Genomic DNA, 56,641 nt, shown 5'->3' on the forward strand with positions numbered 1-56,641 from the left:
ACCGCAAGATCGCCGCTTAATATCAACCCCAGGACGAGGCCCGCACTCCGCTAATTTACGCCGCGAGTTGTGCCAAATGTTCTGACGACGGACAGGACGTCATGTCCATATATTGGTTCGGGAAACCCTCATAGGGCGTGAAATGATAGCCGCCTTTCAGCTCGATCAGGCCGTTGCTGACTTGCGCTGCGAGATTGAGGCTGTGGTCGGTCTTGGCATATTCGCTGGACCGCACGCCCCCCAGCGAGCCGCCGCCCTTGAAATTGCCGGCCTGGGTATAGGAGCCGCTATAGGTCAGGCTGAGCCTGTCGCTTGCGGCCGTCACGGACAGCGCGCCGCCGAACCCGTCGCCATTGCTTCGATAGAAGGCCGATGCTTCGCCGGTCAGCAGCGTTTCGCCCTGTTTCGCAAAGCGGGGCGGAGCGCTCTCGACGCGAATGATCCCGCCGATGCTGTCGCCGCCATAGCTGACTGGCGAAACGCCGGTAATGACGTCGATCGCGCTCACGGTTTGCGGATCGGTGTAGGACAGGGGCGGATTCATATCGTTCGGACAGGCCGAGGCAATCGCCACGCCGTCGACCAGCACGGTCAAGCGCTGCGCTTCAAGGCCCCGGATCACCGGCAAGGTCGAGAAGCCCCCGGCCCCATAGCCGCTGACGCCGGGTACGCTTTGCAGGATCGCTGCGGTATCGCTCGAGCCGACCTGAAGGTCGCGCAGGCGCGAGGGGGAAAGCCGCTCACCCGAAACCGTCGACCCCGCCTCGCTCGCCGAGCTAACGTCGACCTCTGGCAGCGGCGTCCCGTCCTGGGCGAAGGCTCGCGAGATGGGGGCGCCCGCCAGCACAGCGACGAGTGCGGGAAAAGCGAAGCTCCCGGCGAGGCGAACCTTGAAAGTTGGTTGCTTGCTGGTGGAGCGAGCGAAGGCAGGCATGGTGGTTGCCGCGCAATGCGCGGAATCAAGCATAATCGTCATGTCGGAATCCTGATTCACATGCGGCGCCCCGGCGAGGGGCGCCCATCAACGGGGAATGTCGAAGGAATCAGGTGGTGGGAGGACCGATCGCCGGCGGGCGCAGATAGGTGCCGCGCCGGAGGACTATGCGGTTTGGACGCCGAAAAACCGTTGCGAGGATGAAGGCGAGGGCGACGGCTAGGAGCAGCGCATCGACGGCCGCGAGCGATGGCGAGGACAGGCCGGTAAAGGCGCAAGGCGCTTCCGCCTTCTTGTGCTCGTCATGGTCCTGCTCGCCGCCTTTGCTCGGCAACTTGATTGCGATCTTCTGAGGCCCTTGCCCCGAGCACAGCTGGACCAGGATCACGCCATTCGAGACGACCGGCATGAAACCCGCCGGCACCAACGCCTTCACGAGCAGCGCAGCGCCTAGCAGGAGCGCGCACAGCCAATGGTGCCGGACAAGGAATTTGCGAGCTTCGGTCACGCAGCATCCTCTAAGTGCAGGCTCGTTTCATGTCGAGAATGTTTGCTTGCCGTATGTTAGCTAGTCGTGCCCCGCTTCATCTGGTGCCCAGATGCTGTGGGAATCGATCTGGATCTTGAGCAGAGCACGATCGGCTTCGGAGCGCGCCTCGATTTCCATTCGGCGCGCGTCATTGGCCTGCCGGCGGGCATAGAGCATATCGGAGAGGTCGATCTGCCCGAGTTGGTAACCGCGCACCGTCCTTTCGGCGGCGTCGCCGGCGCTGCGCGCCGAAGCGTCGGCATTGCGCCAGGCATCGAGCCGGGTGTGCGCGTTGGAAAGGTCGGCATTGGCGGTCGCCTCGATGCTGCGCTGCACGGCCGCGAGTTCCATGCGCGCGGCATTGGCCTCGGCTGACGCCTGATCGGCTGCGGCTCTGCGATAGCCACCGCCGAGCGGGATTAAAGCCACCACGCCCGCGCCGGCTTCCGCGCCGCCGCGCTCGCTGAACAGGCGGACGCCGAAGCTCGGGTCTGCGATGCGATCCGCTCGCACCCGACGCGAAGTCACGTTCAGACGCTGCGCTTCCTTGTCGGCGGCGCGGATCTCGTGACTGCGCTCGATTACCAGGTCGCGCATCGCTTCCAGCCCCTGGGCGGGCAGCATGGGGTCGGCCAGTTCTGGTGGTTCGGAGGGGAGCGGGATTTCCGGAAAGGACGCTGCGAAGGTCACGCGCGCCTGTTCGCGCAGCGAGAGTGACGATGCGGCCTGCGCGCGCGCCTGAGCCAGCGCCGCCTGCGCCTGGTCGAGGTCGAGTTGGGCGGCGTCTCGCAGCGTGACCCGCCGCTTTATGGCGGCGATTGCCTCCTCCAGCCCGCGGACGCTGTCGAGATCGTTGCGATAATGGCTTCCCGCAGTGAGCCAGTCGTGCCAATAGCCGGCCAGCAGCAGCGCGGTTTGATGGCGGACATCCTCCATCTGGTTTTCCGCGACCTCAATGCCGAGCGCACCGGCTTCGCGGTCGAGCGCGGCCTTGCCCGGCAGGCGGAATGGGCGGCTGATTGTCGTATCGAATTCGTCGAACCCGCCTTCGCGATCGACGGTTCGGCGAATGTAGCTGCCGCTCACCGTCACTTCGTGGGGGCCTTTGCGCAGCATATCGCCGCGTGCCCGTGCGGCTTCGACGCGCGCAATTGCGGCGGCGACGCTGGGGTGATTGTCGAGCGCTTCGTTGACCTTGTCGGCAGGCGGCAGATCGGTATGCTGGGCCAGGGCAGGCGCGGCCGTCAGAAGGCCGAGAGCGGCGAGTACGATCCGCATCAGGCGATCCTTCCATGATCGAGCAGGGGCGTCGTGCGCCACCGGACCGGCAGATCGCGCCGCGCGTCTTTTACGGTGCGGAGCAGGTCGGGCACCGCGTCTGCGCTCACGATCAGTTCGAGCGTCGAACGCTTCAATTCGCCCGACACGCGCTCGGCGGTTCCCGCATCGCCAAAATCGCGACCTCGCACAGCTTCCCCGCGGACATGGATTGGCGTGGGGGAGACGGCGCGGATCGCGTCCACGAGAAGCTCGGTATCGCGGGTGGCGCAATGGAGGGTGAACAGCAGGTCAGGCATTAGCGGCCTCCCCGGCGCTTTCCCCGAAGCGCTCGAACAGGATCGGCAGTAGGACCAGCGTCAGCAAAGTGGAGGTAATGAGGCCGCCGATCACCACGATCGCGAGCGGCCGCTGGATCTCGGACCCCGGCCCGCTGGCGAACAGCAGGGGGACGAGGCCGAAGGCCGTGATGCCGGCAGTCATCAGCACCGGTCGCAGCCGACGCTGCGCGCCCAGGCGCACGGTCTCGGCCATACCCACCCCGTCGGCGCGCAACTGGCGGAAATAGGCCACCAGCACCAACCCATTGAGCACGGCGATGCCGAGCAGGGCGATGAACCCCACCGACGCCGGGACCGAGAGATACTCGCCCGACAGCCACAGCGAGATCAGCCCGCCGACCATCGCGAAGGGGATGTTGGAGAGGATCAGCAGCGCGGCGCGCAATGAGCGCAGCGCCGCCAGCAGGACGAGGAAGATCAACACCAGCGCTACGGGCACCACCATCATCAGCCGGGCCGATGCGCGCTGCTGGTTCTCGAACTGACCGCCCCAGACGATGCTGTAGCCTGCCGGTAGCCGTACCTTGGCGGTGACCTGCGCCTTCGCCTCATCGACATAGCCGACCAGATCGCGGCCGGAGACGAAGGCCTGCACCAGCGCGAAGCGCGAGCCGTTCTCGTGATCGAGCTTCACCGGTCCCTGCGTGCGCTCCACCCGCGCCATGTCGCTGACACGCGCCAGCGTGCCATCGGGCGTGCGCAATTGCAGGTCGGCGAAACGGGCCGGATCGCTCCGGATGCCGTCGTCACCGCGAATGACGATCGGAATGCGTTTCTGACCTTCGGCCACGACCCCGGACCGCACGCCCTCGACCTGTGCGCGCAGCGCGTCCTGGAACTGGTCGACCGGCATCCCGAACCGCCCCGCCGCCGCGCGGTCGATGTCGAGTTGGAGATAGTCCACATTGTCGTTGGCGACCGTCAGGACCTCCGATGAGCCGTGGATGCCGGACAGGATATCCTGGATCCGACCCGCGAGCTCGGCGAGCGTTGCGGTGTCAGGCCCGAAAATCTTGACCGCTAGATCGCCGCGCGCGCCGGTGAGCATCTCCGAGACGCGCATCTCGATCGGCTGGGTGAAACTCGATTGGATACCGGGCAGGCCGTCCAGCGCCTTGCGCATTTCCCCGACGACGAAATCCTTGTCCCCGCGCCATTGCGAGCGCGGCTTCAACTGGACGAAGCTGTCGGTCTCGTTCGGTCCCATCGGATCGAGACCGATCTCGTCGGAGCCGACGCGGGCGATCACGTCCTCCACCTCCGGCACGGTGCGGAGCGCGCGCTGCACCGCCATGTCGCCGGCCACCGATTGGTCCAGGCTGATCGAGGGCAGCTTGGTAAGCTGCACGATCACCGAGCCTTCGTCCATCGTCGGCATGAAGGTCTTCCCGGCCGCGCCATAAGCGAGGCCCGCCAGCACCAGCCCGGTGGCGGAGAGACCATAGACCAGCTTCTTGTGCGCGAACGCCGCGTCGAGCAGCGCCTGGTAGCGCGGGCCGATCTGCCGCATGATCCATGGCTCACCATGATGGCCGCTCCTGAGGCTGAAGGAGGCAAGGACCGGCACCAGCGTCAGGGCGAGCAGCAGGGAGCCCGCGAGCGCGAAGACGATGGTGAGCGCGACGGGCGCGAACAGCTTGCCCTCCAGCCCCTGCAGCGAAAGCAGGGGCAGGAACACGAGCGCGATGATGACGATGCCCGCCGACACCGGCACGATCACCTCGCTGGTTGCGCGGAATACGTGGTTGAGTCGGGGCGTGTCCTCGCCCTGGGCATGGCTCAGGCGCTCGACGACATTCTCGACCACCACCACCGCGCCGTCGACCAGCATCCCGATCGCGATGGCGAGCCCGCCGAGGCTCATGAGGTTCGCGGACAGCCCCATGACGCGCATGAACAGGAAGGTGATGAGCGCGGCCATCGGCAGGGTCGCCGCGACGATCGTGGCCGCACGCCAGTCGCCGAGGAACAGGATCAGCAGCACGACGACCAGCACGGTCGCTTCCAGCAGCGCCTCCTCGACCGTGCCGACCGCGCGCCCGATCAGATCGGAGCGATCGTAGAAGACATGGATCTGCGTGCCTGCGGGCAAGCTGTGCTGAAGCCCGGCAAGCCGCGTCCGCACGCCATCGACCACCGCCCGCGCATCCGCGCCGCGCAGCGCGATCACCAGGCCCTCCACCGCCTCGGCCTTGCCGCCGCGCGTCACCGCCCCATAGCGGGTGAGGCTGCCGGTGCCGACTGTGGCGACGTCGCCCAGGCGGACGATGCGGCCGTCCCGGCTGGCGATGACCAGCGTTTGCAGATCCTCCACGCTGCGGATCGCGCCCACGGCCCGGACGATCAGCGATTCCTCGCCATCGGTCAGGCGCCCCGCGCCGTCATTGCGATTGCCGCTTTCGATCGCGGTGCGCAGATCGGAGATCGAGAGCTTCGCGCTCGCCAGCGCCACCGGATCAGGCCGGACCTCGAAGGTACGAACATAGCCGCCCAGCGCGTTCACGTCCGCGACGCCGGGCACTGTGCGCAGCGCCGGGCGGATCGTCCAGTCGAGCAGTTCGCGTTTCTGCTGGAGAGACAGCGGCCCTTCGATCGTGAACATGTAGACGTCGGACAGGGGCGTCGAGATCGGCGCGAGACCGCCGGTCACGGCAGCAGGCAGATCGCCCGTCACGCCCGCCAGCCGTTCGGCGACCTGTTGGCGCGCCCAGTAGATGTCGGTGCCGTCGGTAAAGTCGATGGTTATGTCGGCGATGGCATATTTGGCGCTCGAGCGCAGGATCGCCTGGTTGGGAATGCCGAGCATCTCCGTCTCGATCGGCGTGATGACGCGGCTCTCGACCTCCTCCGGCGTCATGCCGGGGGCTTTGAGGATCAGCTTCACCTGGGTCTGCGCGATGTTGGGATAGGCATCGACCGGCAAGTTGACAAAAGCCCAGACCCCGAGCCCGGCCGTGGCGGCGGCAAGGATCAGGACGAGCAGACGATAGGACAGCGCGGTGGCGACAAGCGAACGCAGCATCGGGAGAGCCTATTGCGCGGTGGCGAGCGCCTTGAGCGCGCTCGTACCGGAAACCACCACCTGTTCACCGGGCCTGATCCCGGAGAGCAGCACCGTGCGGCCATCACTGCCGCCGCCGCCGGTCACGGCGCGCACGGCAAAGCCGCCGCGCGCGGTCACGAACACAACCGGCTTGCCGTCGATCATGGTGACCGCCGTATCGGGCACGCTGACCGCGCCCGCCGGCGCCGGGCCGACGATGACGATGCTGGTTGCGCGCCCCGCGACAACACCGGGTCCGGCCGGAATCTCCGCCTTGAGGCCGGCCGAACGGGTCGCGGGATCGATGGCCGTTCCCACCGCGACGATCCGGCCGGTGAGGTTGGGAAGTAGCCGCACGCTCATGCCGGGGCGCACTTGCCCGATCAGCCGTTCGGGCAATTGGCCGACCACTTCATAGCGATCCGTCGCGTCGATCACATAGGGCGCGGTGGTGCCGTCCACCGGATTGCCGGTCTGGATGGAGGCGCTGGTGACGCGACCCGCGATAGGAGCCGTCAGCGTATAGGAGCCGCTGGCGCCATGACCGCCCACCATCGCCAGGATGCGCGACTTTTCCGAAACGTCGGCGCGAGCCTCGGCTGCGATGGCATTGGCTTCGTCAGCGCGCGCGCCTGCGATGATGCCTTCGCGGCTGAGCAGGGAGAGCCGCGCGGCATTGGCCTCGGCTACGCCACGCCGCGCGTTCGCGCGGCTGAGGTCCGCGCCGATCGTCAGCACGTCGCGGCTGGCGATGATCGCCAGCGGCTGGCCCCGCCGCACGCTGTCGCCCTCGACCACGAGAGTCCGCAACACGGTGCCGGGAAAGGTCGCGGCCACCGCCACCCGGGCGTTGGCGGGAGGCTCGATCATCGCGGGGATGGTGGCGAGCGCCGCATCCGCGGCTGCCGTCGCGGGCATAAGGCGGATACCCATCTGCGCGGCGCGGCGCGCATCCACCGCCAGGATCCCATCTGTCGGTTGGGCGTTGCTTGCCGGCGCGGAGTTGCCCGTCTCGACCGGCCGACTGGCGAACCACCACAGGCCTGATAGAATCAAGGCGATCGTCGCGGCGCCCGCAATGAGGGTGTATCGTCTGGACATGCGCTCGGGCTAGGGAGCGTTCCTGACCGAACCCTGACGGGATATGAGGATTGAAGATCAGGTCGCGGGAAAACGCAGCACCAGTTCACGGTCGGCCGGATCGGTCTCAAGCGTGCCGCCATGGGCCGCCATGATCCGGTCGACGATAGCGAGGCCGAGGCCGGCGCCATCCTTGCTCGCATGGTCGGCGCGGCGGTGGCGTTGCACAAGGTCGCGCAACCTTTCGAGCGCCAGCCCAGGGCCCTCGTCCCGCACGCCCAATAGCGCGTGGGGGCCGGCGAAGACCTGGATCGTGCCACCAGCCGGCGTCACGCGCGCGGCATTCTCGATCAGATTGCGCAGCGCTGCCGCAATCGCTTCGCGCCTGCCGTTCACGACCGCAGCCTGACCGCGGGTATCGAACGCGATCAGCTTGCCTTGTGCGATGATCCCCGGCGCCACGGCGCTGACGACCTCGCTCGCCACATCCGCGAGTGACACCTGTTCGGGAGCGGTCTGGGCGGCCTCCGCCGCGTCGATCTGCGCGAGCAGCATGAGTTGGTCGATCAGCCGGCGCATGGCCGCCACGTCTTCCTTGAGGCGCGCGGCGTCGTCATAGTCAAGCCGGTCGAGTTCGAGAGACAGGAGGGCGAGCGGCGTGCGCAACTCGTGCGCGACGTCGGCGGCGAACGCTTCCTGCCGCCGCGCGGCCTGATCGAGCCGCGCCAACAGATCGTTGACCGCATAGACGAAGGGTAGCGCCTCGGCGGGCATTTGCGACGCATCGATGCGGAACCCTCGTTCGTGGCCCTGTGCAGCCTCGATCCGGGCGGCGGCATCTTCCAGCGGTGCGAAGGCCTGGCGGATCACTCGGAGCACCATGATCGCGACGGGAACGAGCAGGACGACAAGCGGCAGAGCGACATGCTCAAGCATTTCCTTGATCGCGCGGATCATCGCCGCGCGTGCATCGAGATGTGTGAAGGTGACACTGTAGAAGAAGGCGACCGCCGCCAGCAGCAGAACGGTGCCCGCCACACCAATCAGGCCCAAACCGCGTTTGAGGCGCCGTGAGATGGAGCGCTGCACGGTCATGCCTTCCCGTCCTTCAGCATATAGCCGACACCCCGAACGGTATGGAGCGCGCCGGCCACGCCCGTGTCTTCGAGCTTGCGGCGCAGACGCGAAATGGCGGCTTCGACCGCATTGGGGGTCACCGGATCGTTGAAGCTGTAGAGCGCGTTCTCGATCACTTCGCGATGGACCACCGTGCCGGCTCGCCGCATCAGCAGTTCCAGAAGGTCCGCCTCGCGGCGCGAAAGGTCGATCTCGCGATCGCCAATGCTGGCAGAGCGGCTTGCCGTGTCGAAACGCAGCATGCCGACTTCGATGACGGGCTGGGTTCGAACGCCAGGCCGGCGCAGCAGGGCGCGGATGCGCGCGGCGAGCTCGTCGATCTCGAAGGGTTTGACGATATAATCGTCTGCGCCGGAATCGAGACCGGTGACGCGATCCTCCAGCGCCCCACGCGCGGTCTGGATGATGGCAGGCGGCATCTGCTGATATTTTCGGCGGCTCGCGAGCCAGTCGATCCCGTCGCCGTCGGGCAGGCCGAGGTCGAGTATGATGGCATCATAGCTCGCGCTGCCCATCGCAGCGTCGGCTTGTGCGAGATCATGGGCAACATCGCACACGAAGCCCCGGCGCTGAAGACCGTCGGCGATCAGTGCCGCCATTCGCTCATTATCTTCGACGATGAGAAGGCGCATGGGTTTAATGTAGACTTTCCACCAGGAACGAAAGGCAAGAAGGATTGAAGCTTTCTACCAGACCATCAACCGATGTTTTCAATCCCTTTCCTCGTGCGAACCGTGATGGGAATGGCGTTGCTGCGGCGCGAAGGCGGTCGGATCCACCATGACAATGGCGATGATTGCCAGAACGATCGCTGCGGCACCAAGTAGAGCCGCAAACAAGCCTGGTCCCCGAGCCTCACGCACATTCGGATAGAGGCTGTTCTTCTTGCGGCCGCTGATCATCGCGCGAACAAGGTTTTCGCCGGTGAGCAGCGACATCAACAGCACGGCGCCGACATGAAGCCCGATCAAAGCAAGCAGGCTGTAGGCGAGGGCTTCATGAAGGTCTTTGTCCATGCCGCCTGCCGCAACGCTGCTGCCGCTCCAGATGACGATTCCGGTCAATCCGATCAGCGCCACGACTGCGATCGCGCCCAGTGGATTATGACCCACGGAACGTCGAGGATGGCCAGCTAGAAGGTCGCGTGCATGGGTGGCGATTGCTGTTGGCCGAATGAAATTCACGAACCGGGCATGCTCGCCTCCGACGAAGCCCCAGATCAGACGGAACGCAAGCAAGGCAGCAGCAGACCATCCTGCGACCATATGCCACGATGCGATCGGACTATCGTCGTCGGAAGAGAGAAACGCGATCGAGATCGCTAGGACCAGCAGCCAATGGAATAGCCGTAGCGGCGTGTCCCAAACCTTGAATGTCCTTGTATATTCAGAATTTGTCATCACGTTCGCCTTTCCAGCTGGAAGGGCTACGGGTGTTCACTGACCGAATCCTGACGATGTGAGCAGCGTGGTTCAAACCACTGTTCCGAACAGCCTCCCGATGCCCGCGGTCGCAGCCAGGGCCAGCGCGCCCCAGAATGTGACCCGTAGGATTGATTTCATGGGGCGGGCGCCCCCGGCCCAGGCGCCAAGCGCGCCCAGCAGTGCGAGAAACAACAGGGTTGCCGCGACCTCGATTGCGACGAGGCTATCATGCGGAACGACGGCGACCAACATCAGGGGCATGAGGGCGCCTGTGCTGAAAGTTGCGGCGGATGTGAGCGCGGCCTGGATAGGGCGGGCGGTCACGACTTCGGAAATGCCGAGTTCGTCGCGGGCATGCGCGGCCAGCGCATCCTTTGCCATTAGTTCGTCGGCTACCTGCCGGGCCAGTTCCTCATTCAGACCGCGTTTGACATAGATGTCCGCCAGTTCCTGATGCTCGAGCACCGGTTGAACGGCGAGTTCACCTCTTTCCCGGGCGAGGTCGGCATTCTCCGTGTCCGCCTGAGAGCTGACCGAGACATATTCGCCGGCGGCCATCGACATGGCGCCTGCCACCAGCGCCGCCATCCCTGCGACCAGGATATTGGCCTTGCCCGCGCCGGAGGCTGCGACGCCGACGATGAGGCTCGCGGTCGAAACGATCCCATCATTGGCTCCCAGCACTGCCGCGCGTAGCCAGCCGATGCGTGACACCGCATGGCGTTCGGGATGGGATCTTAGTCGGCTCATGGTGTCCTTCGTAAAATGCCGTGAAAAAGTTCAACAGTCTTTCCTGACGAAACCCTGACGATGATTGGTAGCCGGCATAGCTCAGCAATCCCTACTTGAATCGGTCTACATTTGTCGCACCACGCTGAAATCGGCACTCGGTGAAGGGGCCGTCACGCTTGAATCCATAGAGATTGGAGAGACCCGGCCTAGTTCATGTGATCATGGCCTCCTGCAGGCGGCTCATGAGAGGCAGCGCCAATTCCAGATCATCCGGTTCGACGGCTGCCTCCAATATGGTTTCGACGTGCATGACGGCTATGTTCACAGCTTTGGCCTTCGCATGACCGCGGGGATCGATTTCGGAATCCGTCTTCTTGCGAAACTTCGGGGTGAAGAGACTGCAAAAATTACGTAACTCGCGATCGAATATGATCCAGCCCCCCGTTCGATACGGGTCGTCCACGTAATGCGAGTCCTGAACTAATCGCGACAGCGCGTGCGATTATGGGTGAGGATGCGGCCTATCAGGCCGCTTTGATCGCTGCGGAACGTCGCGTATGAGTGAGAGGCGCGTTAGAGGGGCTTACAAGCCGCATCAGCTTCCAGCCCAGGAAATAGCGGAACGGGAGCCGAACTGGGCAAGGATAACTTGCACTACGTCGCTCAATAACTGCGGCAATCCCCATTCGGATAACGGAAACCGAGCGTATATTGCGAGATGAAGCGATACGGCCTTCCGCTCGAACATGATCGCCGTCGCTGGACAATGGAAGCCGTGGACCGAAAGGGAGGTCCACGAAATCGTAGCCCGATCACGGGAAAGGAATTATCTTTCCCGATTGCTGACCCACATGCTTGCCGTTTTTCGCTGGCGGATGATCGAACAAGATTGGCGGCGCCTCCTCTCGCTGCTTGCTCCGTCAAAGTGAGCGGTTTCGCGCGGGCATCGTCCCCAGTCTACCGTTTCGGCGCCTTTGGGCGCTGCGCGCGGATTTCCGCCAGCAGCACGCCAAGATATTTCTCAGCTTCGGCAGCTTCGCTTTCGGGATAGGCGGCCGTCATGCGTCCGCTCCAATAGCCATAGTCGACTGTCGTCAGGCTGGAACGCCATGGTTTGCCGTCGCGATAGCCGGTGAAAGTTCCGCGATAGGCCTTGAGGCGGCGATTGGTTGGGATCGTCGCCGGTCCTTCCGACACGATGGTCGGCGCGGCAAAATGGGACATCGTAGCCTGACGCATGATCATATAGTGGTCGCGTGGCGGCATCTGGTCGATATGGACCACCGCCATCCGCACCACGATGCGATCGTCGCCGGTGCCGAGTGGCCGGTCGTAGCCGATGGCGATATACTCGCCGCCCGGATCGAATGCCCGTTCCCTGAGGCGGGTAAAGCCCTCGAATTCCTCCGGGAAGCGCAGGCCGCTGGCCACGTGGACAAGAGTTGTGCCGTCCGGCGCCAACTCAAATCCGTCGGGTACCGCGATTGCCGTGGCGTCGGCCGAAGGTGGCGCAGCGGGCGCGGTTTCAGCCAGTGACGGAGCCGCCGAGGACAGCCCCAGCAGGATGGCGGCGGCAAGGGAAACTGGAACGCGCAATGATCGGGACATCGAAGTCAAATCCTCTGGTGAGTATGTCGTAATTAGGCCGGTCTTCGCAATTACGGCAGGGGATTGTTTGGAATCAGGCGGTAAGACGCTGCGATGGACGCGAAGTCGGGATTGCACAACGTCATCGTTCGTTTGTATCCGCTTGGGCATCCTCGCCCGTGAGCACGGTCAGGGATGTGCCTGTACTCCCGCTTTCGAGGGTATCGGCCGTGACGATCAGCGTGCTTCCCGGTTTGAGCACCGACAGCAGGCCCCGTCTGAAGTCCTCGGGAAGGATTAGCCGCTCCCGGTCCTGCCGCGAGACTTCCCCCGTCTGTGCACCGCCAAATACAGGGAGGAACATCCAATGCGTCCCGTGTTCGTCGATGGAGGCGAGGTTGAAGGCCTGAAGGCCGGAGATCTTGCCGCGGATGGCGACAGGCGCCGAACCGATTTCGATGCCGTTTCGCAACACCACGGCGCGCTGGTCCGCCGCGCTGACGATTATGGAGATCGGCCCTGTGAGTGCTTTCTCTGGCTGCCAGACCGTCAAAAAGGCATTCCCGAACGACGAGCGCCGGGCCGTATCCTGCAGGATACGGGGAGCTGGGGCAAAGCGCGGAATCTCGCTTGCCTGCGTGATGATGACCGTCAGGCCAAGCTGCGTGACATCATAGAGGTGCTCGGCGAACGTCAGGGGAAACCGGATGCATCCGTGCGAGGCGGGATAGCCCGGAAGATTGCCGGCGTGCATGGCAATCCCGTCCCAGGTGAGGCGCTGCATGTAGGGCATCGGCGCGTCATTGTAGAGGTTCGATCTGTGCGCGACTTTCTTTTGGAGGATGGTGAAAACCCCGGTGGGCGTTTCGTGGCCGGCTGCGCCGGTGGAAACGGTCGAGATGCCGATCAGGACGCCGTTGCGATAGACATAGGCCCGCTGCCTGGCGAGGCTGACGATGATGACCACCGGACCATCGGGAGCCGTTTCGGGCGCCCACAGGAACTCTCCTGGCCGTAACGCTTCCACGCTCGCCGCGATCGATCCTGGATCAAGCGCCATAGCGCGGATCGGAGCGGCGGTCAGGCAGAGCGCGGCAGTCATGGTGCCGGCAAGAAGCGTTCGGCGCGAGAAGCGTGTCGATGGTGCGTGGGATGCGCCGGCCGTTGCCACGGCAGTGAGCGTCGGGGTTCGCAATATGATGTCTGGTGTTGTGATCTTATCCATCCTCTTCTGATCAGGCCATAATATCGGTCTGCTTCGCGACGGCCAGCGAATCCTTGCCGAAGAACATTTCTGTCCGTCCTGCAAATACACGGCGACACGTTCCTTGGTTGGCGGACCACTGCTGCTATGTTGCGTCGATATGACCCCGCGAACGATTCTGTTTCCAACCGATTTTAGCGGTCGCTGCGACCGAGCCCGCGACCGCGCGATACAGCTGGCGAGCGAGTGGCGCGCACATCTGGTTCTTCTCCATGTTCAGAGGGATCCCGATCCCGCAGACATGCTCGACGGACTGCAGGCTGCCGAGAGTCGCCTTCATGCCCGCTTGCGGGCGGAGGTGGCGGACCCGGATATTCCGGTCGAGACACGCCTCGCCACCGGCGCCGTCTCGCAGGCGGTGCTGGAAGCGTCAACCGCATGCGGGGCGGATCTCATCGTGACCGGCATCTCGCGCCATGACGATATCGGGGATTTCCTGATCGGCACGACCGTGGAGCGCATGATACGCCATGCTCATGCGCCGGTGCTTATCGTGAAGGAAAAGACTCAGCACCACTATCGCCGGGTCTTGGTCGCAACCGATTTCTCCGGCTGCTCGGCCCAGGCGCTTCGCACGGCCATGGCCGCATTCCCCGCTGCCGAGATCACTCTCGTTCACGCCTATCACGTGCCGCTGGAGGCACTTCGGGGCCGGGAAGGGCCGGCAGCTGCGCTGCAGGCCAGGATAGCCTATGATCTGGATGCCTTTCTGGACAGGACCGATCTGCCCGCCGACGCACGCGACAGGCTGGATATCAATGTCGACTATGGCGAGGTTTGCGAGGTTGTCTGCAATCATGTGAAGCTGAGCGAAACCGACCTGGCCGTGATCGGAACGCACGGTCGATCGGCCCTGACGGTGGCGGTGCTCGGCAGCACGGCGCGGGCGCTGCTCAGCCGTCTCGATTGCGATGTCCTGCTCGTGCGCCAGCAGCCGCAGGCGGATGCTGCCGTCTGATCCGGATCGTCATCCTTGCCTGCCTGGGCTTCGTCGCGGCGTCGATGCTCGCGACCTGGGTCTACGGCCTGTTCGCCAGTCGCGCGCAGGGGGAGCCTTCCTACGCACTGTCGATCGAACGCGGCCGGACGCCGCTCGATCAGCGTATTGGCGCCACGACGGATGCGCACCCCGGTGAGAGCGGCCTGCTTTTGCTGGACGAGAATCTCGACGCCTTCGCGGCACGTGGATTGTCGGCGCGCAAGGTCGAGCGCTCGCTCGATCTGATGTATTACATCTGGCACGACGATCTGACCGGCCGCCTTCTTCTGGCCGAGGCCCTGTCCGCGGCCGATCGCGGCGTCAGGGTGCGGATCCTGATCGACGACATCGGCACCAGCCATACATCTGATGCGATGATCGCCATGGCGCATCATCCGCATATCGAGATCCGTATCTTCAACCCGACCCGGGCGCGGCAGGGCGGCTTGCGGCGCGGCATCGAAATGATGCTGCGCGCCTTCAGCGTGACCCGGCGCATGCACAACAAGGCCTGGATCGCTGATGGCCGCGTCGCCATCCTTGGCGGGCGCAATATCGGCGACGCCTATTTCGATGCCGCGACGCAAACCAATTTCCGCGACATGGACGTGCTGGTGATGGGGCCAGCCGTCGCCCAGACGGAGAAGATCTTCGACGATTACTGGAACAGCGGCCTGGCGTTGCCGGTCGATAGGCTTTCGCCCTTGAAAGATCCTGGCGTGGCGCTGACGCGGATCGCCGCCGAATTGAGCAACGCTGCCAATGAGGCTGCCGCGCGCCCCTATCTGGAGCGCATCGCCAAACGGCTCTCGCTTCTCGATCCCGAGACCACGCGGCCCGACTGGACTCGCGCCGCCCGCGTGATCGCCGATCCGCCGCGCAAAGTGCTGGGCAAGGAGGGCAAGAACTGGCTGATGCACGACCTGCTGCCGGTCTTCGATGCGGCGCGGGAAAGGCTTGAAATCACTTCGCCCTATTTCATCCCCGGCGAGGAAGGCACGGCGGCGCTCGCCGCGATTGCGGCAAAGGGGGTTTCGGTCTCGGTCCTGACCAATTCTCTTGCGGCAACCGATGTCGCCGCGGTCCATGGCGGTTATGCGCGCTACCGTGTTCCGCTGCTCGAGGCAGGGATCAAGCTCTGGGAATTGCGGCCCGAGCATCAGGAGCGGGACTTTTCCCTGCGAGGATCGAGCTGGGCAAGCCTGCACACCAAGGCTTTCACTGCCGACGGGCATATGGGGTTCATCGGCTCGATGAACCTGGATCCTCGTTCGGCTTCCCTCAACACGGAAATGGGCGTCCTCTTCGAGTCCGAGGCCCTGGCCCGGAAGATGGCTGCCATCTGGCAGCGCGATACCGCGCCCTCCCGCAGCTATGAGGTCTGTCTGACGTCGGATGGCGACGTGGAATGGGCCGGGAGCCGGAACGGCGTGCCCGTCCGATACGACCGGGAACCGGAAGCCTCGTTCTGGCGCAGACTAACCGCACAGGCCATTGGCCTTCTGCCGCTGGAATCGCAGCTTTGACCCAAGCAGGCTTTCGGCGCCGTCTTCAATTTTGCGTGTTGCCGACGAATGGACCGTCTGCGACGGGGACCTGTTTCCTTGAGATCATGCGCTTGAGCGCGGATCGTTGTCGGAGCGCAGAAATCTGCTCCAGTCGATCTGGGCGAGCGCAGCAAGCAGGATGATCATGCCGATCTGCATCGCGATGCCCCACGGACTGGTGAGGCGCTCGGTAAAGACGTCACCCAGGCTCGATTTGCGGATCACGCCTGCTGTCGCGGCATAGATCGAATAGGAGACGAGACGCCCGACGAAAAACGCTGCTGTGAACTTCCCCAGCCTGATACCCGCAAGGCCGGCCGCTTCGAACAGTTGCGCCGAGGGAAGCGGAGAGAGAGCGAACAGTGCGAGCCCGAAAATCGCGCTTTTCGGTCGGTCCTCGACGACTTTTTTCGCTGCTTCGAGGTTGCGCTTTTGTTTCGCGGGCAAATAGTCCTTGAGAAATCGAAAGCCCCAGGCAAGCAGCAAACGTCCAAGAGCGGCCGCGAGCGCGCCAATGAACACGATCAAGGCGACAGGCAGATCGGTCGTCAGGCCATAGAGAACGATGATCGACCATGTCGGGGGACCGAACGCGGGCAACAGGTTGATACCAAGGACGATCAGGAAGAGAATCAGGCACGCGGTCATTTCGCCTTCGGCGTTATCGCATTTGCGCAGGGTCAGCGAGCCGGATGGGAGAGATGTCTTTCAGCCTGTCAATCCATGCGTCTACTTCTCGACGCGCGTCCAGATCTGCGACCGGCACCCGATGCGCCCGACGAGGCAGCCGTTCGCCTCGAGCCTGTTGCTGTCGAGTACCGTGACGCGCCCGGTGAAGGTCCGGCCGATATCGGGCACGAAAACGCGGCCGCGCCACACGCCGGGCTGCTCCTGCTCGAAATCACGAAACAGCTGTGCGCCCACCAGAGGATCCGGGCTGCCCTTGCGCGCATCGGCTTTCGCCTTGTCGTTAGCCCAGACGACGACACCGCACATCCTGTCGTCGCACGGTTGCGCGCGGATATGCACACTGTTTGCAGGGTTGCGCCAGATAGTCCCGGAAATGCTCGATGCCGGAGCATTTCCGACCGTTGCCGCCAGGATGAGCAAGACCGAAAGCGGTTTGTATCCTCCGATCATCCTGGCGTTTCCTTTGTTGTTCGGGGCAGGGCACCCTTGCCGCACTAAGTCTATAGCTTACCGATGCGGCGCAGACCCATGGCGAGGATGATGAGGAAGGTTCCTCGCAGCAGGAAGCTCAGGCCGACCGCCAATGCCAGGAAGGCAAGTCCGGTCGCGGGATCGCTGAACAGGAGGAGACCGCCCAGAACAGTGTCGAGAACGCCGAGTAGCAGGCGCCAGCCCCGGTCATGCGCAGACTGGAATGCGCCGACGATTTCGAAAACGCCGATGATGAGCAACCAGGCGCCGATCAGCGCGACGAGCGTCAAGGCCCCGGCGAAGGGATTGAAGAAAGTGATGGCGGCCGCGACGAGGCTCAGCACGCCGAGGAGGATCTCGATCCAGCGTGCGCGCCGGGAGAGCGAGGACAACCCGGCCGCGATAGCCAGTATTCCGTATATGAGGAGCGCCACGGCAAGGAAAACACCTGTCGCGAAGCCCGTCGCGATTGGGTTGAGGAGCGCAAAAACGCCGATCAGGATCACGAGCAGCCCATAAGCCAGGACCCAGCCCCAACTGGTCTCCAATGCCGGGTCGGCCATACCATAGGGGCTGGAATAGCGCCTCGATTGTGACGGCATGTGAAGGGCTCCTTCTTGGTGACTCGGAACTTTTGCTGTGAGCGTGTCGACTATTGCCAGAGTGCAACCTCAAGTCGAGCAGGAAGCGCTGATGTCGCAGGAGGCGTCGCTCAAGTGCGTGATGTGCATGAAGGCGGGTTTCAACGCACCAGTGCCACGCCCAGACGAAAACGGGTCGTATGGCGATCATAGTCGAGCAGATTCTCGCCATAGCCGATGAAGCTCTGGCCGAAGAGATAGAAGTCGGGTCCCCCACCCAATAGCCGCGAGAGCGGATAGGAAAGATCGGCGGCGAGTGCGCCTTTGCCGCTGGAGACGCTGAACCGCGTGGATGTCGTAAGGCGTAGGCCGTCATCTTTCCCGACTTCCAGGAAGAGCGAGCTATTGCCCCTGTAGCGGCGGATATCGGGATTGTCGGATTTGTCGCCGACAAGGAGGGAGAAGCGCGGAGCTACCGACAGGCGATAGCCGCCGCCCAGTGGGAAGGCGGCCATCGGCGCCACATAGAGCGTGTTGAGGCTGCGGGAATCGAGACCGGAGCGACCGTTGGATTCATGGCGAAAGCCGCCCTGTGCGCTCAGCGAGATGCCGCGTGTCAACGTAGCTGAAGGGGTCAGGTAGAAGAGTTCCGGCTGATAGTCGATGTTACGAAACGGCGAGGAATCCGCGCCAAGATCCCAGAACATGCGCTGGGTATAGGCAAAATGCAGTCCGTCGCGCCAGGAAAGTGGCAAGCCCTGGGCGCGTCTCGTTCCGAAAATCTGATATTTGAAGCTGATCTGGATGCGTGCGGCGCTGTCGGTGCTCGGACCATAGACAGCATAGATCGGTTCATAGGCCGACAGGTTGGCGAAAAAGGCGTTGCCCGCCGACCGGTCCGAGGGAGGCGGCACAGCCTTGTTTTCCAACCCCGGCGCGTTGGGAGGCCCGGATTGCGCGGAGGTGTTCGTGGCTATTTGCGCCCCTCGGTCCGCGGGCCGCAATGCCAGCGTGATCTGCCGCGTGCCCCATGCGGGAACGGAGATCGCGGCGCCTTCCAGCGACAGATTGGTCCTCCGCGCAAGCCGGTAGGTCGCGCGCGTGAAACCGCCAGGTGGAATGATCGGGTTTGGAGGCGTCGTCGCCATGCGCTCCAGCCAGACGGTGCGAGAGACGCCGCTCTGCTCCACCTGCGCTTCGATGCGGTCCGGAAGGGCCATGCCCTGCGGATCGCCGCTGTCATTGAGCAGGCGCAGATCGACCAGAACGGCGCCGGTTTCGTCCTCCTGCCCGGCATCGCTGATCAGGATTTCGACGGGCGATGCGGCATGAGCCGCGGCAGGGGTGGCAAGCGCGATGGCGGCAAGGCTTATCGCGCGCCTCATGATGGATTCTCCCCCAGCACATGCAAGGTGTGGAGCGCGATCATCCGTTCCTCGTCGGTGGGAATGACGCGCACCGCGACATGGCTGCCGGGCGTGCTGACAAGCGGGGCGCCGGCAGCGTTCGCCTGTTCGTCGAGTTCCACGCCCAGCCATGCGAGGCGTGCGCAGATACGCTGGCGCATCGCGGCGTCGTTCTCTCCGATCCCGGCGGTGAAGACGATGCCGTCCAGCCCGCCCATCGACGAGGCGAGCGCGGCCGTCTCGCGCGCGGCGCGCCAGGCGAACAGCGCCATCGCCTCTTCCGCTTCCGGCGCATCGCTGGCCGCGAGCGCCCGCATGTCGCTCGACAGGCCGGACACGCCGAGCAGGCCGGACTGCCGGTAAAGCATGTCCTCCACATCGGCCGCGCTCATGCCCATGCGGAGCTGAAAGTGCAGGATCACGCCGGGATCGATAGTGCCGCAGCGCGTGCCCATCACCAGGCCGTCGAGCGCAGTGAAGCCCATGGTCGTATCGACGCTCCTGCAGTCCCGCATGGCGCAGAGGCTGGCCCCGTTGCCCAGGTGCGCCGCGACCACGCGGCCCGCGGCCAGCGCCGGGTCGATCTCCGCGAGACGCATTGCGACATATTCATAGGACAGGCCGTGAAAGCCGTAGCGGCGGATGCCCTGATCGTGGAACTTGCGCGGGATGGCCAGGCGCGAGGCGACGTCCGGCTTGTCGTGGTGGAAGGCCGTATCGAAGCAGGCGACCTGCGGCAGGTCGGGTTTCAGCTTCGCGATCGCGCGGATCGCCGCGAGGTTGTGCGGCTGATGCAGCGGGGCGAGGGGGCACAGCGTTTCCAGCCTGTCCAGCAGGTCGGCATCGACCAGGCGGGGCGTGACGAAGTCCAGGCCGCCATGCACCACGCGATGGCCGATGGCGATCACGTCCCGCCCTTCCAGCGGATGATCTCCCGCCCAGGCGAAGAGGTCCGCCAGGAGATCCGCATGGCTGAGCGCAGCGCCGTCCGGCCAGTCCCGCTCGATGAGGATTTCTCCCGTCGCGGAGCGGGCCCGCAGGCTGGGCGCGATGCCGATCTTCTCGATCTTGCCGCCTGCCGAGAGCGTCAGCCCGTCCCGGCCATCGAGCGTGAACAGCGAGAACTTGATGCTGGACGAACCGGAGTTGATCGCGACGACGGCTTTCATGCGCTCGCCGTCCCCGGCAGGCCGGGCGCGGCCTTGGTGGCGGCGCGCGCCATCAGCACCGCGACCGCGCAGGAGGCGAGGCGGGTGCGCAGGCTGTCGGCCCGGCTGGCGAGGATGATCGGCACGCGCGCGCCCAGCACGATGCCTGCCGCGTCCGCACCGCCCAGGAAGGTGAGTTGCTTGGCCAGCATGTTGCCAGCCTCCAGGTTTGGCACGACGAGAATTTCCGCTTTGCCCGCCACCGGCGAGACGATGCCTTTCTCCTTCGCGGCGGCTTCGCTGATCGCATTGTCGAAAGCCAGGGGTCCGTCCAGCACGCCGCCCGTGATCTGACCGCGATCGGCCATCTTGCACAGGGCAGCGGCGTCGAGTGTGGATTGCATCGCGGGATTGACAGTCTCCACGGCGGAAAGGATCGCCACTTTCGGTTCCGCGATGCCGATGACATGGGCAAGGTCGATGGCGTTGCGGATGATGTCCGCCTTCTCCTCGAGTGTCGGCGCGATGTTGATCGCGGCATCCGTGATGATGAGCGGTGTCGGATGGTTCTGGACGTCCATGACATAGGCATGGCTGATCCGGCGCTCGGTTCGCAGGCCCGTGGCGGAGCGCACGATGGCGCCCATCAATTCGTCGGTATGGAGCGAGCCTTTCATCAACAGCTTCGCTTCGCCGCCGCGCACCAGGTCCACGGCCTTTGCCGCCGCTTCGTGGCTATGGGCGGCGGATACGATGCGGAAAGGCGAAATGTCCTTGCCGGCGTCTTCGGCCGCCTTGCGGATCTTCGCTTCCGGCCCGACCAGGATCGGCATGATGAGATTGGCTTCGGCGGCTTCAATCGCGGCCAGCATGGCGGCCGCGCTGCAGGGATGAGCCACCGCCGTCGGTTCCGGCACGCCATTGGCGGTCATCTCGATCAGCTTGCGGTAGCCGTCATGGTCGCGCAGGCTGACCTCCGGCAGCGCCGCACGGGGGCGGCGGACCTTCTCGGCCGGCGCCTTGACTTCGGCCTGGCCGCTGATGACTTCCTCGCCGTCCTGGTTGACGCAGCGGCAATCGAACAGGATATCATGGTGCGCGCGTTTTTCCGCCACCGTCACCGACGCCGTGATCGTGTCGCCAAGGCCTACCGGCCGCGTGAACTGCAGCGACTGGCTGAGATAGATCGCGCCGGGGCCGGGCAGTTCGGTGCCCAGCACGGCGGAGATGAGACCGCCGCCCCATAGTCCGTGCGCGATGACGCGGCGGAACATGTCGGTCGCGGCATAGTCGGCGTCCATATGCGCCGGGTTCACGTCGCCGGACACGAGCGCGAAAAGCTGGATGTCCTCTTCGGTCAGCGTGCGCGAGATACTGGCGGTATCGCCCACCTTTATCTCGTCGAAGGTGCGGTTCTCGATCATGGTTCCGTCAGTCATTGCTCAATGCTCCAGCACATAATGGCCGGGAGCATCGGCGATCGCCGCATAGCCCTTGTCCGCTGCGCCCATGGGCGGCGGCGCACCAGGTTCTCCCGAACGCGCGGCCAGCCATTCTCCCCACGCCGTCCACCATGAGCCTTGCTTTTGCTCGGCGCGGCTTGCCCATTCTTCGGGATCGTAGGAGGTGCCGTCGACCTCGCGGGTCAACACGCGGTAGCGGCGGCCCTTGTGGCCCGGTTCCGAAACGATGCCGGCATTGTGCCCGCCGCTGGTCAGGACGAAAGTGATCTCGGCCCCGGTCAGCAGGTGGATCTTGTGGACGGAATGCCATGGCGCGACATGATCGCGCTCGGTTCCGACCACGAACAGCGGTTTGCGGATGGAGGCAAGGTTGATGGTTCGCCCATCCACCCGGTATTTTCCTTCGGCCAGGTCGTCGTCGAGGAACAGGCGGCGCAGATACTGGCTGTGCATGGCATAGGGCATCCGTGTGCCGTCGGCGTTCCAGGCCATGAGGTCGTTCATCGGTTCGCGCTCGCCCATCAGGTAGGTGGCGAGCACACGCGACCAGACCAGATCGTTGGAACGCAGGATCTGGAAGGCGCCGCCCATCTGGCTGCTGTCCAGATAGCCCCGGCTCCACATCATGTTCTCCAGCAGGTTGAGCTGGCCTTCGTCGATAAACAGGCCCAATTCCCCCGGCTCGCTGAATTCCGTCTGTGCGGCCAGCAGTGTGACGCTGGCGAGCCTGTCATCTCCGTCGCGCGCCATGGCCGCGGCCGCGATCGAGAGCAGCGTGCCGCCCAGGCAATAGCCCATGGCATGGATGCCCGTCGCGCCGGTGATCGCCGTCACCGCATCGAGCGCCGCCATCGGTCCGAGGTGCCGGTAGGCGTCCATGTCGAGGTCACGGTCGGCACTGCCGGGATTGTGCCACGAAATCATGAACACGGTGAAGCCTTGCGCCGTCAGCCAGCGGACCAGCGAGTTCTCGGGCGACAGGTCGAGAATATAGTATTTCATGATCCACGCGGGCACGATCAGGATTGGCTCGGGCCGCACGGTGTCCGTGGTCGGTTCATACTGGATCAGTTCGATCAGCTTGTTGCGGTAGACGACCTTGCCTTTGGCCGTGGCGACGTTTTCGCCCACGCGAAAGGCTTCGGCGCCGACCGGCGGCAGGCCGCGCGCCATGTGCTGCATGTCCTCGACCAGGTGCCGGAAGCCGTCGACCAGGCATTGGCCACCTGTTTCCGCGATCTTGTGTTGGAGAACGGGATTGGTGGCGAGAAAGTTGGTCGGCGCGAGCATGTCCAGCATCTGCCGTGCGGCGAATTCCACCATGTCTTCATGATGTTTCGAGACACCGCCAATGCCTGTCGTCGCGGCGTGCCACCATTGCTGGTTGAGCAGGAAGGCCTGAGCGACGAGATTGAAAGGTAATTCTTTCCAGGCGGGATCGGCGAAGCGCCGGTCCTGCGGCAATGGTTCGATGGCCGGTTCGGCCTCGCTGTCTTCCATGCGGCGCTGCAGATAGTCGAAAAGCCGGGCATGCTTGCGGATGGCCTTGGCGCCAAGCTGCATTTGTTTGCCCGGCGACGTGGCGAGATGAATCCCCCAATCGGCCATGGCAAGCAGGAGCGTGGCCGGCGAAAGGCCGAAAGTCGTCTGCGCGATGGCCGCCGATGCCGTGCGGTCGAGCGTTTCGCTGATTCCGTCCAGCGGATCGTCGGAAGGCGGAGGGGACGTGGCCATGACTATATACTCCGAGTTCCGCTGGAAGGTGCCTCGTCTCTCCGACAGGATTCCACAGCAGATGTTTGGGCCGCCCCTCCCGGTTCTTCTTATGCCGAACGGTACTGCATAGGTAAGATAGAATGCAAGCCGCACGGAGCTTGGTTGCGACCGGACGGCTGTCTGACGGCCAGTCGCAACCGCGGGCGCGGGGATATTCGGCCATGGCCTGCTGGAGAAAAAGGAGCCTCAATCATTGAGCGTAAAGCCACTAGGTATAGTTCACGATGGCGATGCATTGCCTGGAGATACAGTGTACGGCGGTCGTCATCCCGGGCAATTTTGCGGGAAATTGAAGGAGAATGGATGATCCGCGAGATCGCCATGATGGCAGCGGTTGCGCTGGTGCTGGCCGGCCGGGATGGAGACGCGTACTGACCCGGCTTTTGAGGGACCTTGGCGGAAATCTCGGGCATGATGCCCAACTCGTATCGCCGGCCGCGCGTTCGGAGAGCGAGCCGCTTGCGCCCGCGTCAATCGGACCGGTCGCAGTCGAGCGCGCGCCGACGGTTCTTTCGATCGCCGGGATCGAGAAGTCCTTTGGCAAGCGGAAGGTGCTTGACGATGTCGCGCTCGAAGTGCGGGCAGGCGAAATCGTGGGGCTTCTGGGGCCAAACGGGGCCGGCAAGACGCTCTGCTTCTATGCGATTGCCGGCCTGATGAGCGTGGATGCCGGCAGGATCGAGATTGGCGGTCAGGATGTCACCGCGCTTCCCATGGATCGAAGAGCGAAGCTGGGCCTCGGCTATCTTCCCCAGGAAGGATCGATCTTCCGCGGCATGACGGCTGCGGAGAATATCGCGGCCGTGCTCGAACTGCATATCGCCGATCGCGATGTAGCTGCCGCGCGGCTCGATGAACTTCTTGCCGAGTTCAATATCGCCCACATTCGCGACGTTCCCGCACAGCGGTTGTCCGGCGGGGAACGCAGGCGCTGCGAGATCGCCAGGGCCATGGCGGCAGCGCCCTCGGTCATCCTGCTCGATGAACCGTTCGCGGGCATCGATCCCATGTCGATCGCCGACGTCAAGGCGATGGTGCGAAAGCTCAAGCGAGAAGGCGTGGCGATCCTTCTGACCGACCACAATGTGCATGAGATGCTCGAACTGGTCGAGCGGGCCTATATCATCGATCAGGGCAGGATGCTGTTCGAGGGCGGCCCAGAAGCGGTACTCGACAACCCCGAAGTCCGGCATCGCTATCTTGGCGAGGGCTTCAGGATGTGAGGCGGTTACCGCGCCCTTCGTTCAGGAACGGAATGGCCTTTGCCATGAGGTCGAGCGCTCGCTCGATATAGGCAGCCTTTGTCCGGGTGGTGTTGTGCAGATCATGGCGCTGCAGGATGCGCTGGCGCGGCACGGTGACCAGCGCGTCGAAGAGAAAAGCAGCGAGGAACGGAAGATCGCCTGCTTCCTCGCTGTTCGGTTCGCTCGCCTCGGCAAGGATCGTCTGCATCAGATCGATGCCGAACTGGGTGCCGATCGCGGGCTGTGCCCGCATCATGCCCGGATTGTGGTTTGCCAGCCAGATGATGAGCGCTTCGATGCCCACGACATCGCCTTGAAGCGACAGGTCGAGCATCCTGCGAGCGATATAGGCGATTTTTTTGCGGGTGCTTCCTCGAGGGACCGATGCCGCGATCGGATCGAGATAGCGGGCAAGGCTGTGTTCCATGGCGGCGACGAGCAGGGCGAGCTTTGAGCCGAAGCGGGAATAGAGCGTTCGCTTCGATGTCTGTGCGGCGGCGGCGATAGCTTCCATACTCGTACCCTCGACGCCGCCGGCGATGAATTGGGCAAGCGCCGTCTCGAGGATATGATGTCCAAGCCGGGCTGCGACCTCCTGTGGCGGCCTTCCTCCCCTGGGATCGCGGGCAGGCAGACGCGAGCCGGTTCCCGATGCGGCGCCGTCATCTTTCATGAATCGCTCGCGGCCCATCGCTGCTTCATTCCAGCTTTCGCGCTTGATCGGCAAGTGATACCGGGCAATATCAAAACCACTAAGTGTAGATACTAATAGTCCGGAGAGGTGCTTGCCCATAGGCGTACCGCCTGTTTGAACCAGAATGGAACCGGACTAGATGGCTCGCAGCGCTCATATTACTGGCCGTTTATGCGGGTTCCGGGCCGTCATGGCGGCGATGATCGTGCCATCTTTCCTGTCCGGCTGTTCCTTCGCGCCGCCCAATGTCCGGCCGGCCCAGCCGGTGCCGCAGGACTATCCCGCGCCAGCCGCGCTGGGCGCGTCCATCGCGCGGATCGGTTGGCATGATTTCTTCCGGGAAGAGCATCTGCGTGTGCTGATCGCGGCCGCGCTGGAGAACAACCGCGATATCCGTATCGCCGCGGCCCGCGTCGATCAGGCGCGCGCGGCCTGGCGTATCGAGGGATCGGCGCTCTATCCCGAACTCAACGCCGTCGGCACCGGCACGCGGGGTCGTTCCATCATCAGCCTGCCGGGCGCAGGCACGCAGAGCTATGACATCAAGCAGGTCACCGCGCAGGTGAGCGCGAGCTGGGAAATCGATTTCTGGGGCCGTCTGCGCAACCTGAACGACGCCGCGCGCAATCGTTATCTGGCGACGGAAGAGGCGAAGCGCGCCGTTGCCACCGGCCTGATCGCGCAGGTCGCCAATGGCTATCTGCTGGAGCGCGAATATGAGGAACGCCTCGCGCTTGCCCGGCGGACGATCGTCACGCGCGAGGACTCACTGCGGATCATGCGCCGCCGCTATGAAGTCGGGTCCGGCTCGAAGCTCGAAATGACCCAGGCGCAGTTGCTGCTGGCGCAGGCGCAGGATGCGCTGCAAGCGCTTGAGCAGGACCGCGACGTGAACCGCAACGCGCTGGCGCTGCTGGTCGGGCGGCCCGTGGAGATCGTGCCTGGGCCCCTCGGTCTTGCCGAAACCGGACCGGATATCGCCCTTCCGCCGGGCTTGCCCTCCGACCTTCTGGTCAACCGGCCTGATATCGTGGCGGCGGAATATCAATTGCGGGCGGCCAACGCCGATATCGGCGCGGCGCGGGCGGCGTTCTTTCCCAATATCAGCCTGACGGGTGCCTTCGGCACGGCGAGTTCCGATCTCGACGGGCTGTTCGGCGACGGGAGCCGCGCGTGGAGCTTCACCCCGACGATCGCCCTGCCGCTGTTCAATGCGGGCCGCCTTTCCGGCAACCTCGATCTGGCGAAAGCGCGGCAGGTCGAAGCCGTGGCCAGCTATGAAAAGACCGTGCAGGGCGCGTTTCGTGATGTTTCCGACGCGCTGGTCCGGCGCCGGCAACTGGCGTTGCGGATCGACACCGCGCGCAGCTCGCTGGACGCCTTGCGCGAACGGGCTCGGCTGGCCGGGTTGCGGTTCGACAACGGGCGTTCGGCCTATTTGGAAGTGCTGGACGCGCAACGCGACCTTTTCGACACCGAACAGGCGCTGATCCAGTTGCGCCGCGCTCATCTGGCGAGCGGCATAGCCCTCTACGCGGCGCTTGGCGGGGGCTTTCCCGCCGAAGTCGTCCACGACAGCAACGATCAAGGCGGAGAACACAGGCGATGACGGCGTCCCGGAAGACATGGCTCATCAGGGGCGGCATCGCGGCGGCGCTCGTCGTTGTAGCTCTGCTCCTTTGGCAGGTGCTCAAGCCCGGCGATTTGCCCGAAGGCATCGTCGGCGGTAACGGCCGGATCGAAGCGGTTGAAATCGACGTTTCCGCCAAATCGCCCGGCCGCATCCGCGAAATCCTGGTCGACGAAGGCGCGTTCGTGCAGGCGGGGCAAGTCGTCGCCCATATGGATACGGACGTGCTGAGTGCCCAGAGGGCCGAAGCCGAAGCGCAACTGGCGCAGGCGCTGAACGGCATCCAGATCGCGACCAGCCAGGTCGCGCAGCAGCAGAGCAACCGGGCGGCGGCTCTCGCCGGCGTCCGCCAGCGTGAGGCGGAGCTGAACGCGGCGCGCAAGCGGCTGGCGCGATCGGAAACGCTGGCGCGAGAAGGTGCGACCGCCGTGCAGGAACGGGATGACGATCAGGCCCGCGTCGAAGGCGCGGCGGCGGCAGTGGAGGCCGCTCGCGCCCAACTCGCGGCCGTCGACGCGGCGATCACGACGGCGCGCAACCAGGTGATCGGCGCGCGTTCGCAGGTCGATGCCGTGCGCGCCACCATCCAGCGGATCGAGGCCGATATCCGCGACAGCGACCTCAAGGCGCCGACGGCCGGCCGCGTGCAATATCGCGTCGCCCAGCCGGGCGAAGTCGTGGGTGGCGGCGGGCGCGTGCTCAACCTGGTCAATCTGGGCGACGTCTACATGACCTTCTTCCTGCCGGAAACGGTCGCGGGCAAGGTGGCGCTGGGCAGCGATGTACGCATCGTGCTCGATGCGCTTCCGGATCGTGCGATCCCTGCGAAAGTCAGCTTCGTTGCCGATGTGGCCCAGTTCACGCCCAAGACGGTGGAGACGCAAAGCGAGCGCCAGAAACTGATGTTCCGCGTGAAGGCGCAGATCGATCGCAAGTTGCTCGATCGCTATATCACCCAGGTCAAGACCGGCCTTCCGGGCATGGCCTATGTGCGGATCGATCCGAAATCCGAATGGCCCGCGAAACTGACCGTCAACGTGCCGCAATGACGGAAGCTGTCGCCCGCGTTTCGGGCGTGAGCCTGCATTACGGCAAGGTGCTGGCGCTCGATGATGTGAATCTTGAAATCCCCGCCGGGCGCATGGTGGCGATGATCGGCCCGGACGGCGTCGGCAAGTCCAGCCTGTTTTCCCTGATCGCGGGCGCGCGAGCCATCCAGGAGGGCCGGGTCGAGGTGCTGGGCGGCGACATGGCCGAGGCCCGCCACCGCAACGCCGTGTGTCCGCGCATCGCCTATATGCCGCAGGGGCTGGGCAAGAACCTCTATCCTACGCTCTCCATCGACGAAAATCTCGAATTCTTCGGGCGGTTGTTCGGGCAGGACGCGGCCGAACGCGAGCGCCGCATTGCCGACCTCACCGAAAGCACGGGCCTCGCGCCGTTCCGCAAGCGCCCGGCGGGCAAGCTTTCGGGCGGCATGAAGCAGAAGCTCGGCTTGTGCTGCGCGCTCATCCACGATCCCGATTTCCTGCTGCTGGATGAGCCGACAACCGGCGTCGATCCCATGTCGCGCGCGCAATTCTGGGATCTGATCGACCGCATCCGCGCGAACCGCCCGCACATGAGCGTGCTGGTCGCCACGGCCTATATGGAAGAGGCCGAACGCTTCGACTGGCTAATCGCGATGGACGCGGGAAAGGTGCTGGCCACCGGCACCGCAGCCGACTTCTATGCACGCACCGGCGAACAGTCGCTGGAACAGGCGTTTATCTCGATGCTTCCCGAGGAGCGCCGCCGCGGGCACAAGCCGGTGGAGATTCCGCCGCGCAGCGACGGCGGCGAGGCCGAGATCGCCATCGAGGCGCAGGGGCTCACCATGCGTTTCGGTGATTTCACGGCAGTCGATCATGTCGATTTTCGCATCGAGCGCGGCGAGATCTTTGGATTCCTCGGCTCCAACGGCTGCGGCAAGTCGACCACCATGAAGATGCTGACCGGCCTGCTGAAAGCCAGCGAAGGCCAGGCCTGGCTGTTCGGCCGCGAGGTCGAGAATGACGACATGGCGACGCGCCGGCGCGTTGGCTATATGAGCCAGGCCTTCTCGCTCTACTCGGAACTGACGGTCCGGCAGAACCTCGAGCTGCATGCCCAGCTCTTCCATGTTCCCGCCGGGGAAGTGCCGGCCCGCGTGAGGGAAATGGCGCAGCGGTTCGGCCTGGATGGCATCATGGATGCGTTGCCCGGCGCCTTGCCGCTGGGCCAGCGCCAGCGGCTCAGCCTAGCCGTCGCCATGATCCACAAGCCGGAAATGCTGATCCTGGATGAACCGACGTCCGGCGTCGATCCGATCGCGCGGGACCAGTTCTGGCAGATGATGATCGACCTGTCCCGGCGCGACAAGGTGACGATCTTCATTTCCACGCACTTCATGAACGAAGCGGAGCGGTGCGACCGCATATCGCTGATGCATGCGGGCAAGGTGCTGGTCAGCGACACCCCCGCCGCCATTGTCGAGAACCGCGGCGCGGCGGACCTGGAAGAAGCGTTCATCGCCTATCTTCAGGATGCGAGCGGCGAGACGCCGACAGAAAAGAGGGACGATCCGGTTCCTGCGGGCGCGCCTGCCGCGGCCGATCAGGACATTTCGGCTGCACCGGCCCGCTCCCCATGGTTCATGCGGCGCCGGATGATGAGCTATGCCCGGCGCGAAGGGCTGGAATTGCGCCGCGATCCCATCCGCGCCACCCTGGCCCTGCTGGGCAGCGTCATCCTGATGTTCATCATGGGCTATGGCATCAGCATGGACGTGGAGGACTTGCCGTTCGCCGTGCTGGACCGCGACGGCACGACCACCAGCGAGAACTACGTCCTCAACCTGGCCGGATCGCGCTATTTCATCGAACGGCCGCCGATCACCGACTATAGCCAGTTGGACCGGCGGATGCGCTCGGGCGAACTGAGCGTGGCCCTGGAGATTCCGCCCAATTTCGCGCGCGACCTGCGCCGGGGCGTGCCGGTGCAGATCGGTGTATGGGTCGATGGCGCCATGCCGCAGCGGGCCGAGACCGTGCAAGGCTATGTCCAGGCCCTGCATGCCCACTGGCTCAGTGAAATGGCCGTGCAGGAAACAGGTGCGCGGCCATCGATGGGTCTCGTCAATATCGAGCTGCGCTATCGTTACAATCCGGACGTGAAAAGCCTTGTAGCCATCGCGCCGGCCGTGATTCCGATGATGCTGCTCTTGTTCCCGGCGATGCTGACGGCTTTGAGCGTGGTGCGGGAAAAGGAGCTGGGTTCCATCGTCAATTTCTACGTGACGCCGATCAGCAAGGTGGAATTCCTGCTGGGCAAGCAGCTTCCCTATGTCGCGCTCGCCATGCTGAACTATGTCTTGCTGGTGTTCCTCGCCGTCACGATGTTCGGTGTGCCGTTGACGGGCAGTTTCCTCGCGATGACGCTGGGCGCTCTCTTCTATACGCTGTCGGCGACGGCCATCGGCCTGCTGTTCTCCATCTTCATGCGCAGCCAGATTGCCGCGATGTTCGCCACCGCCATCGGCACGATCCTGCCCGCCGTGCAGTTTTCCGGCCTGATCAACCCGGTGTCCTCGCTCGAGGGGGCGGGCGCGGTGATCGGATCGATATATCCCGCGACCTGGTTCGTCACCATCTGCCGCGGCGTCTTTTCCAAGGGGCTGGGCTTCGCCGACCTCTGGCCTGACCTTCTCGTGCTGTTCGCGACGTTTCCCGTCATCCTGGCGCTGTGTGTCGCGTTGCTGCGTAAGCAGGAGAGCTGATATGCGCCACGCGGCCAACATCTACCGGCTCGGCATCAAGGAACTGCGCAGCCTGTGGCGCGATCCGATGATGCTGTTCCTGATCCTCTATTCGTTCTCGGTGGGGATCTACGTCGCGGCAACCGCCATGCCGGAAACGCTGCACAAGGCGCCTATCGCGATCGTCGATGAAGACCAGTCGCAGCTTTCCAGCCGGATAACCGGCGCCTTTTATCCGCCGCACTTCACGCCCCCTTCGATCGTGGGACTGAACGAAGTGGACAAGGGGCTGGATGCCGGGCGCTATACGTTCGCTCTCGACATCCCGCCCGATTTTCAGCGAGACGTACTTGCGGGACGCCAACCCGGCTTGCAGCTCAACGTTGACGCTACGCGGATGAGCCAGGCTTTCACGGGCGGCGGCTACATCCAGCAGATCGTGCAGGGCGAAGTTGCCGAATTCATGAAAGGCACGCGTGCGAGCACGCCGGTCCCGGTCGAGCTGGCGCTGCGCGTGCGGTTCAATCCTACGCTGGCGCAAAGCTGGTTCGGCGCGGTCATGGAAATCATCAACAGCGTCACCATGCTGTCGATCGTGCTGACGGGCGCGGCCCTGATCCGCGAGCGCGAGCACGGCACGATCGAACACCTGCTAGTGATGCCGGTGACGCCGTTCGAGATCATGGCCAGCAAGGTCTGGGCCATGGGGCTCGTTGTCCTGGTCGCCTGCGCTTTCGCGCTTTTCGTGATGGTGGAAGGGGTACTGTCCGTTCCCGTCGAAGGGTCGATCGCGCTGTTCCTCGCCGGAGCGGGGCTGCACCTGTTCGCCACGACCTCCATCGGCATCTTCATGGGGACGATCGCGCGCTCCATGCCGCAGTTCGGCTTGTTGCTGATGCTGGTGCTGCTGCCGTTGCAGATGCTGTCCGGCGGTTCGACGCCGCGCGAAAGCATGCCGGAGTTCGTCCAGACGGTCATGTTGGCCGCGCCCACCACCCATTTCGTGAAGATGGCGCAGGCCATCCTTTACCGGGGCGCGGGCTTTGACGTGGTCTGGCCCCAGTTCCTGGCTATCATTGCTATCGGCGCGATCTTCTTCGCCATTGCGTTGGCGCGGTTCCGGCGAACCATCGGCACGATGGCGTGAGGAGGCAGTCGAATGTCAGAACACCAAATTGCGTGGGACATCGTAACGATGCTTCAGACTAACGATTGCCGAACGGTTCCGCGCAGGTTTCGCAGGAGAATAATACCGGCGGCGGTGTCGCGGATCCTGAGCCAGGTTTTCGAAACAGCGAATCCACGATTGCCCTAGCAGCCTCACGCGTCAGCCATAGCGCTGGCTGACGGCTGTGAATGCCCCCTATCTCCCATAGGTATCACAACGGCTTCTTCTGGCACGTTTGCCGGTGCACGGCCAACACAACCCAAGGAGGATGCCATGTATGTCAATGCCAGAATGCGTGAGACACTCTCACGCTTCAATGCCGCTTCTTCAATGGAAGCGCTGCTCGCCGCCTTAGCTGATGCCGCCACGAAAATGGGCTTCCCCTATGTCGCGATGATCCAACATGGCGGCCTCCCACGCTTGGTCGAACGGGCGCTGGTTATTACCAACTATCCGGCGGAGTTCGTGCGTTTCTACACCGAGAGCCACGCGTACGTCATCGATCCAGTCTATGAGGTGAGCCAGTTGCTGGACCGCCCGTTCAGCTGGGACGAGATTCCCGGTTATGTCGATCTCACAGGCACACAATCAGCCCTGTTCGAAGAAGCGCGGCTGCATGGTCTCGTCCACGGTGTCACCGTGCCGCTCCACATACCGAGCGAATCCCATGCGTCTTGCACTTTCGCACGCGCGGAGCCGATCATGGCTTCGCCATCGCTACTGACGACGCTCCACATCGTCGCTGCCTTCGGGTTCAAGGCGGGCCTCAGACTACATCATGCCTCGCGCGGACATGACGTACCCAGGCTCACGCGCCGCGAAGCTCAATGCACGGCATTGGTCGCCGTCGGCAAGAGCGATTGGGAGATCAGCCAGATACTCGGTCTGAGCGAGACCTCGGTGCGCTATTTCGTCTCCCACGCAAAGCAGCGTTACGGCGTCTACAAGCGCTCAGAGCTTGTCGCCAGGGCGCTCATCGACGCGCAGATCCTTCGAAACGACCAAGGGATCATTGAGGCTGGACCCCGCCGCCCGCGCCACAGGGCGAAACGGCGCAGTCCTTGACAGTCCTGTCGGTGTCGCCGTGTTGCGCATCCCGTCAATTGGCCCGCGAATCGCCATGCCTAGGGCGGATAAGTGTATTGACCTACGGTCGCACGATCCAGTTTGCCGAGCTCTGATAATGCCAAGCAAGGCTTAGCCAATTTCGAAATTAATAAACTCGACAGTAGTTTCCCAATCTGTCAAAATGCATAGCATGGCTTCGCAAACATTAGGAAAATTAAACCGGCTGCAACGGGATCTCCCAGAGAGCCTGCTGGTCGACGCGGCATGGATGGAAGCCCATGGTTACTCATCATCGCTGCGGAGCCAATATGTTCGCGCGGGATGGCTCGATAGCCCGACCCGGCGCGTCTATCGCCGCTCGCGTGGACCGCTCACCTGGGAACAGGCCGTTATCTCACTGCAATCCCTGTTGGACCTGCCTTTGACAGTTGGCGGGCGCACAGCGCTCGAACAGCAGGGCTACGCTCATTATCTCTCCATAACGGTGCGCGAAGTCCATCTCTATGGGCCAAGCCGGCCGCCGACATGGCTCGACAGCCTGCCACTCGATGTCTCGTTCCGCTGGCATAACAGCCTCCGGCTGTTTCCAGTCGACGGCGAGATTCCTCCCGAGCCTGCGCCCCGGATGTCCAGCACCGCCGGCACGACCTTGCCGATCCGCTGTTCGAGCAAGGAACGCGCCGTTCTCGAACTGCTCGATGAGCTTCCCCATGAGAGCTTCCATCAGGTCGACATGCTGATGGAAGGAATGAGCGACCTCAGCCCACGTCGCCTTCAGACACTTCTTGAGGCGTGCGCGAGCGTAAAAGTGAAGCGTCTCTTCCTCTTCTTCGCGGATCGCCATGGCCATGCCTGGCGTTCGAAGCTCGATGTTTCCCGCCTGGATCTCGGATCGGGCAAACGCGTCCTGGTCAAAGGAGGGAAGCTCGACCGGCGCTACAACATCACCGTGCCCTCCGACCTGGCGGGAGAATAGCTGTATGGCGTTTCTCGACGGCTACCGGAGACAGGTCGCTCTTCTTCTGCGTGTTATGCCTCACGTCGCGAAGGAGGATATCTTCGCGCTGAAAGGCGGAACAGCGATCAATCTGTTCGTGCGTGACCTGCCGCGACTTTCGGTGGACATCGACCTCACCTATCTGCCGATCGAGGACCGCGCGACCTCGCTCGCCACGATCGATGCGGCGATGCTGCGGATCAAGGAACGCATCGAGGAAGGACTGGTCGGAGCCAGGATTCATGCGTCGCGTTCCGCTGACGAAAAAATCGTCACCAAGCTCATCGTTCGTGCGGATGATGTGCAGATCAAGATCGAGGTCACGCCAGTGTTGCGCGGGACGGTCTATGATCCCGTCGTTATGGGTGTCGTTCCCGCAGTCGAGGACGCCTTTGGTTTTGCTGAGATTCAGGTGGTGTCCTTCGCCGATCTCTATGCGGGAAAAATCGTGGCGGCGCTCGACCGGCAGCACCCTCGCGACCTCTTCGACGTCCGCGACTTGCTGGCGAACGAAGGCGTCACAGACGATTTGCGACGTGCATTTCTCGTCTACCTCGCCAGCCATAATCGCCCGATGGCCGAGGTTCTCGCTCCCGCCCGTAAACCGCTCGCCGAGGAGTTCGAGCGCGGTTTCGTCGGAATGACTCACCAGCCGATCACTCTGGCGGAACTGGAATCAGCGCGTGAAGACATCATCGCGCGCATGGTTGCCGGGATGCCTGACACTCATCGGCAATTCCTTGTCGGCTTCAAGCGTGGTGAACCGGACTGGGCGCTTGCGGGCATTGATGAGGCGAGGCGACTGCCCGCGGTCTTGTGGAAGCAACGTAACCTGGACCGGTTGGACCCTGGCAAGAGGCAGGAGCTTGTTGCCGCGTTGGAGAAGCAATTGCTGCCGGGATAGGTCAGGCGCCCCTCCGACGCCTGCAGGTCAGCCTGTTTGCGGCGAGCAGCGCGGAAGGGTGGTGGTTAGGTGAAGTGCGGGAGCAGCGAGGAAAGGGTGGAGGTGATGGGAGAGGGAGCCGCTCGCGTTTGGGACCAGCAGGTACATTGAAGGCTTACGGTTCGACATGGATTTTGGCGGAATGGCCGGGCAATGTCTTTCCGCTAGCGCTGCCTATATTCTTGGTGATGCAGGCGCGCGAACATAGCGCACAGCGTGGTCGAGGCGCTCCGCCGCGTCGGCCTCGCTGATGCGGAGGCGGCGTGCGATCTGGCCAACGGTAAAGCCGTCATTGCGATGAAGGAACAAGGCCCGCATGGTCAGGTGCGGTAGATCGGTAAAAACAGAATCCCATACCTCGCCTTCTTCCCCCATCTTGCCCGACGACCCCATGACCCTCTCAATCACATCGTGGAGATCGGCAGCAGCGGGTTCCTGCAAGGCGTATAGGATCGCCAAGGACTGCTCCATCATTTCCAGCGCTTGTTCTTTCAATTCGTCGTTGCCCGGCTCGTTACCGCTCCCCATGCTCTCACCTCCTTCTTAGTTGCAGAGGAGCATGACAGAAATCGCGGGATTTTCATCAACAACAACCCCCAACTTGGATATTGTTGTGCGCTGGCTTTTTGCGCGAAGGTGCCATGCGCTATTTTATGATTTCCGAGCCGTTAGCCGGACTTCAGATTTTGAAAACATCATGACTGCCAGCCTTACAGGTCGCGCCGCCGCTCGCATCAGCGGAGGTGCCGAGAATGGGGTTGCCCGGGGATGGAGATGCTCGAGATATGGAAAATGCACGGTCTCGTGCCGACCTTGTAAGTCATATGCCCAGCAGAAGCGGCTGAGACGCAGTCCGTGTTGGACACCGCAAAAGCTGTCCCAACCGCGACATTTACCGGAACTGGCAAGAACGACCGTCATGCATTGACATTGGTGACGGTTATTGCGGCGGCGCCAATACCCTCTCTCTGGAATTGACGCCGCCACATCGATCCCTGTTCGCAAAGATGGGTCAATGCCGATAGATTAGAAGCGTTGTTCCCAATCGGTTTCCAGATCGAGCCGATTCACAAATGATGGAACACCGACAGAATTCTGCTATAGTCCTCCAGTGAGGATATAGCGATGAACAACGCCGCCCATATTCAAGCGCCCGAACCGGCATCGCCTCGGCTGAAACCGTCCGATTGGCTCTGGCGTCCGTGGTACGCGAAGCTGTGGTGGTCGGCAATTCCGGTCTGGTGGATTGGCATGGCTACATCGACCAGGATCGCGCCGCTTGAGGCGTTCTACGACAGTGCGGCGGCCGGTTTTCTCAACCTCCTGTTCTTTCCGATGACGGCACTCATGGTGCTTGGACTCGGCTATGTGCAGCAGTGGGTGGCCGGGTTTTCATCGACGGGCGAGGGTACGCCTGTGTCCGATGAAGCGGTGGCCAGAACCTCCAAAAGAATGTGGGAGGAACATGAGCGAGGAATGGAAGACCTTCGTGCTGGCACCGATATATTCGATCCACGGTCGGGAGGTCTCTACATCGGCAACCCGCTGAGCCTTCAGCACCCTAGTCGGTTCTTCAAGCACTAACGATTCTTGAAGCTGCTGTCGCCATCGCCGGGGCTGCCATCCACGTCCGTAGAAAATCTACCGCTCTTCAGGACGGAGTTCTGTTCGACCGAAGTCAGGGGCCCGGTAATGTCGAAAGTTGCCCGGCCGGAATCCGCATCATGGAGATATCGGTTGCGTATGCCATCCGGGCCAAGAATCCGGTCCGACAGTTCACGCGAGAAGGTCGCCGCCGGGTCGCTCGAGCGCGCGGCTTCGCGCTCGGCGGCGGCAATCGCTTCGCGCACGTTGTAGTTGACGATGTCAATCGACGACTGTGCTGTCTCGTTGCTGATTCCGACGTCACGACTTTCAAAACCAAGACTGGCGCCCACTCGACCTGAGGTCGACGTGGTCTTCTGTGGCGACTGCGCTTGGCCCGCTTGCTTGCCTTTCTCTGCAGGCTGCCCGCGACCGCCTATCGCCTCCGATTCATCGACCCCAACCGAGCCTCCGAGTTGAGCGCCGACGCTTGTACCGATCGTGACATTATCCTGCGCGGATCGCGAGAGCCCGCGCTGCCACCCGGTCTGCGCGATGATCGCCTGCACGTCGCGCGTAAGCGTATCGGCCACCTGCGGGTTCAGACGCCAGTTGCCATGACGGTCCATCTCGAACCCGCCCTTGAGCCAGTTCTGCATCATCGCCTGGCCCTGTTCGCCGCTGCTGAGGAAATGCTCGATCGTGTCGGGCCCGGCCTGTTTCCCTGCCTCGAACCGCGTAGAGGTATCGTTGCGGGCCGATTGCTGGAACCCGACCGAGCTGGAGACGAGAAGATCGTTGTCGGCGAACGAGAACCTTGCCCGCCCGCCATTGGCGACCGCGCCCAATTGGCTCTCGTTGATGAGCCCGCCGCGCCACATCTGCGCCGCCGTCTCCGGGGTGAGATTGAGGCTCAGATCGCCATTCTGCGCCATGGCGATCTGCCGCTTCGACATGTCGACACCATGATCGGCCAGCAGCTTCTGCATGCGCGTCAGGCGCTCATTATCGATGATCCGCGTCATCCGTTCGTTGCGAGCGCGGTCAGCGATCCCGGCCGCACCACCTTCGGCCATGTCGACCTGATTGCCGGCGCTCTGCGACAGCGTGCGGATGAAGCTGTCGAGATGTGCGGCCTGGCGCACCGACATGCCCGCGGCGGCCGCGCCTTCCGCGAACCCGGCATTGTCGGCCTGTCGCCGCTGCTCCCCGATCCGGGCGGCCGAGCGCGTACCGTCGTGACCGACCTCACGCTGCGCGTCGAGCTTGCCCGACCGCTCCGCAAAATCGAAGCCCGCTGCCTCGCGGGTGCGGCCATAGACGCTGGCGCCCTCGCGCGCGGCCTCGACGGTCGCACCGTCGGCGGTGCCGACCTGCACGGCGGCATTGTAGGTTTCGAGCGCCCGCATGACCTGCGCCTCGTTGCGGCCGGTTGCGCGGGAGAGTTGGGAAATGGCTGTCGACCGAGCCTCTCCGGATAGCGCATTGATAAAGGCGATGCGGCGGGAGGTTTCCTGGACTGAGAGGCCGAGCATGGAGGCGGCGTTGCGCTGGCCCTCATTGCTGCCGGTCCTATGCGCCTGCTCGGTCGCGACATTGCCGCGCTCGATCCGCCTTACATTGTCGCCAGCAAAATCGCGCCGGCCTTCCATCGCGCCGACTTGAATCTGCGCGCCGGTAAGATCGTTGCGCAGCATCTGCTCCTGGTCGAAGGTATTGGCGATCAGTTTGGCGAAGGTCGGATCAGCCGACGCTTGGGCGATCACCGTCGAGGCTTTGAGCGCGGCATCCTTTTGGTCGTAGCCGTTCCTCTCAAAATGCCGCTGGGCTCCGGACAGCATTATGTCATAGGCGCGCGTATCCCCGAACGCCTTCCACTGGACCATCTTCTGCGTGAAGGCCGCGAACGAACGTTCCCCGGATTGCCCCTCGCCAAAATAGCCGGTGCCAAGGCTGCGGAGCGCATCCTTCTCGGCAAAATTATGGATCGCACTGGTCGCGGCATTGTCGCGCACGGCGCGCACGGTCGCGGGATCGGTGAGGCTGCGGCCGGTGAGGGCAGGGGAGAGCCCGCCCAGTTCGCGTGCCGCATCGAGCTTGCCCATGCCGAATGCGGCCGTCCCGCTGGCGCCGCCGCCATGTTCGCCGAGCACGCTGCTCGCGGCACCGAACGCACGGGTTGCGCCGAAGGCCGAGCGCTCCCCGAAATCCCCGAAGTTCGAAGCCGCGCCCCGCCGCGCCATGGTGCCCGCTGCTCCCGCCTGCGCCTCGAGCGCGCCGGCATAGCCTTCGCTGGTGGCAAGCGGTGCGGCGGCTGCCGTGCCCTGACCCTGCACACCGAGCGCGCCGGATGTGAACGAGGTGAACACATTACCGGAGAACCGGAAAACCGTGAAGACGAACGCCCCCGCAAGACCCGCGGACGCGGTGCGGAAACTCCCGAAGATGGCGAGCGCCTTCATCGCGGACGACGGCGCCAGCATCCAGGCATTGGCCGCGACATGGTTGGCGCGCATCTCGGCCAGCACATCGGTCGCGCGGCCGAGCGTCAGCTGATAGATCCCGGCGTCGATCACGCCCCAGAGCGCCACGAAGACGAACAGGCCGAGGGCGAAGGAAGCCACGCGCAGATTGATCGGGGTGAGGATGAACAGCAGCGCGACGGGCATCATGAAGAGCATGATCCCGAAGACCGTCGCCCGGATCGTGGGCATCCACTCGTTGGCCGTCGACATGGTGGCCAGGCCTGACGAGACGACAGCGCGATTGGCCATGACACGCGCCGCCGTTGCAGGACTGTCCTCGAACAGCACATCGCCCACCGTGCTGCCGAGCATCACATTGGTCAGGAACTGCTGGAGCGAGAGCGGCGTATCCATCATCATCTGGCCAAGTTCGCCGATGTTGGAGCGGCAGCGCTGAAGCTGGGTCGCATTGCCGATGTCGTAGCCGGTGCGGGTGCAGACCTGCGCGACATAATTGTCGAACAGCGCAGGTTCGGAGAGGCGTGTCGAGATATGTTCCCACGCCTCGTTGCAGCTCACCGTCGTGCCGCCCTTGTCGGTGGACGTGAACACCGTGCTGAAGGTCGCCGGCCCCGCCATCGCGGCAAAGGCGGCAGGAAGATCGGTCGCCGTGCGGAACAGCTGATCGTCGTCGACGCCATAGGCGGGCGAGACCCGCGCGACCGGATAGCATTGCCGGACATAGTCCTTGATCGTCGCGTCAAGGAACGTGTCGGTCATCGGGCCGCGCGGGCTCGCTGCATTGAGGAACAGGTCGAAACTGTGCCCGCCCGCCCCGAACTCAAGCTTGGCATGGGGATCGGTGGTGTTGTCGTCGATCACTTCCGCGAGCGCGCGCTCCATCATGTTGGTCATGCCCGCGACCAGCACGATGAGGTTCGGCACGTCGCCGACCGGCTGATAGGCGTTGCGGACGCGGTCGTAGACATGGACCGTGCCCGTCGTCGCGACCAGGCCGACGAACAGGCCGACGCCGATCAGCATCTGGAACCCGAAGGCGACGATGCCCATGCCTTGCCCGCGGATGCTGGCGAGCAGGACGCCGAGCGCGATGCCCACCACCGCGACGATCAGCACCAATGTCTCGTAACGCGAATCCCCGAAGATCATCGAGACGAGGCGGAAGGCGTCCACCGTCTCCGCAAAGCCGTCATAGGTGTGGAAACTCGCATCGATCGCCAGCGCGGGACTGGCCGAGAAGAGAGCGATCAGGACCGAGATCGCGCGAACTAAGCGGTGCATGACGCGGCCCTCCGTCAGCGGTTGCGGTTGGCGGCGGCGCCGGCGGCGTCGCGCGCATCACGGTCGCGCTGGCGCACGACCCCGGCATAGTTGGCCGAGAGGTTCGCCTGGTTGAGGGCGGCCATGTAGGACTGGCGCATCTGCGCGCGCTGGCGCAGCACCTCGTCGCGTAGCCCGCTCAATTGCTCAATGCCCTTGGCGAGGATGCGGGTCTGGCAGATCCGGGCGCTGCCGGCATCGGCCGCGCCGGCGGCGGTCACGCCACGTTCGGCATTGGACACGGCAAAATCTATGCTACGCGTGAGGTCGTTGAGCATCTGGTATGCGAGCGTCAACGCGACCAGTTCGTCGGTATCGCCGATCACGCTCTCGACCAGCCCCTGGCGCACGCCCCATTCCAGAAGACGATAGACGGGGAGGGTGCGCACATTGGCGACGAACTGGCGTTCCTCCGCCGTCAGCGCGGCGCGCGTGCGGATCTTGATCGCGATCGACTCCATCCGGCCGCGCGCGAGCACCAGCGCGCCCTTGCCGCTGCCGTCGGTCGAGCAGTCGGCCGAGGTCGGCGGCACCGCGATCGCGCGGGTCTGGACCTTGCCGGTCAGGAAATCATCGACGCTCTCGGTGTCCTGCCGCGCGCAGGCGGGGATAGCCGTGAACAGCGGTACCTTGTCCGCCGGGTCCCAGCGCATATAGACGTCGCCGACGCGGGCGCGCATGACGCCGGCCCAGTCGGACGCGCCGACACGCGCGGCGGCATGGGCGAGGAGCGAGCCGGTCTTGAAGATGTCGGTGACCTCGGCCGGGCAGTTTTCCAGCGCGTCGCGCAGATCCTCGGTCGGATTGCCCTGGTTCGCCTGAATCTTTTCGCGGCTCTGCTGATAGCTCTTGGAGAAGCCCTCGCGGACGCTCTTGTAGCCGGTCATCTCTTCGATGATGCCCGACATATTGTCGTCGCCCCGGGCGATCTGGACCATGCGGTTGGCGAGCCGGCAATCGTTGACCTGGATCGAGTTGAGGAAGTTGGTCGCCGCCTCCATCTTCGAGATGATGTTGCCCATTTTTTCATCGAGGGTTTCCAGCAGGTACTGGAAAGCGACCGCCGGGGCGGCCTGAAGGATGCTTTCGAGCTTCTGGACGAGATAGTCGGGATCGAGGAACGACATGCCGCCCAAAAACATGTCGATTCCCCCGCAGCCCGCGCGGACCTTGGGCAGCGTGACCGACATGAGATAGTCGTTATGGACATCGATCCGGCCCGACATGCCGCCCGCGGTGATATAGCCGCGGGTCTGGTCCTCGAACGAGCCGGGGCTGGTATAGGTCACATTGTCGAACCAGCTTTCGGCCCAGCTTTGCGCACAAGCCGGTGTGGCGAAGGCAACGCAAGCCAGCAGGGGCAAGGCGAGCAGGGTCAGGCGGCGGCGCGGGTTTGCCATGGCGGGCAGCTTTCGTTTGCGCGGGCAAGGGTCTGGCTCCCCATGTCAGTTCCTTGCTCGGTTGGAGGATGGAGGCGTGGGCGCGGCCACGATTCCGGTGAACTTCGCCATGCCGCGCACGCCGACAGCGGGCTTCACCCCGGTCAGCATCTTGGCGGCGAGGTAGAGATTGCGCGCGAGGTTGGGCGCGTGATCGGTGCCGATCGCGACGGGAATGATGCGATTGGAATCGGCGACAGGGCGGACCCAGGCGACCGGATGCCCGACCCATGGCAGACCGAGGCGCCCGGAGCGCAGCATCGCTTCCTGGCTGCCGATCGTGCGGACCTTCCAGCCATAGCGTTGCCCCAATGTGCCGAGCCGCGCCCAGAGATCGGCGCAGGGGATGCAGCCGGGCGCCGTGCTCATCTCGACGATGAACGCGGGGGCCTGGCCTTTCATGGTTTCGGCGAAGTCGGGCGGCCAGTCGCGCGTCACCGGAACGCGGGCGAGCCATTGGCGCATCTTCGCGTCGGTGGCGACCGGGTGGATCGCCGCGCGCATCGCCTGTTCGTGCGTCGGCGCCTGCGCGTGCGCGGATCCATTGGCCATGAGCATCGCCGTAAGCAGGATGGGGGCAAAGCGGATCATGGCCGGGGTCCCATCCGAACGTCCACCAGATCGCCGCCCAGGACGCGCGGATCGGTGGCGGAGACCGGGCCGTTGGCGAGCGCGTCGAAGAACCCGTCTTCCTCGCCCGCGCCGGTCAGGAACTGTTCGGGCCGGATATCGCCCGCGAGCAGCCGGACCGCCTGGTAGGCCATCTGGATGAGGTTGGGATAGGCCTCGACCCCGCTGGCGATCACCATGCGCTGCTGGCTGCCCCGCCGGATCACCATCGTCGTGGGCGTGACCTCGACCCCGAAGCGCTGCGCGAGTTCCGGCTTGCGGTCGATGTCCTGAAGTGTGACCTGCCAGCCCATCTCGTCCTGGAAGCGCTGGACGATCGGCCACTGGACGCGGCAGTAGCCGCAGGTCGAACGCGAGAACATGACCAGCGCGAATTCATTGGCGCGGCTACGCAGATACTGGCGGCGGACCTGATCCTTCTGAGCGGAGAGTTGGTCACGCGCCTCGCCGACCATCGGATTGGCGGACTTGGCGTTGAGTTCGGGATTTTGCAGCATGGCGATCTGCGTGACACCGGCGAAGGCTCGGGCCTTGCGCCGGGCGAAGTCCTGCAGACGCCAGAAATCCGCGACCGCATCGACGGTGAGCACGGTCGCCGCGTAGTCGCGCTGTTCCTCGATCAGCTTCCTGATCTTCGGCGGCGTCCAGGTGGCCAGTTCGACCATCGGCGGGATCACCGGCTTTTTGAGAGCGTCGGGATCGGCATCCTCTTCCGTGGGTTTGGGCGGCGCCTGATACCACCAGTAGCCGGTGCGTTGCTCGCCGGTCTGCGCATGGACAGGCAGGATCGGCAGGAGCACCGCCACGATGAGGAGGGCGAGGCGGATCACAGCAGCTTCTCCATGCGCTTCAGCCGCTCGATCTCGACCGGGCCGTAGTAGCGGCTGTCGAACCCGCTGGCGTGCGACGAGCCGACATAGATCATGCCCGGCGGGATCGTTCCGATCATCGGACGCCAATGGTCGAGCTTCTGCCCATTGTGCCCATAAGGCTTGCTGATCCCGAGCAGCTTGCCGTTGCAATAGTACCAGCCATCCCATTCGCCGGGATGTATGGGGCCAGATGCAGACGACGGCTTCTCGATCCAGTCGATGCGGTCGCCCGGCAGGCACAGCGCCATCTTGGTAACATCGACCGGCTTGGGACCGGCGAGCGGATGCGACAGGGTAAACGATACGAAATCGCCGCGATGGATCGGCCCCGGCGCCTTGCGGACGAGCCAGGCGTCGATCGACGGGCTCATCACGATCGTCGCCTGGGGAATGGCCCACCACGTCAGCAGGCCCACCGGCAGGACGATGCCGAACGCCTTCCACAACTGTTCGGGTCGGGGTGGCTGGCCGAGCCCCGAACTGCCGAGCGCGACCGCGGCCTTGAGCGGCAGCAGCTTCAGTTCGGCCCAGCCGGATCTAGCGGCCCTGAAGGCGAGTCTGAGCATCGCGCACCTCCTGCTTGCCGCCGAGGCGGGCATATTCTTCGAGCAATCCTGAAAGTGCGGCGTCGCCGTAGATGACATGCGCGGCGCGCGGGGCATCATCCTCGCGCTCGCAATAGGGCAGCGCCGGATCGCCGGGCACCATGGCGAGTGCGGGGACGCGGGTGACGCCGTGCTGGCGGAAAATGAGCGGATCGACGATCAACTGCACGTCGCGCATCGCGCAGGCCGGGCCTTCGCATCCCGGATCATGGCGCAGGATTTCCGCGGAGAGTTTCGCCATCGGCGCGACCTTCGTGAGCCCGCCGGGCATCCCGCGAAAGGCCAGCACGCCGCCGACCCGTTCGAGCTGCCCGGCATAGATGCGCAATGTCGTCACCGGCATCGAGGACGAGACGAACAGCACCGGCACCCAGCCTTTGGTTTCGGGAGGCGTGGTGATGCCGGCTACGGCCTGCATGTCGGGCGCATCGAGACCGAGCGCCTGGCCGAGCCGTCTGGCCATGGCGTCGTGCTCGGCGGCCATGGCCTCCTTGCCGTTGTCGAGCGCGGTTCGCGCCCGCGCATCCATCGCCGGCGACGGAGCGCGCTTGCGCAGCCCCTCGAAAGCGCGGCGGCGGGTCTCGTCCGATGGCGTCGGCAGCGCGGTCGGACCGCGCATTTCCGCTTCGGCCTTGCGCGCGGCGGTGGCGCGTTCGAGCCGGTCCATCGCCGTGTCGCCTTGCTCTTGCGCGCGCTCCCTCGCGCTTACCGGCGGAGCGGTGTCCTGCGCTGGCGCGGAGGTGGAGAGGAAAGCGATACCGGCCAGCGCGAGCGAGACGCGCGCGTTATTGGCCGATGACCTGCATATAGGCATCGATCTTGTCCTTCATGTCGATCTGGATGTCGGCCTGGGCGCGGGCCTCGATTTCGGAATAATATTCGGAGAGGTCCATCTTGCTGAAATCCAGCGCCTGGAATTCCTCGGGGGTGAATCCGCGGCAATAGGGGTTCTTCGGCGTGCCCCAGCCAAGGCCGTTGAAGCTCTTGAGCTGCGGGCGACCCTGTTCCTGGATGATGCGGCCAAGCTTGGTGTTGAAGCAGCAGTGGCCCTTGGATTTCTGCACGCAGATGCCGAGGATCTTCGAGGAGCAATACGTCCCGACCTCGTGGCACATGCCCGACCCGCGCAGCATGCCCACTTCCATGTCCTGCTGGTCACAGCCGGACAGGAGGAAATCCATCATGAAATTGATCGCGAGACTGATGGCGATCGAGGTCGGATCGATCCCGGCGATGATCGCGTTCGCGCCGGAGCTCGCGGCCTGGCCGGCGGTCGCGCCCGCCTTGAACGCGCCATAGGCGGCCTTCATGCCGGTGAAGACGCCTTTCGCCACCGCGATCTTAGTGCCGATCGACGAGATGGACGAGCCCATCCCGTCCTTGACGATCTTGCCTTTGTCCTTGCAGCAGTTCGAGAAGGTGGTCTTGAGACCCGCTGGGCGGCAGCGCACCGCGCGTCCCGCGAATATCTCGATATTGCCGAGGCAATGCCCTTCGGCATCGACTTCGCCATCGGCAGGCGCGCCGGGATCGTCGACGATGGGATCGTCCTCAATTCCGGTGCCGTCGCTGCCGGTGCAGGCATTGGGCGAGCACATCGGCGTGCCGCCGCCGACCGGCGTCAGGCATGAGTGCTGGCTGCCGAGCGGGCAGCTATACGCGCCCTCGGCATCGGCCACGCACATCACTTGCTGGATCGGGCAGAGCCATTCTTCATCCGCCATGATCGTGCAGTTCGCGACCTCGCCAGGATCACCGGCATCGCCGTTGCCATCGAGATCGACCGCGCAGACCGGGAGCGTTTGCGCTTGCGCTGGCGTGACATGCCCCGCGAGCAGCAAGCCGTACAGGCCGAGCGCAAGCAGCTGTGCGCGCTTCCGCCAGGGAAGGAGGCGCCCGATCATCGGACTTCCCCCGTGCAGACCATGTCGGCCCCACCGAGGCGGACGGTCTGCATCATGACGACGGCTTCGGGAAAATCGTCGAGGCAGCCGCAGGCCGAGACGATTTCCTCGCCCGGACCCACAGGGCAGACATCGCCGCCGCCTGCCGCCGTGCAGGCATGGTAGAAGGTGTCCCACCCGACAGGCGCATTCTGTTTCGTGCCGACCACTCCGTCGAGGGTAGCCGCCGTATTGCGCGCGGGCGCGCGGGTCTTGCAGACCGGCTCGCAGGCCGGAACCGAGCCGCGATCGGGCAGCGCGAAGGGCCGTGACGCGGTGGCATAACCCCCGTCCGAGGTCCTCGTCCGGTCGGCCAGCATGGTCTCGGTCGAATGGTCGATGATATAGGCGCCGCGGCTCAGATCAGGTTCCGGCATCGATCCGGTATCGACGGTACAACGATAACGGCGCTGACGCTCGAACCATGGCCGCGCGAGACGGAGCGAGCAGGCGCCGCTCTCGAACAGGCGTGCCTGGGGGAGGGGTGTAAGGCCGGTGCCGACGCCGTTGCGGAACGTCTCGACGCCATCGACGCTTTCGTCATGAAGCGCGCAATTGACGTCGCCGGCATAGCCCGCGCACAGGTCGACGATCCGCTCGGTCGGGTTGCAACTGAGGTCGAGCATTGCATCGAACTGCGCGAAGGCCTCTCCTTCACCGCCGACCGCGATGCGCATGGAAATGACATGCTCGCCGCGGGTCAGCCACGGCTTGAGGTCGAGATTGGGATAGGCATGCCAGGTCCGTTTCCGCTCGCACTTGCCGGGCGGCAGGCCGGTCCCGGTCCAGTTCGCCGGATTGGACAGCACGAGCTCGCCGTCGATGCGAAGCTGGAGCCAGTCGTCGAAGAAATAGTGCGAGAGCCGGAACTGCGCGAGGCGATCGGGATCATCGATCCGCAGCCGCATGGAAAACTCGAAGATGCGGCAGCTCCCGCCTCGCAGGCTGTCGTCGCGCGGCGAGCCCATCTGCAATGTGAGCTGATCGGGTGCGGGCGCATAGATCGCATAGGCGCCGCCGAGATGCGCGATCACATCGTCCGCCTTGACGGCGTTCAACGACACCTCCCGCGTGATCGTGCAGGACCGGATCTGCTCGGCCTTGCCGACGCCGGCGGGCGAGCCCTTGAGCGCCTGGAAGATGCTGTTCGATGCGGCGACGCTCGCGGCATCGCCCTGGATCGTGGCGGGACTGGCGCGATAGGCCGTCTGCGGGAGCGCGGGGTTGGGCGAGCAGGCCGTGCTTTGGGCGCCAGTGTAACGGATGGCCGGGCCGTCGATCACCGCCTGCGCGACGCCGACGCGCGGATCGGCCGTGGTGAGCGCGCCGATGACGCCGCCGCCCAGGTCTTTCAGCACCGAGGCCATATTGCCCCAGACGAGGTTGCTGCCGCAGCTGTTGTTGATGCAGTAGCAACCGGCGAGATCGGTCAGGTCGACTTGCGCGAGCTTGAGATCGCCGCCTGACGCAACATCCCATTTGAAGCTCTTGCACTGGTTCCAGGTGCCCGGCTGACAGGAGACGACGCCATTGGCGCAAATGCCCGATACCGGCACCGGCAGGGTCAATGTCTGGTCGACCGTGCCGTCGAGATCCTTGTCGCGCGATATCCGCAGCGTGCCGATATCGCCGGTCGCCGCCGGCTGCGCGATCAGTTCGAGCAGCGTCGCCGTCTTCTGGCACGCTATATTGGGGTTGAACGTCCGGCTGTTGTCGACTGTCGAGATCGGTTGTCCGGCAAGCCCCGGCGTCAGATAATTCTGCTGGATCGCATCGCTGTCCGAGGTCTTCGCGCGGGATGCTTCGGCGGCGGCGCGGGCGCGGTCCTCGACCGTCTGGGCCGAGAGCGGCGCCGGCGCCAGAGCGCTGGCCGCGAGGAGGAGGATGCCGCGCTTCACCATGGCGTCCTCGCGCGGGTGGTTCGCGAGCCATGGGCGAAGCGCAGCACGTCTCCCGCCCGGAACGCGCTGGATCCGGGCGAGAGTATCCTGAAGACGGCCTGTCCCTCAAAAATGGTCAGCGCGGCCGCCACCGGAGATACGGCGGGAGGGGGCATTGCCGGCCCCGGCGGGGGGCTTTCGGCCGCGCTGACCGAGGGGGGAGCGGCGGTTGAAAGGCACACCGCCGCTCCTTCCGCGCGCCCGCTCACGGTGGGGAGCGTTCCGTGACGAGCGGGGCAGCTACCCGCGCGAGACGCACGGTTTGGGGGAAGCGATCTGCTCATGGCGTGGAAATCCCCGCGCAGCAGATCGCCTTCTCGAACAACATGAATTGGGCATTGTCCTTGCCCGGCGCGTGCTTGCCCGATGTCCAGAGCGCGCCGGGACGGCCGATGTTGACGCACTTGCCGCCCTTGACCGGCTCCATGATCTGCATCTTGTAGCGGCTCTTGGTCCAGATCGGCTGCGGCTTGAACGAGCAGCCGTCCGCCGAGTGGATCGTGAGAGCGCCCAGCCTGCCCATCATGAACGTCGAGCGCGCGGCGAGACCCGCCCAGGCCTCGACGCTGTCCCCGAAATGGATGTCGCCGGCGACCGGATAGGTCGCGCCCCAGGAGCCCATGCACCAGAACAGGGGATCGATGACCTTGCCAGCAGCTGCGGCGGCGCTGTCGGCCATACAGGCGAGGCCGGCCGCCGGATTGCCGAACAGGATGCCTTCGGGCTGGATGATAGCGCCCAATGTGCCCGACTGCCAGGTCGGCAGCACCTCGGTGATCATCGCGACGTCGAAGCCATCATCCTCGATGCACGGCAGGTCCGTGAACATGTCGAGCATCTTCCAGACCGGCGAGATGTAATAATGCGCCTGCGCGAACATCTTGCGGGTGTTGGTGCCGTCCGAGATCGACGACTGGCTGCCCTGCAATTTCCCACCGGTCGGCATGAGATCGACACCGAGCGCCATCATGCAGCCCGGCTCGGTCACGACATCAACCATGCGATTGGGTGACCAGAACGAAACCTTGACCCCTAACCAGAAGGTCGCACCCTTGCGGCAGGCGCAGAGCGGTTTGGAGGCCGACTGGGCGTCCAGTTCCTTGTCGAGCTTATCGTAGGAGCCCACCCGCACGCCCCCGATCGTGATCGGGAAGATGCAGTTCCAGCGCACCTTGGTGATCGGATTGAACACGGTGCCCGCCTCGCATTTGGAGGCATGCGCAGGCGTGGCGGGCGCGACGAGCGCCAGAGCGAGGGCCGCCGCGCCGGTGCGCAGCATCGAGATGAGCCGACTCATGGGATGGCCTTTCGTACGGGAGCGCGATCGACGCGCACCTCTGTCAGCTCCAGCTTCTGGCCGACCTGCCGGACGATCACGGGCGCGACGGTGAGGCCCAACCGCTCCTTCACGCGCTCCTCGAGAATGAAGAGGGCACGGCCGTGCTTCTCGCCAAGCGAGAGCGCATCGTCCTTTGCGTCCCCACCGCCGGTGAGGATGATCCAGTCGGTGAGCGCGGCGGTCTTCAGCGCCCAGCCCAGATCGCGGGGATGCACGACCACCAGCTTCTGCGGCAGCGACACATAGGTCAGCGGGTTGAAGGTGAAGCCCGCAGGATAGAGCAGCTTGCCGTCCGGCAGCCGGATTTCCTGATCGAGCGTGTAGAACGGCACAACGCTGCGAACCTGGTTCTGGCGCGCGACACCGAGCGTCGCGCCTTTCAATGCGCTCCAGCCCGAACGCGGCCCGAACTTTTCGGCCATATTGGGCGGCTGCTTTGCGGCACGCGCCTCGATCTCGGCCATCGCGTCGGGCTCGGCGATCGGCCATGTACGACCAATGGTCGATGTCTCGGCGTGGGCCACCCCCGCGACGATCAGCGCGCCGGCCAGACACCCGGCGATGAGCGCGGACTGGATGGCGAGGACATGCCAGCCTTGGGGGACACGTCTATCGACCACGGCGGCGCTCCCTCCAGGGAACGGCAGGCGTACGACTCTCGCCGCAGACCGCGCAGATGAACGCGGTGACGCCCAGGAACAGCGTGAGCCAGATCAGCGCCTGGCTGCCGCCGAGGTCGGGGGCCGACCAGAGCACCAGCGAAGACTGGAGGATCAACAGCAGATGGGTGCCGACCAGCAGGCGAATGGATGACGGACAAGGCGCGCCGGAGAAGATGCCGTTCATCGGCCCCACCTTTCGGCATGTCGGGCGAGGGCATTTGCCATCCTCGACGCGCGGTGCAGGAACCAAAGTCCTCCCCGCACAAGCGCGATCGGCGTCAGGACAAGAATGGCCGCCCGCATGAACAGGGGCATTTCCGGGACGAGCAGGAACAGGCCGACGATGATCGAGGCCGCCGCCGCTTCGAGGCCCACGATCTGCCGAAAGCGCAGAGCCGCGATCCTCTCGTCCCGACCGGACGTATATTCCATGGCAAGCGCGGAACGGGTCATGATCAGGAGCACGGCTTCATTCGAGCGATGCAGGCGTTCGACGTAGGCTTCCTGCGTCTCGCCCGGCAGGCGCGGGGCCATCCCTGGACGGATCAAAAGATTCTCCGGCCGTTTTCCGGGACGAGGAGGGATTTCGTCGATCCCGCCGTCGATCTGTCGGGCAAGCCAACGGATCATGTCGCCGATCAGCGGCCGGATCGACGACGGGTCGGGCGAGCCGGAGAAGCTGCCGTTCATGCCCATCTCCGTGCCCTCCGCGTGACCAGCCAATTCGGGATGCTGTCGATGATGCGGGCGATGCCGATCGCCAGCGCGGCGCCGGCAATTCCGGCACAGGCGATCAGCCCGGCCATGAGCGGCACTGGCAGCACGCTGTCCGCGGCCCCGCACAAGCCAAGAGCGGCATAGGCCAGGGCGGTGATGACCGGCCCGGTGAAGGTTAGCAGGAGAGCGTGCCGCCGCCAGCGCTGGCGCTCGCTTTCTAGGATGGTCCATTGCGCATCGCGAACGGACGCGAGGAACCGGACCCGGTCGCCCAGTTCCCACTGGCAGCGGACCAGGTAGTCGTGAAGGGATTCGTCCGGCCTGCGCACGACGAGGGTCAGGCGCTCATTGCCGCCACTGGGCGGGAGTATGTCCAGCATCATCTTTTCCTCCTGAGTTTTGCGAGCAAGCGGCCCGCGGCCCCGGTCAGGCCGATGAGGATGAGCCCGGTCAGGAAACAGCCGCCGCCAACGATCGCCGCGCCGCGAAGAACGATGCCAGCGGGCTGTTCGAGCACCAGCCCGGCCGCGAGCACGAGCGATGCGATCATCACGGATTCGATGACCACCAGGCGGAAGCGCCAGCGCAATGCGTCGGCTTCCGCCCGTGCGGCGACGCGCGCCTCGATGATCCGCTCGATATCCTCATCCGGGCTCTCCACGAGCCGGAGCGGCAACTGGTCGGGGGAGGGGGAGCGCCGCGTCATGACAGCGCGCTCCGCTTCAGCGGCGCTGCGTCATCGAAGGACGTGCCGATTATCCCGGCGGGATCGACGCCGGCGAGATCGCACACCGCTTCGAGCGGCGAGCGTCCGGCGCGGACCAGCGCCTCGAACGCGGCCACGTCTTCGGGCGCGGAGGTGTTGATCCAGTAGCTGAACGGATCGACGACGAGCCGGGCGATGCCGAGGCCAAGCGGGCTGTCGATGAAGACTTCCGAATAGTTCGGTTTGTTGTTGCGGACCGATTTCAGGAGGTCGAGGACGAAACCCGAATAGTCGAGGATCTTGTTTTCGACCGCCTTGTCATAGGTCGATCCCTGCAGGAGGAAGCGCGTCGCGGCATTTTCCAGGATCACCTGTCCCGTGCCGCCGAACAGCAGCAGATCGTTCATGCTCTGGAGAATGATGCCGAAGCTGCCGCGATATTTTCGGGCGCGGCGATAGCCCTGGCTGATCGCCTCGGCGAGGCGCGACAGGTCCTGGCCCTCTTCGCGGGTCATGAACTGCGCGGCTTCATCGCACAGCACGAAGCGGGGGCGATCACGGGCGGACAGGTAGAGTTCCTGCGTTACCGCGTTGATCACCACCATGACGACCACGTTGAACAGGTCAGGCATGGCCTTCAGGCGCTCGAGTTCGAGCACCACGAATTCATCGTTCGAGATGTCGAACGTGCTGGGACCGTTGAAATAATGGCCGTAGGCTCCGTCCGACCCGAAATCACGCAGGTTGAAGGCCAATTCGCGCGCCGTGGGCACGAGGTGGTCGACCCGGTCGAGATCGGAGACGGTGTTGGCCGGATAGGAGCCGAGCCATTCGCGCACCGCATCGATCCCGGCTTCCGCGCGGCCGCTCTCGATCGCCCATTGCACGGCGGACTTGAGCAGGTTCCATTCGGACGTGGTGACGCCCTTGCGCGTCCCGGCGTTGGCCATCTCCGCGACGATCGACACCGCCATCGAGATCGCGGACTCTCGATCGTCGCCGTCGAGAGCGAGCCCCAGGTCGAACGGATTGAGGACGAGATGCTCTTCGCCCAGATCGATGTAACGGCCCGAGCAGAGCGTGCAGAGCTTCTTGTAGCTGCCGCCGATGTCGATGATGCGGATGAGCGCGTTCTGCGCGAAATACTGCTGGCACAGGTTATTGAGCAGGAAGCTCTTGCCCGCGCCCGATTCCGCCGAGACGATGAAGTTGTAGTTGTTGATACGCGGATCGAAGAGGTCGAGCGTGATGAGCTGCCCCTTGCGGCCCGTGTAGAGCAGCGCCGGCCGCCCGCCGCCCCGGAAATCGGTTTGGATCGGCGACATCAGCACGCCCGCGCGCACCGGCACGCGGAAATCGCGCTGCAGCATACCGATCGTGCGTCGCTCGGGGTACAGGCCGAAGGGCAGGCTCGCGGCCAGCAGGATCGGGTTGAGGTAGGATTCCTCCTGGACCATCCACGGCAGCGGTTCGCTCTCCCACAGCCGCTTGGCGCGCGCCGCCATCTCGCGGGCCTGATGGCGGTCGCGGCCGAACACCCACATGGTGGGGATTACCGAGACGAACCGGGTGTTTCCGGCCTCGTCCAGGATCCACCCGATCTCTTCGATCTGCTTGCCGACCTCGACCGCGAAGGACCCCGCCGCCTTCTGCGCCGAGAGAATCTGCGCGCGCTTGTGGATCTCGAAGGCCGAGTGATCGAAGAGGACATTGAGCGTATAGAGGAACGGCCCGCCGATCTGGTCGCTGTCCTCGGACGACCCGCGCATGCCGCCGGTGAGACGATTGGCACGTTCGGCGGTGATCCGCCGCGGCGGCGACTTGGGCGTCAGACAGCGCGCCACCTGGTTGCCCAGATATACTTCCGGCCCGTCGAAGCGGAGCGCCGGCCCGGCATCGATGATCTGGCGGCGCAGCGGCACGTCGGCGGTCTGGGTGAAGACGCCGGGCGCGGGCGCATGAACGCCGTTGAAAATGCGCCGGTAGAGCGAGATGATCTCGCTCGGCGCCATCGGGCGGATGCCGAGCTTGGCGAGCTGCTCCTCGATCTGGCGGCGCAGGTCGCTGTCCATCGGCGCGCGCGTCTTGACCGACAGGAATGCGCGGAAATCGCGGATCGGGATGCCATGCAGGGCCTTCAAGCCCATGGTGCCGGCGCGCAGATAGTCGAAGGTGCGCCGGGCCGAGGCCTGGATGAGCGGATCGGGCCGTGTCTTGAGGTCGAGAAAGGCGTCGAGCGCATCGTCGATCAGCGGGTCGGCGAAACTCTGGAGCTGGAGGATCGTGCCTTCGGGAAAATTGACGTTGAGCAGCCCCAGCAGCGCCTCATGGACATGGGCGAACATGTAGGGGGAGGGGATCAGCTCCCAGCTATAGCCCCAGCCATCGTCGATGGTGAGGAAGGCCTGTTCTTCCTCGACCCAGGCGGCGAGCGGAAGAAAATCGGAATAGCTGTCGCGCTCGACGCTGCGGCGCAGCCGCGCCAGCGTCATGCCCGATTGATAGCTGGTCATGGCCGGGCCCCCGCATCATTCTGGCCATCGTCGGGGCGGTCCCTGACCTGTTCGAGCACGTTCGCGCGGGACGCGGGCGAAACCGGGGCGACAAGATAGTCGCCGACCACCCATTGCGGGCGCTCGACCAGCGAATAGACATAGCGCGGCATGTAGAGCCGGTCGGGCCGCTGGCGGTCGGCATAGGGCAGGATCAGCGTCCGGACCGAACGCGGGGGCTTGAGCATCGGCGTGACCGGCTGCTCGATCAGCCCCTGGAGCTCGCGATAGACGCTATCGCGATAACCGGCGAAGGCGCCCGACGTTGTTCCAGTGGAACCGCGCGCGGCCTTGCCGTCCCTGAGCAACTTCCTGTCCCTGGTGACCGCCGGATCGGACTTCGACGCGACGCCCGCAACGGCATCGGCATAGGCCTTCTCAGGGTGGATGCACTGGCCGTGATCGTCGTTCTTGCAACTGAACTTCTCGCTATAGGGCGACATGATCGAGCCCATCGTCGCGCAGCCGCTCAGCATGAAGGCGGCGCAGACCGGAAGAAGCGGGGAGAGGGCGCGCGATCGGCGCGCGGGCGATAGAGGCCGCATGGGCGATACTCCCTGTTGGATGAGGAGCCGGCGCATCAGAACTTGCTTCCGGCGGTCGGCTTGATATCGAGGGTGACGCCCTCCTGGATCACGACCACGACGTCCTTCGCCGCGCCGACCTCAACGATCGGCCCCGCCTGGCGCGCGAGATCGAGATAGAAATCGGTGAGCTTCTCGGACGATCGCGACAGGCCGCCGGCGATGCCGGCCTTGGCGGCGTCGCCCGCATCGAGCGTGCGCACCGAACCCAGCGCCGAGGTCGAGACGTCGCCGACCGTATTCTGGACCGTATCGGCGACCCCGGTGATGGTCCCGGCGATGAACGCGCGGGCAAGGGCCGCGCCGGCGCGGGTGACGACCTTGCCGGAGAGGCCCTTCTTGCCGTCGGCGTCGACGAAGAAGCCCTTGATGGGCTGGTCGACCACCGAGCGTTCGTCGAAATCGACGCAAGAGAGGCTGACCAACTGGACTTCGACCCGTTCCTTCGCGAGGCTGCCGGTGGCGTTGCCGATGACGAAGCAGCCGGCGAGGTTGGCTTTGACGTCATTGGGCAGGACGGCGGGGGCTTGCACCCGCGCGATCAACGGTTCGGGATTGTTGGTCGCATCCCGGCTCGCCAGCGCATCGATCCCGGTCAGCAGCCGCGCCTTCATGAAACCAGGTGGCAAATAGATGGTCCGCGTCTTTTTTTTAGCGGCCTGTGCCCCATCGGCGGCCGCGACCGGACTGGTCGCGGCGCCGATCGCGCCCACGGTCTTCTCGACCGGCGGGGCCGGAGGCGCTGGCGGCGCGGCGGGCGGCGCGGGCGGCTTCGCGACGGAAGGATCGATGTCACCGGTCGCGGGCGGTTCGGGAAAGTCGGGAACCGAGCCGGGGATCGCCGGAGGAAGATCGCCGTCCAGCGCATGGGGCGGCGTGCCGGAACCGGGCGCGACCTTGCCTTCCTCGATGGCGGAGACGCGATCGCCGAGCAATTGCTGTCCATCAAGAATCTTCTGCAGGTCGCCGCGCAGCTTGACCTCTAGGCTGTCGCCGCGAAGCCCCGCGCCCATGTCGAGCTTCGAACTGGGCGATGGCGCGGCCTGCTCGGTCTTGTCGCCGCTGGCCGTGTAGAGGCCGAGCCCCAGCACGCCGATCGCACCGGCAACGCCAAGCTGCCTCAAACGCAGCTGCTGGCGTGCGGTCAGCGTTTGCCACCGCGTCTTGAGATCGAGCAGCGCGGGGCCGCGCGTATTCTCGCCAGGACGAGGGCGGTCCGCCTCATAGCCGTCGAGGTCGAGTTCCTCCGCGCGATCGGCAGGACCGCGCCCGCGGGGCCCGCGACCGCCGCGAGAGTCCCCGCCGCTCATTGCCCGGCTCCCCGGCGAACGACGATCAGCCGCGCGGCTTCCCCGGCCTCGATATTGCCCCGGTCGAGGGTGATCGCGAAGATGTTGGCGCCGAGCGCGCCGTCGAGAAAACCGCGTTCGTCGAGCTGCGCGCCGCCGGCGGCAGAGACCAGATATTCCGATGCCGAGAGGCCGGACCCGTCGATTTCGATGCGGCGTCGTTCCTCCAGCGTGGCGCCCGGCAGCGTCGCGAGCCGGATCGGCCCGGATCGGGGCGCAACGCTGGTGAAGCTCGCCGGGATCCGGTCCTGGAGCATCGAGAGCGTGATCGAGACTGCACGCTCTTCTTCGACCAGGGGTCCTAGCAGTTCCTCATTGGCGCGGGCGCGCTGGGGAGCGCCGGGCTGGAGCATCACCGTCTGCGCCGGAATATCCGACGGCTCGGCATAGAGCGCATAGACCGCGCCGTTGCAGGTGATGAAGAACTCAGACGGCACGGTGACGAAGCTGCGCGTCACCATCCCGGCGTCGTCGATCTCGCGAACGAGGAACTTGATCCAGGCGTCGGAACCGGCGCGCTCCACGGCGATCGCCTTTTCGGCGCTGAACCTGACGTCCTCGATCTCGCCGCCGGCACAGACGACATGGTTGATGTCGCGATTGGACAGGCGGATCGTGCTGGTCTGATCGGGCAGCGCGGTGACGGTCTGCGCGATTGAGGGCAATGGCGCGGCCAGGAGGGCGAGCGCCAACGCCCGCTTAACGGGGGTTCGCATCGAAATTTTCCTCGGTGAGGGCGGTCAGCCAGAAACGGCCATTGTCGATCACGTAGCGAATCCGCAGATTGCCCCGGAATTTGCGGATCACGCCGCCGATCACGCGGACCTTCTCGACCGGCACGAGTATCTCGGTCCGGGTCCAGGTCACGGGCTGATCGGGACGGATATAGGTCGCGATCGAGAGCGTGGGGTTGTTGGCCAACTCGTCGAGCAGCCGGTTGAGGCTGTCGCGCAGGCTGTTGTAGGTCGAGGGGTGCGTGATGCT

Annotated in this window: 52 protein-coding genes and 1 pseudogene (1 of these 53 cut by a window edge); 12 read left to right on the forward strand and 41 right to left on the reverse strand. The window is 64.6% G+C overall.

Annotated features, from left to right (window positions below):
• Positions 1–55: 55 nt before the first annotated feature.
• The 11 genes from GGR43_RS18985 to GGR43_RS19035 all read right to left on the reverse strand — a co-directional run bounded on the left by GGR43_RS18985 (position 56) and on the right by GGR43_RS19035 (position 10,961).
• On the reverse strand, positions 56–994 hold the full coding sequence (locus tag GGR43_RS18985) for a TonB-dependent receptor plug domain-containing protein (RefSeq protein WP_343054537.1): 939 nt from the start codon (positions 992–994) through the stop codon (positions 56–58).
• 49 nt (positions 995–1,043) lie between these two features.
• Complete coding sequence (locus GGR43_RS18990) at positions 1,044–1,442, reverse strand: DUF2946 family protein (RefSeq protein ID WP_021246258.1); 399 nt, start codon at positions 1,440–1,442, stop codon at positions 1,044–1,046.
• Between the two features lie 60 nt (positions 1,443–1,502).
• A complete protein-coding gene (locus GGR43_RS18995; protein WP_021246259.1) occupies positions 1,503–2,741 on the reverse strand; it encodes a TolC family protein in 1,239 nt (412 codons plus the stop codon).
• Positions 2,741–3,040 (reverse strand): DUF3240 family protein, encoded by a 300-nt coding sequence (locus GGR43_RS19000; RefSeq protein ID WP_021246260.1) that lies wholly within the window; start codon positions 3,038–3,040, stop codon positions 2,741–2,743. The genes GGR43_RS18995 and GGR43_RS19000 overlap by 1 nt, the downstream gene beginning before the upstream one ends.
• Entirely contained in the window at positions 3,033–6,104 is a 3,072-nt protein-coding gene (locus GGR43_RS19005; RefSeq protein ID WP_021246261.1) for an efflux RND transporter permease subunit, read from the reverse strand. Before GGR43_RS19005 ends, GGR43_RS19000 begins: the two co-directional genes overlap by 8 nt.
• Positions 6,105–6,113: 9 nt before the next feature.
• Positions 6,114–7,226 carry an efflux RND transporter periplasmic adaptor subunit gene (locus GGR43_RS19010; protein WP_021246262.1) on the reverse strand — a complete coding sequence of 371 codons (1,113 nt, stop codon included), beginning with the start codon at positions 7,224–7,226 and terminating at the stop codon, positions 6,114–6,116.
• Positions 7,227–7,283: 57 nt separating this feature from the next.
• Positions 7,284–8,300, reverse strand: a complete 1,017-nt coding sequence (locus GGR43_RS19015) for a sensor histidine kinase (protein ID WP_021246263.1) — start codon at positions 8,298–8,300, stop codon at positions 7,284–7,286.
• Complete coding sequence (locus GGR43_RS19020; protein ID WP_021246264.1) at positions 8,297–8,974, reverse strand: response regulator; 678 nt, start codon at positions 8,972–8,974, stop codon at positions 8,297–8,299. Before GGR43_RS19020 ends, GGR43_RS19015 begins: the two co-directional genes overlap by 4 nt.
• 78 nt (positions 8,975–9,052) lie before the next feature.
• Positions 9,053–9,742 carry a cytochrome b/b6 domain-containing protein gene (locus tag GGR43_RS19025; protein WP_021246265.1) on the reverse strand — a complete coding sequence of 230 codons (690 nt, stop codon included), beginning with the start codon at positions 9,740–9,742 and terminating at the stop codon, positions 9,053–9,055.
• Positions 9,743–9,814: 72 nt separating this feature from the next.
• Positions 9,815–10,516 (reverse strand): VIT1/CCC1 transporter family protein, encoded by a 702-nt coding sequence (locus GGR43_RS19030; RefSeq protein WP_021246266.1) that lies wholly within the window; start codon positions 10,514–10,516, stop codon positions 9,815–9,817.
• A gap of 193 nt (positions 10,517–10,709) precedes the next feature.
• Positions 10,710–10,961: a hypothetical protein gene (locus tag GGR43_RS19035; RefSeq protein WP_021246267.1), complete on the reverse strand. Its 252-nt coding sequence runs from the start codon at positions 10,959–10,961 to the stop codon at positions 10,710–10,712.
• Between the two features lie 280 nt (positions 10,962–11,241).
• Between GGR43_RS19035 and GGR43_RS23960 the strand changes: the two are divergent.
• Positions 11,242–11,427: pseudogene (locus GGR43_RS23960) on the forward strand (DUF7079 family protein); the annotation flags it as partial.
• A gap of 28 nt (positions 11,428–11,455) precedes the next feature.
• Here GGR43_RS23960 and GGR43_RS19040 read toward each other — a convergent pair.
• Both GGR43_RS19040 and GGR43_RS19045 read right to left on the reverse strand, forming a co-directional pair.
• A complete protein-coding gene (locus GGR43_RS19040) occupies positions 11,456–12,106 on the reverse strand; it encodes a hypothetical protein (RefSeq protein WP_021246268.1) in 651 nt (216 codons plus the stop codon).
• 121 nt (positions 12,107–12,227) lie between these two features.
• Complete coding sequence (locus GGR43_RS19045) at positions 12,228–13,310, reverse strand: L,D-transpeptidase (protein ID WP_021246269.1); 1,083 nt, start codon at positions 13,308–13,310, stop codon at positions 12,228–12,230.
• Positions 13,311–13,449: 139 nt separating this feature from the next.
• Here GGR43_RS19045 and GGR43_RS19050 point away from each other — a divergent pair, with 139 nt between their 5' ends.
• Complete coding sequence (locus GGR43_RS19050; protein WP_021246270.1) at positions 13,450–14,307, forward strand: universal stress protein; 858 nt, start codon at positions 13,450–13,452, stop codon at positions 14,305–14,307.
• Between the two features lie 44 nt (positions 14,308–14,351).
• Entirely contained in the window at positions 14,352–15,854 is a 1,503-nt protein-coding gene (locus tag GGR43_RS19055) for a phospholipase D family protein (RefSeq protein ID WP_188073438.1), read from the forward strand.
• 84 nt (positions 15,855–15,938) lie between these two features.
• On the opposite strand, the gene GGR43_RS19060 is transcribed toward GGR43_RS19055, so the two are convergent.
• The 7 genes from GGR43_RS19060 to GGR43_RS19090 all read right to left on the reverse strand — a co-directional run bounded on the left by GGR43_RS19060 (position 15,939) and on the right by GGR43_RS19090 (position 23,368).
• Positions 15,939–16,523: a hypothetical protein gene (locus tag GGR43_RS19060; protein WP_021246272.1), complete on the reverse strand. Its 585-nt coding sequence runs from the start codon at positions 16,521–16,523 to the stop codon at positions 15,939–15,941.
• Between the two features lie 81 nt (positions 16,524–16,604).
• Positions 16,605–17,015, reverse strand: coding sequence for a DUF2147 domain-containing protein (locus tag GGR43_RS19065; protein ID WP_021246273.1), 411 nt, complete (start codon positions 17,013–17,015; stop codon positions 16,605–16,607).
• A 50-nt stretch (positions 17,016–17,065) separates the two neighbouring features.
• Complete coding sequence (locus GGR43_RS19070) at positions 17,066–17,638, reverse strand: HdeD family acid-resistance protein (protein WP_021246274.1); 573 nt, start codon at positions 17,636–17,638, stop codon at positions 17,066–17,068.
• Positions 17,639–17,778: 140 nt separating this feature from the next.
• Positions 17,779–19,002 (reverse strand): phospholipase A, encoded by a 1,224-nt coding sequence (locus tag GGR43_RS19075; protein WP_021246275.1) that lies wholly within the window; start codon positions 19,000–19,002, stop codon positions 17,779–17,781.
• Entirely contained in the window at positions 18,999–20,192 is a 1,194-nt protein-coding gene (locus GGR43_RS19080; protein WP_021246276.1) for an acetate/propionate family kinase, read from the reverse strand. Before GGR43_RS19080 ends, GGR43_RS19075 begins: the two co-directional genes overlap by 4 nt.
• Positions 20,189–21,610 carry a bifunctional enoyl-CoA hydratase/phosphate acetyltransferase gene (locus tag GGR43_RS19085; protein ID WP_021690796.1) on the reverse strand — a complete coding sequence of 474 codons (1,422 nt, stop codon included), beginning with the start codon at positions 21,608–21,610 and terminating at the stop codon, positions 20,189–20,191. The genes GGR43_RS19080 and GGR43_RS19085 overlap by 4 nt, the downstream gene beginning before the upstream one ends.
• 3 nt (positions 21,611–21,613) lie before the next feature.
• The gene (locus GGR43_RS19090; protein ID WP_021246278.1) at positions 21,614–23,368 is read right to left on the reverse strand and encodes a PHA/PHB synthase family protein; all 1,755 of its coding nucleotides are present in this window, start codon (positions 23,366–23,368) and stop codon (positions 21,614–21,616) included.
• A 341-nt stretch (positions 23,369–23,709) separates the two neighbouring features.
• On the opposite strand from GGR43_RS19090, the gene lptB reads away from it, so the two are divergent.
• Positions 23,710–24,633, forward strand: coding sequence for an LPS export ABC transporter ATP-binding protein (gene lptB, locus GGR43_RS19095; protein ID WP_062066091.1), 924 nt, complete (start codon positions 23,710–23,712; stop codon positions 24,631–24,633).
• Here lptB and GGR43_RS19100 read toward each other — a convergent pair.
• Positions 24,623–25,447: a TetR/AcrR family transcriptional regulator gene (locus tag GGR43_RS19100; RefSeq protein WP_021690795.1), complete on the reverse strand. Its 825-nt coding sequence runs from the start codon at positions 25,445–25,447 to the stop codon at positions 24,623–24,625. The two genes, lptB and GGR43_RS19100, sit on opposite strands and share 11 nt — an antisense overlap.
• A gap of 100 nt (positions 25,448–25,547) precedes the next feature.
• Between GGR43_RS19100 and GGR43_RS19105 the strand changes: the two genes are divergently transcribed.
• From GGR43_RS19105 to GGR43_RS19135, 7 genes are all read left to right on the forward strand, one after another.
• Positions 25,548–26,957 (forward strand): efflux transporter outer membrane subunit, encoded by a 1,410-nt coding sequence (locus GGR43_RS19105; protein ID WP_037484510.1) that lies wholly within the window; start codon positions 25,548–25,550, stop codon positions 26,955–26,957.
• The gene (locus GGR43_RS19110) at positions 26,954–28,027 is read left to right on the forward strand and encodes an HlyD family secretion protein (RefSeq protein ID WP_021246282.1); all 1,074 of its coding nucleotides are present in this window, start codon (positions 26,954–26,956) and stop codon (positions 28,025–28,027) included. The genes GGR43_RS19105 and GGR43_RS19110 overlap by 4 nt, the downstream gene beginning before the upstream one ends.
• On the forward strand, positions 28,024–30,774 hold the full coding sequence (gene rbbA / locus GGR43_RS19115; protein ID WP_021246283.1) for a ribosome-associated ATPase/putative transporter RbbA: 2,751 nt from the start codon (positions 28,024–28,026) through the stop codon (positions 30,772–30,774). Before GGR43_RS19110 ends, rbbA begins: the two co-directional genes overlap by 4 nt.
• Position 30,775: 1 nt before the next feature.
• On the forward strand, positions 30,776–31,900 hold the full coding sequence (locus GGR43_RS19120) for an ABC transporter permease (RefSeq protein WP_021246284.1): 1,125 nt from the start codon (positions 30,776–30,778) through the stop codon (positions 31,898–31,900).
• 294 nt (positions 31,901–32,194) lie between these two features.
• A complete protein-coding gene (locus tag GGR43_RS19125) occupies positions 32,195–32,986 on the forward strand; it encodes a helix-turn-helix transcriptional regulator (protein WP_021246285.1) in 792 nt (263 codons plus the stop codon).
• 193 nt (positions 32,987–33,179) lie between these two features.
• Entirely contained in the window at positions 33,180–33,965 is a 786-nt protein-coding gene (locus GGR43_RS19130; protein ID WP_021690794.1) for a type IV toxin-antitoxin system AbiEi family antitoxin, read from the forward strand.
• Positions 33,966–33,969: 4 nt separating this feature from the next.
• Complete coding sequence (locus tag GGR43_RS19135; protein ID WP_021690793.1) at positions 33,970–34,890, forward strand: nucleotidyl transferase AbiEii/AbiGii toxin family protein; 921 nt, start codon at positions 33,970–33,972, stop codon at positions 34,888–34,890.
• Positions 34,891–35,103: 213 nt separating this feature from the next.
• On the opposite strand, the gene GGR43_RS19140 is transcribed toward GGR43_RS19135, so the two are convergent.
• Positions 35,104–35,457 (reverse strand): hypothetical protein, encoded by a 354-nt coding sequence (locus GGR43_RS19140; RefSeq protein ID WP_013846840.1) that lies wholly within the window; start codon positions 35,455–35,457, stop codon positions 35,104–35,106.
• Between the two features lie 597 nt (positions 35,458–36,054).
• On the opposite strand from GGR43_RS19140, the gene GGR43_RS19145 reads away from it, so the two are divergent.
• Positions 36,055–36,513, forward strand: a complete 459-nt coding sequence (locus GGR43_RS19145) for a hypothetical protein (protein WP_021246288.1) — start codon at positions 36,055–36,057, stop codon at positions 36,511–36,513.
• Here GGR43_RS19145 and GGR43_RS19150 read toward each other — a convergent pair.
• From GGR43_RS19150 to GGR43_RS19240, 19 genes are all read right to left on the reverse strand, one after another.
• Entirely contained in the window at positions 36,510–40,280 is a 3,771-nt protein-coding gene (locus GGR43_RS19150) for a conjugal transfer protein TraG N-terminal domain-containing protein (RefSeq protein ID WP_188073439.1), read from the reverse strand. The two genes, GGR43_RS19145 and GGR43_RS19150, sit on opposite strands and share 4 nt — an antisense overlap.
• Positions 40,281–40,294: 14 nt before the next feature.
• Entirely contained in the window at positions 40,295–41,719 is a 1,425-nt protein-coding gene (locus GGR43_RS19155) for a conjugal transfer protein TraH (protein WP_021246290.1), read from the reverse strand.
• Between the two features lie 45 nt (positions 41,720–41,764).
• Entirely contained in the window at positions 41,765–42,310 is a 546-nt protein-coding gene (locus GGR43_RS19160) for a hypothetical protein (RefSeq protein ID WP_246343924.1), read from the reverse strand.
• A gap of 35 nt (positions 42,311–42,345) precedes the next feature.
• Positions 42,346–43,218 carry a conjugal transfer protein TraF gene (locus GGR43_RS19165; protein WP_021246292.1) on the reverse strand — a complete coding sequence of 291 codons (873 nt, stop codon included), beginning with the start codon at positions 43,216–43,218 and terminating at the stop codon, positions 42,346–42,348.
• Positions 43,215–43,826 (reverse strand): S26 family signal peptidase, encoded by a 612-nt coding sequence (locus GGR43_RS19170; protein ID WP_021246293.1) that lies wholly within the window; start codon positions 43,824–43,826, stop codon positions 43,215–43,217. Before GGR43_RS19170 ends, GGR43_RS19165 begins: the two co-directional genes overlap by 4 nt.
• Positions 43,798–44,679, reverse strand: a complete 882-nt coding sequence (locus GGR43_RS19175) for a type-F conjugative transfer system pilin assembly protein TrbC (RefSeq protein WP_021246294.1) — start codon at positions 44,677–44,679, stop codon at positions 43,798–43,800. Before GGR43_RS19175 ends, GGR43_RS19170 begins: the two co-directional genes overlap by 29 nt.
• A complete protein-coding gene (traN, locus tag GGR43_RS19180; protein WP_021246295.1) occupies positions 44,651–45,769 on the reverse strand; it encodes a conjugal transfer protein TraN in 1,119 nt (372 codons plus the stop codon). The genes GGR43_RS19175 and traN overlap by 29 nt, the downstream gene beginning before the upstream one ends.
• Positions 45,766–47,709 carry a hypothetical protein gene (locus tag GGR43_RS19185; protein WP_013846831.1) on the reverse strand — a complete coding sequence of 648 codons (1,944 nt, stop codon included), beginning with the start codon at positions 47,707–47,709 and terminating at the stop codon, positions 45,766–45,768. The genes traN and GGR43_RS19185 overlap by 4 nt, the downstream gene beginning before the upstream one ends.
• Positions 47,710–48,028: 319 nt before the next feature.
• On the reverse strand, positions 48,029–49,045 hold the full coding sequence (locus GGR43_RS19190) for a TraU family protein (protein WP_021246296.1): 1,017 nt from the start codon (positions 49,043–49,045) through the stop codon (positions 48,029–48,031).
• Complete coding sequence (locus GGR43_RS19195) at positions 49,042–49,707, reverse strand: conjugal transfer protein TraW (protein WP_021246297.1); 666 nt, start codon at positions 49,705–49,707, stop codon at positions 49,042–49,044. The genes GGR43_RS19190 and GGR43_RS19195 overlap by 4 nt, the downstream gene beginning before the upstream one ends.
• Positions 49,697–49,933: a hypothetical protein gene (locus tag GGR43_RS19200; protein WP_021246298.1), complete on the reverse strand. Its 237-nt coding sequence runs from the start codon at positions 49,931–49,933 to the stop codon at positions 49,697–49,699. Before GGR43_RS19200 ends, GGR43_RS19195 begins: the two co-directional genes overlap by 11 nt.
• Positions 49,930–50,439: a hypothetical protein gene (locus GGR43_RS19205; RefSeq protein WP_037484338.1), complete on the reverse strand. Its 510-nt coding sequence runs from the start codon at positions 50,437–50,439 to the stop codon at positions 49,930–49,932. The genes GGR43_RS19200 and GGR43_RS19205 overlap by 4 nt, the downstream gene beginning before the upstream one ends.
• On the reverse strand, positions 50,436–50,849 hold the full coding sequence (locus GGR43_RS19210) for a hypothetical protein (protein ID WP_021246300.1): 414 nt from the start codon (positions 50,847–50,849) through the stop codon (positions 50,436–50,438). The genes GGR43_RS19205 and GGR43_RS19210 overlap by 4 nt, the downstream gene beginning before the upstream one ends.
• Complete coding sequence (locus tag GGR43_RS19215) at positions 50,846–51,172, reverse strand: hypothetical protein (RefSeq protein WP_013846825.1); 327 nt, start codon at positions 51,170–51,172, stop codon at positions 50,846–50,848. Before GGR43_RS19215 ends, GGR43_RS19210 begins: the two co-directional genes overlap by 4 nt.
• Positions 51,169–53,685, reverse strand: coding sequence for a TraC family protein (locus GGR43_RS19220; RefSeq protein WP_021246302.1), 2,517 nt, complete (start codon positions 53,683–53,685; stop codon positions 51,169–51,171). The genes GGR43_RS19215 and GGR43_RS19220 overlap by 4 nt, the downstream gene beginning before the upstream one ends.
• Positions 53,682–54,269: a TraV family lipoprotein gene (locus GGR43_RS19225; protein WP_031291881.1), complete on the reverse strand. Its 588-nt coding sequence runs from the start codon at positions 54,267–54,269 to the stop codon at positions 53,682–53,684. Before GGR43_RS19225 ends, GGR43_RS19220 begins: the two co-directional genes overlap by 4 nt.
• Positions 54,270–54,304: 35 nt before the next feature.
• Entirely contained in the window at positions 54,305–55,618 is a 1,314-nt protein-coding gene (locus GGR43_RS19230) for a TraB/VirB10 family protein (RefSeq protein WP_021246304.1), read from the reverse strand.
• Positions 55,615–56,373 carry a type-F conjugative transfer system secretin TraK gene (locus GGR43_RS19235; RefSeq protein ID WP_188073440.1) on the reverse strand — a complete coding sequence of 253 codons (759 nt, stop codon included), beginning with the start codon at positions 56,371–56,373 and terminating at the stop codon, positions 55,615–55,617. The genes GGR43_RS19230 and GGR43_RS19235 overlap by 4 nt, the downstream gene beginning before the upstream one ends.
• Positions 56,357–56,641 carry the final stretch of a TraE/TraK family type IV conjugative transfer system protein gene (locus GGR43_RS19240; protein WP_148650787.1) on the reverse strand. 354 nt of this gene lie beyond the right edge of the window, so only the last 285 of its 639 coding nucleotides appear in the window; the start codon falls outside the window, past its right edge; the stop codon is at positions 56,357–56,359. Before GGR43_RS19240 ends, GGR43_RS19235 begins: the two co-directional genes overlap by 17 nt.

It is taken from the genome of Sphingobium jiangsuense (assembly GCF_014196495.1).
GTDB classification, from domain to species: domain Bacteria; phylum Pseudomonadota; class Alphaproteobacteria; order Sphingomonadales; family Sphingomonadaceae; genus Sphingobium; species Sphingobium jiangsuense.

Excerpts from the sequence above, each read along its gene's own strand:
- GGR43_RS18995 (WP_021246259.1), bottom strand. The coding sequence starts at position 2,741 with ATGCGGATCGTACTCGCCGCTCTCGGCCTTCTGACGGCCGCGCCTGCC.
- GGR43_RS19000 (WP_021246260.1), bottom strand. The coding sequence starts at position 3,040 with ATGCCTGACCTGCTGTTCACCCTCCATTGCGCCACCCGCGATACCGAG.
- GGR43_RS19005 (WP_021246261.1), bottom strand. The coding sequence starts at position 6,104 with ATGCTGCGTTCGCTTGTCGCCACCGCGCTGTCCTATCGTCTGCTCGTC.
- GGR43_RS19010 (WP_021246262.1), bottom strand. The coding sequence starts at position 7,226 with ATGTCCAGACGATACACCCTCATTGCGGGCGCCGCGACGATCGCCTTG.
- GGR43_RS19015 (WP_021246263.1), bottom strand. The coding sequence starts at position 8,300 with ATGACCGTGCAGCGCTCCATCTCACGGCGCCTCAAACGCGGTTTGGGC.
- GGR43_RS19020 (WP_021246264.1), bottom strand. The coding sequence starts at position 8,974 with ATGCGCCTTCTCATCGTCGAAGATAATGAGCGAATGGCGGCACTGATC.
- GGR43_RS19025 (WP_021246265.1), bottom strand. The coding sequence starts at position 9,742 with ATGACAAATTCTGAATATACAAGGACATTCAAGGTTTGGGACACGCCG.
- GGR43_RS19030 (WP_021246266.1), bottom strand. The coding sequence starts at position 10,516 with ATGAGCCGACTAAGATCCCATCCCGAACGCCATGCGGTGTCACGCATC.
- GGR43_RS19040 (WP_021246268.1), bottom strand. The coding sequence starts at position 12,106 with ATGTCCCGATCATTGCGCGTTCCAGTTTCCCTTGCCGCCGCCATCCTG.
- GGR43_RS19045 (WP_021246269.1), bottom strand. The coding sequence starts at position 13,310 with ATGGATAAGATCACAACACCAGACATCATATTGCGAACCCCGACGCTC.
- GGR43_RS19050 (WP_021246270.1), top strand. The coding sequence starts at position 13,450 with ATGACCCCGCGAACGATTCTGTTTCCAACCGATTTTAGCGGTCGCTGC.
- GGR43_RS19055 (WP_188073438.1), top strand. The coding sequence starts at position 14,352 with ATGCTCGCGACCTGGGTCTACGGCCTGTTCGCCAGTCGCGCGCAGGGG.
- GGR43_RS19060 (WP_021246272.1), bottom strand. The coding sequence starts at position 16,523 with ATGACCGCGTGCCTGATTCTCTTCCTGATCGTCCTTGGTATCAACCTG.
- GGR43_RS19065 (WP_021246273.1), bottom strand. The coding sequence starts at position 17,015 with ATGATCGGAGGATACAAACCGCTTTCGGTCTTGCTCATCCTGGCGGCA.
- GGR43_RS19070 (WP_021246274.1), bottom strand. The coding sequence starts at position 17,638 with ATGCCGTCACAATCGAGGCGCTATTCCAGCCCCTATGGTATGGCCGAC.
- GGR43_RS19075 (WP_021246275.1), bottom strand. The coding sequence starts at position 19,002 with ATGAGGCGCGCGATAAGCCTTGCCGCCATCGCGCTTGCCACCCCTGCC.
- GGR43_RS19080 (WP_021246276.1), bottom strand. The coding sequence starts at position 20,192 with ATGAAAGCCGTCGTCGCGATCAACTCCGGTTCGTCCAGCATCAAGTTC.
- GGR43_RS19085 (WP_021690796.1), bottom strand. The coding sequence starts at position 21,610 with ATGACTGACGGAACCATGATCGAGAACCGCACCTTCGACGAGATAAAG.
- GGR43_RS19090 (WP_021246278.1), bottom strand. The coding sequence starts at position 23,368 with ATGGCCACGTCCCCTCCGCCTTCCGACGATCCGCTGGACGGAATCAGC.
- lptB (WP_062066091.1), top strand. The coding sequence starts at position 23,710 with ATGGATGATCCGCGAGATCGCCATGATGGCAGCGGTTGCGCTGGTGCT.
- GGR43_RS19100 (WP_021690795.1), bottom strand. The coding sequence starts at position 25,447 with ATGGGCAAGCACCTCTCCGGACTATTAGTATCTACACTTAGTGGTTTT.
- GGR43_RS19105 (WP_037484510.1), top strand. The coding sequence starts at position 25,548 with ATGATCGTGCCATCTTTCCTGTCCGGCTGTTCCTTCGCGCCGCCCAAT.
- GGR43_RS19110 (WP_021246282.1), top strand. The coding sequence starts at position 26,954 with ATGACGGCGTCCCGGAAGACATGGCTCATCAGGGGCGGCATCGCGGCG.
- rbbA (WP_021246283.1), top strand. The coding sequence starts at position 28,024 with ATGACGGAAGCTGTCGCCCGCGTTTCGGGCGTGAGCCTGCATTACGGC.
- GGR43_RS19120 (WP_021246284.1), top strand. The coding sequence starts at position 30,776 with ATGCGCCACGCGGCCAACATCTACCGGCTCGGCATCAAGGAACTGCGC.
- GGR43_RS19125 (WP_021246285.1), top strand. The coding sequence starts at position 32,195 with ATGTATGTCAATGCCAGAATGCGTGAGACACTCTCACGCTTCAATGCC.
- GGR43_RS19130 (WP_021690794.1), top strand. The coding sequence starts at position 33,180 with ATGGCTTCGCAAACATTAGGAAAATTAAACCGGCTGCAACGGGATCTC.
- GGR43_RS19135 (WP_021690793.1), top strand. The coding sequence starts at position 33,970 with ATGGCGTTTCTCGACGGCTACCGGAGACAGGTCGCTCTTCTTCTGCGT.
- GGR43_RS19140 (WP_013846840.1), bottom strand. The coding sequence starts at position 35,457 with ATGGGGAGCGGTAACGAGCCGGGCAACGACGAATTGAAAGAACAAGCG.
- GGR43_RS19145 (WP_021246288.1), top strand. The coding sequence starts at position 36,055 with ATGAACAACGCCGCCCATATTCAAGCGCCCGAACCGGCATCGCCTCGG.
- GGR43_RS19150 (WP_188073439.1), bottom strand. The coding sequence starts at position 40,280 with ATGCACCGCTTAGTTCGCGCGATCTCGGTCCTGATCGCTCTCTTCTCG.
- GGR43_RS19155 (WP_021246290.1), bottom strand. The coding sequence starts at position 41,719 with ATGGCAAACCCGCGCCGCCGCCTGACCCTGCTCGCCTTGCCCCTGCTG.
- GGR43_RS19160 (WP_246343924.1), bottom strand. The coding sequence starts at position 42,310 with ATGGCCAATGGATCCGCGCACGCGCAGGCGCCGACGCACGAACAGGCG.
- GGR43_RS19170 (WP_021246293.1), bottom strand. The coding sequence starts at position 43,826 with ATGCTCAGACTCGCCTTCAGGGCCGCTAGATCCGGCTGGGCCGAACTG.
- GGR43_RS19175 (WP_021246294.1), bottom strand. The coding sequence starts at position 44,679 with ATGCCTATATGCAGGTCATCGGCCAATAACGCGCGCGTCTCGCTCGCG.
- traN (WP_021246295.1), bottom strand. The coding sequence starts at position 45,769 with ATGATCGGGCGCCTCCTTCCCTGGCGGAAGCGCGCACAGCTGCTTGCG.
- GGR43_RS19185 (WP_013846831.1), bottom strand. The coding sequence starts at position 47,709 with ATGGTGAAGCGCGGCATCCTCCTCCTCGCGGCCAGCGCTCTGGCGCCG.
- GGR43_RS19190 (WP_021246296.1), bottom strand. The coding sequence starts at position 49,045 with ATGAGTCGGCTCATCTCGATGCTGCGCACCGGCGCGGCGGCCCTCGCT.
- GGR43_RS19200 (WP_021246298.1), bottom strand. The coding sequence starts at position 49,933 with ATGAACGGCATCTTCTCCGGCGCGCCTTGTCCGTCATCCATTCGCCTG.
- GGR43_RS19205 (WP_037484338.1), bottom strand. The coding sequence starts at position 50,439 with ATGAACGGCAGCTTCTCCGGCTCGCCCGACCCGTCGTCGATCCGGCCG.
- GGR43_RS19210 (WP_021246300.1), bottom strand. The coding sequence starts at position 50,849 with ATGATGCTGGACATACTCCCGCCCAGTGGCGGCAATGAGCGCCTGACC.
- GGR43_RS19215 (WP_013846825.1), bottom strand. The coding sequence starts at position 51,172 with ATGACGCGGCGCTCCCCCTCCCCCGACCAGTTGCCGCTCCGGCTCGTG.
- GGR43_RS19220 (WP_021246302.1), bottom strand. The coding sequence starts at position 53,685 with ATGACCAGCTATCAATCGGGCATGACGCTGGCGCGGCTGCGCCGCAGC.
- GGR43_RS19225 (WP_031291881.1), bottom strand. The coding sequence starts at position 54,269 with ATGCGGCCTCTATCGCCCGCGCGCCGATCGCGCGCCCTCTCCCCGCTT.
- GGR43_RS19230 (WP_021246304.1), bottom strand. The coding sequence starts at position 55,618 with ATGAGCGGCGGGGACTCTCGCGGCGGTCGCGGGCCCCGCGGGCGCGGT.
- GGR43_RS19235 (WP_188073440.1), bottom strand. The coding sequence starts at position 56,373 with ATGCGAACCCCCGTTAAGCGGGCGTTGGCGCTCGCCCTCCTGGCCGCG.